Raw genomic sequence first — 55,429 nt, forward strand, 5'->3', positions numbered from 1 at the left:
GAGCAGGCCCTCATCTCGGTGGTCGCCACCGCCTACCTCCTTGGTGTGTCCACCCGCCGCGTCGAGAAGCTCGCCGAATCCCTCGGCGTCACCCAGCTGTCGAAGTCCCAGGTCAGCGCGATGGCCAAGCATCTGGACGATCAGGTCACCGCGTTCCGCAACCGGCCGCTCGATGCCGGGCCCTACACGTTCGTCTGGGTGGACGCGCTGACCCAGAAGGTCCGCGAGGGCGGCCGCATCATCAACGTCCACGCTCTGATCGCAGTCGGCGTCAACGCCGACGGACACCGCGAGATCCTCGGGATCGACGTCGCCACGGCCGAGGACGGTGCGGGCTGGCTCGCCTTCCTGCGCTCCCTGACCGCCCGCGGCCTGTCCGGCGTCCAGCTGGTCGTCTCCGACGCGCACACCGGCCTGGTGAACGCGATCGGCGCGGTCCTGCCCGGCGCATCCTGGCAGCGGTGCCGCACGCATTACGCCCGAAATTTGCTGAGCCAGGTCCCGAAGTCCGCTCAGCCGTGGGTGGCCACCCTGCTGCGGACCGTCTTCGAACAACCCGACACCGACGCTGTCCAGGCCCAGATGCGGCACGTTCTGGATGCCCTGGGAGCCAAGTTCCCCAAGGCAGCAGCCCACTTGGACGCCGCTCAGCACGAGCTGCTGGCCTTCACCGCCTTCCCGCGCGAGATCTGGCGGCAGATCTGGTCGAACAACCCACAGGAACGGCTGAACAAGGAGATCCGACGTCGCACCGACGTCGTCGGTATCTTCCCCGACCGCACCGCGCTGATCCGCCTGGTCGGCGCCGTGCTGGCCGAGCAGAACGACGAATGGACCGAGGCCCGCCGCTACATGGGACTCGACCTGCTGGCCAAGGCCCGCCTCCACCCGATCGAGTCAGAAACCGACGAGACCACCCTGCCCACCGAACTCACCGCATAGCCTCAAAAAGAGATCACCGAGTGGCCGTCGATACACCACTCCAGCGGACGTGACCTCACGGTCGGTAACCTCACGTCCCGGTTACGGAACCCTCAACCTCTGGTGGACGGGGAATGAGAAGGCGACGATGGGCACATGACTCTGGCCCAGCGCGCCCTGGAGCGACTCATGGTCTGGCCCGACCTCACGGCGGAGCCGGCCAGTTGCGGCACCGGGCGGGCTCTCCGCTCCCGGTACAGCGAGATCGTCCACTTTCACACGGACCACGAGGCGGACCTGCATCTGACCAGCGGCGCCATACGGCGCTTCTCCGGCGACCTCGCCGGATCGACAGCCATCCGCATGGTGCCCGGCTCGCGCTGGGTGACCGTCCGCCTGGACTGTGACACCGATGTCGACCTGCTGTTGAGCCTCGTCAGCGCGGCGCTGCACGCCCACCAGGCCCGTCCTCCGGCGGAGGCCCTTGTTCGCGAGGCATGCAACTTCCGTCGTGTCACGGTGCTCCCCCGCGCACGGCAGGGCGCCTGCGGCTGAACCACCGCGGATGGAGGCCCTGTTCGGCGACCTGCACCCGGTCGGCACGTCCCGGGCGCGAGCGTCGTGGAGACGAAGGGGCAGCGGCCCTCAGGGGCCCGTCCCTCCCTGCTCGAGGGCGCGCCGCCGGGCGGCGTCGATCTCCGCGTACGTCCGGTCGCGTCCCTCCCAGTGCGAACCCTCCACCGACTTGCCGGGCTCCAGGTCCTTGTAGACCTCGAAGAAGTGGGTGATCTCCAGCCGGTCGAAGGTGGGTACGTCGCCGATGTCCTGCACGGAGGCGTAGCGCGGATCGTGCGCCGGGACGCAGAGGACCTTCTCGTCGGGCCCCTTCTCGTCCTTCATCACGAACATGCCGACGGCACGGCACTCGATCACACAGCCGGGGAAGGTGGGGTCGCCCACCAGGACGAGGGCATCGAGCGGGTCGCCGTCCCGGCCCAGGGTGTGGTCGATATAGCCGTAGTCGGCCGGGTACTTGGTGGACGTGAACAGCGTCCGGTCCAGGCGGAGGCGGTGCAGTTCGTGGTCCATCTCGTACTTGTTGCGCGCCCCCTGCGGAATCTCCACGATCACGTCGAATTCCACGACGGCCTCCTTGGCGGGCGGCCCGTGAAGCACGGATCTGTCCCTCCAGTCTGCCCCGCGTCCCCGGGCCCGACATCCGGACCGGGCGGCGACGGGCGGGAGGGCACGGTGATCGTGTAGGAGAGCGGAGGCCGGGTACCCGTGGACGCCGGCCGCCGATGCAGCGCGGAAGGAGGGCCGGACGGTGCCCAGCATGCCCGAGGACGAGGCGCGGCGACGGTTCACGGACGCCCGGGTGGCGCGTCTTGCGACCGTGGACTCCGCGGGACGGCCCCACCTCGTACCGGTGGTGTTCGCGCGGCGCGGCGACGACGGCATCGTCATGGCCGTCGACCACAAGCCCAAGCGGTCCCGCCGGTTGCAGCGGCTGCGCAACATCGCCGTCCAGCCGGCCGTCTGCCTGCTCGCGGACGAGTACGACGAGGACTGGGGGCGGCTGTGGTGGGTACGGGCCGACGGAGGCGCGCGGATACTGCCGCCCGGCGCGCCCGCGGCGCAGGACCGCGAGGAGTACGGGGCGGCACTGGCCCTGCTGGCCCGGAAGTACCCCCAGTACCGGGAGACGCCGCCGGACGGACCGGTGACCGTGGTCGCCGTCCGCCGCTGGTCCGGCTGGCGTGCCGCCGCCGAGGCGGACCCGGCCGGATGAGGAACCGGCGTATGCAGACGAGACGATCCGGGAGGTTTCCATGAGCAGGCAGGTACGTGACGTGATGTCCCGGGGCGCGGTCGCCGTCGAGCCGATGACCTCGGTGGCACGGGTGGCCCGCCTGATGCGTGAGCAGGACGTCGGCGACGTCCTGGTGACCTACGACCGCGATCTGTTCGGTGTGCTCACCGACCGCGACATCGTGGTCAGGGCCGTCGCCGGGGACCGCGACCCGAACACGGTGACCGCGGGCTCGGTGTGCACCCGTCCGCCCGTGATCACCCTCTCGCCCGACGACACCACCGACCACGCGGTCGAGCTGATGCGCCGGCACGCCGTGCGCAGGCTACCCGTCGTCGAGAGCGGTGGGTGTCCGGTCGGCATCGTCAGTCTCGGCGACCTCGCCGCCACGGAGGACCCACGGTCCGCCCTCGCGGACATCAGCAGGGCTGAGCCGAACTGCTGAGGCCGGCGCCTCACAGCCGGGTGTCGGGTCCGGTCCGCTCGTCGATCGTGGCGCCACGGCGTATCCGCGCAGGCCGCGTGCCGTGCCGGTGCGTCGCCGCGGACACCGCGGTGGCCAGGCCCAGGCAGAACAACAGCGCCAGGGCGAGGCCGGAGGCGAAGACGGCAAGGGTGTTGATGGTGGCGATGTGGTGGTCCAGCACGGACACGGTGTAGTCGGGGCCGCCGGTGAGATTGCCTGCGATCGCCAGAGCGGTGAAGGCGGCGGTGGCCGCGAGAAGAAGCAGTCCGAGGAACAGCATCCGAGTCATCTCCTCATGAGGTAGCGGCACCGCCCGAGTACCCGCCCTGACCGGGACGAGACCGCGGTCGGGGGAATACCCCCGGGCGCGCGTCGCCGCCACGCCCCGGCAAGGGGCCCCGGGCTCACAGCGGGGTGTGGCCGGCGGTCAGCAGATAGGTGCCGTAGGCCACGGAAGCGACGGCGAGGGTGGCTCCGACCAGCAGGGCGTGTTTCGGGCGCAGCCGCCAGCTGCGCGCGAGGCCGCGTGCGAGCGGGATCAGCAGGGGGAAGGCGGGCAGCAGGAAGCGCGGCTTCGAGGCGTACGGGCCCGAGCCGCCGATCGTGATCAGCACGAGCACGCCCGCGAAGACGATCAGCGCCAGTGGGGCGCCGTCGAGGCACAGCAGACAGAACAGCAGGACGGCCGCCACGACGATGACCAGGGCCAGCGGGTAGACGGCCCGGCCGCCGTGGGCGAGCAGCGACTTGAGGAAGTGCAGGGAGCCGACACCGAAGTCGAAGCGGGAGTCCCAGGCGCGCTGCACCGTGAAGTAGCCGCCGAACAGATCACCCGTGTGCGCACCTACCCACAGGACGAAGCCCACCCAGCCGAGGGGCGCCATCGCGGTGCCGACCCATAGCCCGACGGGCACCCGGCCGCGCCGTCTGACGATCTCCTGGATCGCCACGGCACCCACCGCCGCGGCCACGGCGAAGCCCGTGGGCCGCGACAGCCCGGCCAGCGCGGCCAGCACACCGGCCCACAACCAGCGTCTGGTGAGCACCGCGTACAGGGACCAGGCGGCCAGCGCGGCGAGCAGGGGCTCCGTGTAGGCGATGTCGAGGACGACGGAGTGGGGCATCGCGGCCCACACGCCGACGAGTGCGGTGGCGACCGCGCGGCCGTACAGGCGGTAGCCGATCGTGTAGATGCCGTACGCGGCCACCGCCGAGGCGCTCCAGGCGATCAGCAGGGCGGCGGCGCCCGGAGTGATGGGCAGCACGGTGTACACGACCCGGATGAGTGCCGGATACAGCGGGAAGAACGCCCAGTCACGCTGCACGGCGCCGGTGGTGGCCAGGACATGGGTCTGGGTGCCGTAGCCGTGCTGGGCGATGTGCAGATACCAGCGGGAGTCCCACGAGTGCGCCAGACCCTTGAGCAGCGGATGGCCCATGTAGTGGTTCGCCAGGGCGATCGCCGCGAGTCCCGTGAGACGTATGGCGGCGAACAGGGCGAGGGCCGGTGCGGCACCAGGCAGGAGCCGGGTTCGGAAGGGAAGGCGGACGCGACGGTCTGTGCTCCCCGCCCGGGTTTGGGCGGCGGGGGCGGGCGAGAGTGCGCTCACACCTTGACCCTGCGTTATCGGCATGCGGTCCGCAACGTGAGGTTTGGCCATAGGTGGGTCATATACCACCGCTGTACGAGAATCTGTCGTGACTCAGTGCTGAACGAGGTGAGTGAAGTCTCGCGGAACGGCTCGCGCCGCGCTGCGCCATCCGGGTCATATGGCCGCTGCGCGCGCGAACTTGGGGGGCGTGTACGCCCTCGGTGTGCGCCCCCGAGTTCGCGCGGCCGGCCGGCCGAGGGGGCGCACGCTCCGGTGCCGCGGGGGTCTTCGTAGAGTGGGCCGGTGACGAACAGCAGCAGGCCGGTCGCCGTCTTCGATCTCGACAACACCCTCGCGGACACCGCGCACCGGCAGCGCTTCCTGGAGCGGAGGCCGCGTGACTGGGCGGCGTTCTTCGCCGCCGCGCCGCAGGATCCGCCGCTGGCCGAGGGAGTGACGCTCGCGCTGCGGACCGCCGAGGAGTGCGAGCTGGTCTATCTGACCGGACGGCCCGCGCGCTGTCGGCGTGACACGCTCGACTGGCTCGCCGCTCACGGACTGCCCGAAGGGCGGCTGTACATGCGCTCCGACGGCGACCGCAGGCCCGCCCGTGTCACCAAGCTGGAGCTGCTCCGTGGGCTCGCCCAGGGGCGCGAGGTCCGGATGCTCGTCGATGACGACGAACTCGTCTGCCAGGACGCCGAACGGGCGGGCTTCACCGTCGTACGAGCACGCTGGGCATCCCCCTCCGCCGCGCTGAGGGACGCTCAGGAGCGGGAGGGGCGTACGTGAGAGGGGTCGCGCTAGTCGCCCTCCTCCAGGCGGAAACCCACCTTCAGGCCGACCTGGTAGTCCTCGATCCGGCCGTTCTCGATCCGGCCCCTGACCTGGGTGACCTCGAACCAGTCCAGGTTGCGCAGGGTCTGTGAGGCGCGGGAGATGGCGTTCCGTACGGCCTGGTCCACGCCCTCGGGCGAGCTGCCGACGATCTCGGTGACCCGGTAGGTGTTGTTGGTCATGCGGGTGCTCCTCTTCGCGTGACGGGCGTCACATGTCACTCCACCGTGCCGTACCGGGGATCGGTCCGCGACGCGGGCGCCCTGCAATTAGTTGCATACGCGGCATAGCGGCAATGGGAATAAAAGGCGCACGCATGCAATTATGGATTCCGTCCACACGGTGACCATTCCGTGCCGCGCAACGAGGAGTTTTCGCGTTGACCACTCTCTTCACCCCCTACAGCCTCAGGTCACTGACCATCCCCAACCGCATCTGGATGGCAGCGATGTGCCAGTACAGTGCGGCGCCGGAGGGCGCGGCGGTGGGCGTCCCGACGGACTGGCACTTCGCTCACCTCGCCGCGCGTGCCTCCGGCGGAACCGGCCTGATCATCACCGAGGCCACGGCGGTGAGCCCCGAAGGCCGTATCTCTCCCTATGACCTGGGCATCTGGAACGACGCGCAGGTCGACGCCTTCCGGCGCATCACCGCGTTCCTGAAGACTCAGGGCACTGTGGCCGGTATCCAGCTGGCCCACGCCGGACGGAAGGCGTCCACCGAGCGCACCTGGGCGGACCGCGGGCGCCCGATCACGCCCGAGGAGCCCTACGGCTGGACCCCGGTCGGTCCGAGTGGCCTTCCCTTCGACGAGGCGTCGACGACCCCCGACGAGCTCACCACGGACGGCATCCGCGGCATCGTCCAGGAGTTCGCCGACGCCGCCGAGCGGGCGCTCGCGGCGGGCTTCGAGATCGCCGAGATCCATGGCGCCCACGGCTACCTGATCCACCAGTTCCTCTCGCCCCACAGCAACCACCGCACCGACGAGTACGGCGGCTCCTTCGAGGGCCGTACCCGCTTCGCCCTGGAAGTCGTCGACGCCGTGCGCGCCGTGTGGCCCGAGGAACTGCCGATCTTCTTCCGTGTCTCCGCCACCGACTGGCTCACGGAGAACCCCGAGGACGACCGGGACGGCTGGACCGGGGACGACACCGTCCGGTTCGCCAAGGAACTCCACGCCCGAGGCGTGGACCTGCTGGACGTCTCCACCGGCGGCAACGTCCCCGACGCGAAGATCGTGACCGGCCCCGGCTATCAGGTCCCCTTCGCCGACCGGGTCCGCAGTGAGACCGGGATGCCGGTCGCGGCCGTCGGCATGATCACCGAGCCCGCCCAGGCGCAGGAGATCATCGCCTCGGGCAAGGCGGACGCCGTTCTGCTGGCACGCGAACTCCTCCGCAACCCGTACTGGGCGCGCCATGCCGCCCAGGAGCTCGGTGGCGAGGTCGTCTCCCCCGTCCAGTACCACCGCGCATAGGACCGCCACCCCGCGGCGACACCTGCACAAACCCCGCGGCCCCTCACCTCAAGAGGTGAGGGGGCCGCAGGGTGTCGGACCGTCGGCGTCAGCGCGCCACGCTCAACGAGAGGGCGAACCTCCCCTCCGCGTCCGTCCACCAGTGCGTCAGCTCGAGCCCGGCCGAGGAGAGTTCACGCCGGACACCGTCCTCGCGGAACTTCGCCGACACCTCGGTGCGCAGGTCCTCCCCGTCCGCGAAGTCCACCGCCAGGTCCAGCGCGGGGATCTTCACGGTCTGGGCCGTCCGCGCACGCAGCCGCATCTCGATCCACTCGTGCCCGGCGTCCCACACCGCCACATGGTCGAACGCGTCCGGGTCGAAGTCGGCCCCCAGCTCACGGTTGACCACGGCCAGCACGTTCTTGTTGAACTCGGCGGTCACGCCGGCCGCGTCGTCGTACGCCGCGACCAGCACCGACTCGTCCTTCACCAGGTCGGTGCCGAGCAGCAGGGCGTCCCCGGGCGACAGCAGGGCCCGTACGGAGCCGAGGAACGCCGCCCGCTCGGCGGGCAGCAGATTGCCGATGGTGCCGCCCAGGAACGCCACGAGCCGTGGCCCGGGCGTGTCCGGCAGGGCGAACGCCGCGGTGAAGTCGGCGATCAGCGCATGGACGTCGAGCCCGGGCCGCTCCGCGATCAGCGCGTGACCCGCCTGGGTCAGCGCGCTCTCGCTGACGTCCACCGGCACATAGGTGCGCAGTCCGGTCAGTGCGTCCAGCAGATGCCGGGTCTTCTCGGAGGAGCCGGAGCCCAGCTCGACCAGTGTCCGGGCGCCGGTCGCGGCGGCGATCTCCCCGGAGCGGGCGATCAGGATCTCCCGCTCGGCGCGCGTCGGGTAGTACTCCGGCAACTCGGTGATCTTTTCGAACAACTCGCTGCCGTGAGCGTCGTAGAACCACTTCGGCGGGAGTGTCTTCGGCGTGGTCGTGAGGCCGTGCAGCACATCGGCGCGCAGCGCGGCCTCGGTGGCGTCCTCGGGCAGGGTGCGGGTGACAAGGAACGGGCTCACGGGCGGGACTCCTCGGGTGGTGCGGGTGCCATGTCGTCGCGCGGGTCCTTGAGCGGGATCAGCAGCACGTCCGTGCGGGTGGCCGACAGCAGGGTGCGGTCGGGCACCTCCCGCCAGCGCGGGTCGTCGTCGTACGGCTCGGAGGCCACGACGACGCGGTCGCCGGGCCCGGTGAGGTACCACAGGGTGTCGCCCCACGCGGTCGCGGTGATCGTCTCGCCGTCGGTGATCAGCAGATTCAGCCGGGAGCCGGGGGCCGCCGAGGCGACCTCCAGCACGGTGTCCGCCATCGCCTTCCCGTCCTCGATGCCGGCCCGCAGCCGGTTCAGCAGCAGCGCCCACACGAACGCGGAGTCGCAGCGCGCCTCCAGGGAGAGCAGCTCCACCGGCGGCAGCGAACCGGCGAGTCGGGCCATCGAGTCGGGCCATCCGCCGACGGCCCCGTTGTGGCTGAACAGCCATCTGTCCCCGGTGTACGGCGCCGCCGCGGCCTCCAGATCGGGGTCGCTCCGGGTCGCGTCGCGCACCGCGGCCAGGACCGCGCCGGAGCGCACGACGCGCGCCAGGTCGGCGAGGGAGGCGTCGGCCCAGATGGGACCGGCCCTGCGGTAGCGCGCCGGCGTCGGGTCGCCCGCGGCGTACCAGCCGATCCCGAACCCGTCGGCGTTGACACACCCGTGCAGTTGCCGACGCGGTTCCCACGCCTGCCGGTACAGGCTGTGCGGGGGCTCCAGGAGAACCCGGCCGAGCGGCTCCTCCGGTCCCAGACAGGCTAGATGACGACACATCACGCGTCCCTGGCGGTACGGAAGCCCGAGAAGATCTGCCGCCGGACCGGGTAGTCCCAGTTGCGGAACGTGCCCCGGCAGGCCACCGGGTCCACGGCGAACGAACCGCCCCGCAGCACCTTGTACTCGGGACCGAAGAACACCTCCGAGTACTCCTTGTACGGGAACGCCGTGAACCCCGGGTAGGGCGCGAGGTCGCTCGACGTCCACTCCCACACATCACCGATCAGCTGCCGTACGCCGAACGCGGACGCGCCCGCCGGATAGCTGCCGACCGGTGCCGGACGCAGATGGCGCTGCCCGAGGTTGGCGTGCTCGGGCGTCGGGTCGGCGTCGCCCCACGGGTAGCGCCGGGAGCGGCCCGAGGCCGGGTCGTGGCGGGCCGCCTTCTCCCACTCGGCCTCGGTGGGCAGCCGGCGCCCCGCCCAGCGCGCGTACGCGTCCGCCTCGTACCAGCACACATGCAGAACGGGCTCGTCGGGCGGTACGACCTCGGTGACGCCGAAGCGCCGCCGCAGCCACTGGCCGCCCTCTCGGCGCCAGAACAGCGGCGCCTTCAAGTCATGGGTGCGGACATGGGCCCAGCCCTCGGGTGTCCACCAGCGCTCGTCGTCGTAGCCCCCGTCCTCGATGAACGCCTCGTAGGCGGCGTTCGTCACGGGCAGGACGTCGATGAAGAACGCCGCCACCTCCCGCTGGTGCGCGGGCCGTTCGTTGTCCAGCGCCCAGGGCTCCGCCGAGGTGCCCATGGTGAACGGCCCGGCCGGCACGAGGACTTCGGCCGGTCCCGTGTACGGCGGCGCGGGGGCCGGGTCCGGGGCGGTGAGCGCCTGCGGGCCCCGACGTAGCTGATGGGTGATCAGCATGGTCTCGTCGTGCTGCTGTTCGTGCTGGGCGATCATGCCGAAGGCGAAGCCCGCCTCCGTCAGCCGGTGTCCCTCGAAGGGCGTGCTCTCCAGCACGTCCAGGGCCCGCCCCCGCACCTCCGCGGCATAGCGGCGGGCCTCGTCGGGCGGCAGCAGCGGCAGCGAGGGCCGCTCGGCGCGCGGATGCTCGAAGGCGTCGTACAGCCCGTCTATCTCAGGTCGCATGGCCTCGCGTCCGGCGACCGCGCGCAGCAGCCACAGCTCCTCCTGGTTGCCGATGTGCGCGAGGTCCCAGACCAGCGGCGACATCAGCGGGGAGTGCTGGGCGGTGAGGTCGGGGTCGTCCACACAGGTGGTCAGGAGCGCGGTGCGGTCGCGCGCCGCGGTCAGCGCGTCCAGGGCGCGTTCCCGCAGCGTGCCGGGGTCGATCGGTGACCGGGCGTCGGTCATGAGTGCGTGTCCTTCCCGTGGAACAGGGTGTCGTCCCCGCCGGAACGGGTGTCCTTGCCGTCGAGCTGGAGGAGCAGATCGTCGGCGGGGCAGCGGCCCCGGGCCACATAGCGGTCGGTGAACTCCGCGACGGCCTCCTGGACGTCGTCGGTGGCGCCGAGCCTGGGCAGCGCCTCGGCCGCGGCCGCGAAGCAGGCGACGGCGGCCTCGCGCAGCTCCGGGTCGGCCGGCCCCTCCCGCGCGGCGGTCACCCACAGCGCGTTGCACGGCGCCGGTTGCGAGCCCGCCCGCTCGGCCAGCGGTTTGACGATCCGGTACGCGGTCTCGGCGGCCTCCGGATCGTCGAACAGCGCCGTGGTCACGGCGAGCGGCACGATCCACCCGTCGTCGCCGGGCTGTGCGTCGATCATGCGGAGTTCGAGATGTCCGCGCGGCCGGATCGGCGGGAACAGGGTCGTGAGGTGGTAGTCGAGGTCACTGCGGTCCGGGGGGTCCGAGGACCGGGTCCAGTCCCGGAACGTCAGGCCGTCCGGTACATGCCAGGGACCGGGACCACCGCGGACGCACATCACGGGCGCGTCCATCACATGCCGGGCCCAGGCGGCCCTGGGATCGCCCACGAGGGGCGGCGCGCCCGAGCGTCCCGGATCCATGGCGGCCCACAGGGACTGCCGTGTCGAGCGCCAGCCCGTGGGCCGGCCCCGGGACAGCGGGGAGTTCGCGAACGCGGCGACCAGCACCGCGCCCAGCTGGTGCGCCAGCCACCAGCGCCGTCCGTGCCCCAGGGGGCCGGGCTCCTCGTACCCCGCGTCCAGGCACACCTGGACGGAGGCCGACGAGCACATCATCGACCGCCCCTCGGGACCGGTGCGGTCGAGGTAGGACTCCATGGCGTCGTAGCGGGGCTCGCGCAGAAAGCGCCGCGGAGGGTTCCATGGGTCGTGGCCGTAGCCGCTGAGGGCGAGATCCGCCTCGGCCAGCAGGGTGCGGACCGTATCGAGATCGGCGGAGACGGACCCTATGCACTCCATGAGGGAGGCGGCGGGGGCGGAGCTGAGTTCCAGCTGGCCGCCCGGTTCGACGGTGAGGGCCGAACGCAGGGGCAGGGTCCGCAGCGCGGTGTAGACCGCGCGAAGACGTTCGGGTGGTGCCGGGAGCCACGGACTTCGCAGCTCATGGACGAACCATTCCACTTCGACACCGAGCGTACGAGGCGGTCCGGTCTTGAAACAGATGCCGCGGACCAGCGCCTCCACCTCGGCTTCGGTGACCGCGGAGCGGGGCTCCGTACAGTCACTCACCGAATCGGACATGTCGGGATCCTCCTGAGATTCCACCATGCCGCCGACCCGGCTTCGGGTGGGCCGGGTCGGCGTCGCTCGTCCCACCCAAGACCCTCATGGTGCATTCGCACAAGAGTGCCCAGCGGAGCTTCGCGGACTGCTTCCTCCCTGTTGCCCAGGCCCGGGACGGTGATTCCCGGGGCCGGGAAACTCTGTTGCGGCGTAGGACCAGCATCGCTCACCATGCGTTCATGAGCACGACGGGGGAGATCGGCGGGGCGCCACGGGCGACCGCGCGCCAGGTGCTCACGGCGCCCACGGGGGTGGCGCCGTGAGCACGCGGCTGCGGAGGATCGCGCAGCGGACACAGGAGATCGTCGAGCGGGGTGCCTACGACACCTCCGAGGGGCGTACGGTGACCATCGCGGCGGCGGTCGAGGCCGCCCGCGCCGGCACGCGGATGTACGGTCCGGGGCCGGTGGAGACGCCGCCGGTGCGCCAGGTGGCCACGGCGTTGGGGGTGACCGGGGAGAGCAGTCTGGAAGCCGCCCGGCGCCTGCTGGACCGTTCGGGTGAGCCGGTGGCCGTCCTCAACTTCGCCTCCGCCCGGAATCCGGGCGGCGGGTTCCTGAACGGCGCGCAGGCCCAGGAGGAGTCCCTGTGCCGCGCCTCCGCGCTGTACGCGTGCGTCCGCGAGGTCCGGGAGTTCTACGACCATCACCGCACTGACCGGGACGTCTTCTACACGGACCGTGTGATCCACTCACCGGCCGTGCCGGTCTTCCGCGACGACCGCGGGCGACTGCTGGAGGAGCCGTACCGGGTGGGCTTCCTGACCGCCGCCGCGCCGAACGCGGGCGTGGTGCTGCGCCGGACTCCGGAGCGCGCGGCCGAACTGCCCCGCGCCCTGGCGGCCCGCGCCGAGCGCGTACTGGAGACGGCGGCCGCCTGTGGCTACCGGCGCCTGGTGCTGGGCGCATGGGGCTGCGGCGTGTTCCGCAACGAGCCGGCACAGGTGGCCGGGGCGTTCCACGGACTGCTGGTCGGCGGACGGTTCGAGGGCGCCTTCGACGAGGTGGTCTTCGCCGTGCTGGACCGCACGTCCGGTACGACGACACGGTCCCGCATTCGAACGGACTTTCGGGAAGATGCGGCCTGACCCGGCCCCAGCCGCCTGACCCGGCCTCTCAGGTCCAGCCGTACCGCTCCCGCAGTCGGTGCACCACGAGATTGAACCGCATCCGGTCCAGCGCGCACGCCTCCCGCCGCATCCCGTCCTCGTGCAGCCGCAGCACCCGGTCCACGTCCACCCAGGAGTCACGCCCCGAGCGGTCCCAGGGGCCGCTGCCTATCGGCACCCACTCCCGGTCGCCGTCGTGCCGCTTGCTGGACAGCTGCACGGCGAGCAGGGTGTCGCCCGGCTCCCGGGCGACCACGAGCACCGGGCGGTCCTTTCCGCGCCCGTCGTTCTCCTCGAACGGCACCCAGGTCCAGACGATCTCCCCGGGGTCGGGGTCACCGTCGTGCGCGGGGGAGTACTCGGTCCGCACCCGGCCCACGGCCCGGGGGTCGGCCTCGGTGGTCGCGGAAGGGCCGTAGCGGCCGGGGACGTCTTCATCGGTAAAGGCAGTCACGCGGCTCACGGTAGAGCCTGGCCACGGGCGGGTCCCCACCGGGTACGGCGACCTGAGGCGCCGTCAGCCGGGCCTCAGGGCCGCACCGGTGGCAGGGAGTCGCCAGGACGCCACGACTCCGCCGGGTCCTCCGCGCTACGACTGCGGCGGGTTGTCCCGGTCCCGGGGAGGCTGGAACTGGTCCCGGAGCGCGTCCGGGCCCTTGTCGGCCTGTCCGGCGGGACGGTTGGACATCGCGTCGTCGGCGGCCCGGCCGGCTGTGTCGGGTCCCTGGCCGATGCGCTCCCCGTGCCCCTTCAGCATCTGCTTGAGCTTGTCCATCATGGACATCATGGCCTCCTTGCCGATCTTCCCCCTCCCTCCAGCATCGGCGCGCCACGCCGAGGGTGCATCCGCTGCGGGACGGGGCGGCGCGGCGGCCGGCCGGCGCGGGACGGTGCGGGCCGGGGGACCGATCGGCGGTGCCGGGATGCGCCGGTCATGGACGCGCGATGGGATGAGCAGGACACCTCACCCCGGGGGCACGGGCATGATGGCCGTCCAAGAGATCGTCGAACAAGCGTCGTGGAGGCACATATGGCCACTGCACGGGACCTGTTGACCGTCGCGCTGGACGCCGCACCCGGCCATCGTGCCGAACCGGGTGACCTGTCGCTCGGGCTCGCGGGCGCCGAGCTGCTGGACCTCATGGATCTACGGGCCCTCACCCTCGACGGCGTGCTCATCGCGCCGAGCGACCCGCCGGTGACGGACGACCGCCTGCTGCGGGAGGCCGCGGCGGCGCTGATGCGGCAACCGCCGTACGAGTCGGTCGAGGACTGGCTGTGGCGCCGCGGCCAGGGGCTGTCCTCGGTCTATCTGACCGCGTTCGAGGAGGAGGGCCTGCTCGTCCGGCAGCGCCGCCGCTGGCTGCCCGCCTTCACCGGTGAGGCCACCCCGGCCGACTCCCCGGCCCGCCGGCAGGCGGCGGACCGATGGGCCGCCGGGGAACCCGTGCTCACCACGCTCGGGGCGACCATCGGCATCCGTGACGCGCCGGAGGAGGAGGCCCTGGAGGTCACCGAGGGCGCGACGGGAACCGTGCTGGCCGCCGTCGACGACGCGATCACGGAACTGACCGCCGTACGACAGCGGCGGGCCATCGAGAAGGCGGCCTTCGACAACATCTGGCGGGGCCCGGCGTGACCGAGGCCCGGCAAGGCCCGGCCTGCCTGCCGGGGCCTTGCCGCCATCCGTCATCCGCCAGCTGCTCTCAGTCGTACGGCTGCGACGGCCGTGTGCGGATCGCCCGAGTCCCCGTCCGGCCGGTGACGCGGCGCACCGGACGGCGGCGTACGGCCCCCGCGCGACCCGGCAAAGACCTGGACGGCGTCCGGGGCCGGAGCGCGCGGACAGGCCCGGCCACCGGGCTGTCCTGCGGCCTTCAACGCCTTCCAGACCCCTTCCGGGCCTCGTCGGCTCGGCCTCGCCCAAAGCACCTCCCGACGTCCGTCCGAGGTGCGTGCGCAGCGGCGGGCGCCGCGATCCTGAAACGAGTTCGTCACCGTCTTGACCGGTGATGCAAGGTTATTCGGCCTCAGTTCGGCCGCGCGCCGGGCACCTGGCCCCGGCACGCCTGGGGCGTACGGCGAACGTTCGCCGTACGCCCCAGGCCTTGAGCTGTCCTACCGGCCGATGCCTCTCCGGCTCAGCCCTCGTCCCCCTCCACCGCGACCTTCTCCGGCCGCGGCGGGGTGGACCCGTTGAGTTCGGCGGGCGTGTGCGCGGGAGCGCCGTTCTCGGCTGCCCCGTCGTTCATCGACGACAGCAGCCGGCGGGCGAGGCCCAGGCCGGTGCCGCCCATCGTCAGGGCCTTGGCGAACACGTCGGCCATGCCGTCGGCGCCGTTGAGCAGCACCATGTTGTCGACATTGCCGAAGGCGGACGCACCGGCCTGGACGATCTCCGGCCACTTCTCGGCCAACTGCTGTGCGACCACGGCCTCCTGGTTCTCGGCGAGGGCCGCGGCACGTGCCTTGATGGCCTCCGCCTCCGCCAGACCCTGGGCGCGGGTCGCCTCGGCCTCGGCGAGCCCCTTCGCCTGCGCGGCCGCCGCCTCCGCCTCACCGGTGGCACGGGTAGCCTGAGCCGCGGCGGCGCCGCGCGTCTTGGTCGCCTCCGCCTCGGCGCCCGCGGCCTGTTTCACCCGGGTCGCCTCGGCCGCCGCCGCCAGCTCGGTCTCCTTCGCCTTCGCCTGCGCGGCCGAGATCCGCGCGTCCCGCTCGGCCTCGGCCAGCGTGCGCTTCTCGTACGCCTTCGCGTCCGCGGGCTTGCGGACGTCCGCCTGGAGCTGCTGTTCGCGCCGGTGCGCCTCCAACTCCGCGACACGGGTCTCCTGGACCACGACCTCCTGGCGGGCCGCCGCATCGGCGAGCGGACCGGCCTGACGGGCGGACGCGGCCGCCTTGTCGCGCTCGGCCTGATAGCCGGCCTGCAGGATCTCGCTGTCCCGGGTCGCCTCCGCCATCCGCGCGTACGACTGCTGCTCCGCCTCGGTGGCGAGACGATTCGCCTCCGCCTGCGCGATCCGCGCGTCCCGCTGCACCGCCGCCGCGTGCGGCATCGAGAGGTTCTGGATGTAGCCTGTCGGGTCCTCGATCTCGTGGATCTGCAGCGAGTCGACGATCAGGCCGAGCTTCTCCATCTCCGTGCCGCACGCGGCACGGGTCTGACCGGTGAGCTTGTCCCGGTCGCGGATCATGTCCTCGACCGTCAGTCCGCCGACGATCGACCGCAGATGGCCCGCGAACACGTTGTGCACGCGCTCCGACATCAGCCTCTGCTGGTCGAGGAAGCGGCGGGCCGCGTTGGCGATCGACACGAAGTCGTCGCCCACCTTGAAGATGACCACGCCCCGCACCTTCAGCGGAATGCCCTGGTGGGTCACGCAGTCCACGTGCAGTTCGGTCTCGTTGAGGTCGAGCGAGAGCTTGCGCACCGCCTGCACACCCGGCATCACCAGCGTGCCGCGCCCCGTGACGATGCGAAAGCCCATGCCTTCCTCGAGCCCCTCGGTCCGATGTTTCGAACCGGAGATGATCAGCGCTTCGTTGGGCTCCGCGACACGCCACATCAGCTTGAAGACCACAACGATGAATACCAGCGCGAGGACGACAGCCCCCGCGACGACGCCGATGACCATCGGCAAACGCCCCCTGTTGCCTGGTGCCGGGTCGGCACCGAACGAAGGGAGTCTGCGCCCGCGCAGGGCCCGGGTGAAGACGCTGACGGTTCCTTGTTGCAATCTTGATGCGAGCGCCCTCACCTGCGCGGTCACGGGCTCAACTGTCGTACACCGCCTCGACGTACACGGTCCGCGGCGGCAGGTGCTCCACCACCATCACCACCGTGCCCCGCTCCATCCGGCTCCGCCCGTCCGCGGGATACGCGAGGAAGTGCTCGGCGCCGCCACGCACGCGAACGATCACCTCGCCGACCAGTCCGGGTCCGACGGAGCCGGTGACACGTCCCATCAGGCCCACCATCGACGCATCGTCCATGGCCACAGGGTACGGCCCGAACGCGGCTACGCGGCCCGCGCATCGGTGGCCGACGGGCGCGGCGGCCGACGCTCGTGCCACCGCACGTCCGCCTCCAACTGGGCAGCCAGCGACACCAGAAGCGGCTCGCTGTGCGCGGGGCCCAGCAACTGGGCGCCCACCGGCAGCCCTTCACCCACGAAGCCCGCGGGCACATTGACCCCGGGCCAGCCCAGCACGTTCCAGGGCCATGCGTACGGACAGGCGGCGATCATCGCGCGATCGGTGTTCCAGCCGTTCATGTGCGCGAGCGTCCCGATGCGCGGCGGGGGAGCGGCCGCCGTCGGTGCGAGGAGGACGTCGTACGACGCGAACAGCGCCCCCACCCGCCGGTGCAGCACCGCCTCCGCACGGCGCGCCGCGCGCAGCGGCGCCCCGCCGAGGAGCCGGCCCAGTCGTGCGGCGTCGCGGGTGCGCGGGTCGAGCAGCTCAGGGAAGGGCGCCTCGCGCACCCGTTCCGCCAGCCCCGCGGTCGCGCGCGGCAGAAAGGCCAGCCCGATCTGCCCGTACCGCGGCTCCGCCTCCTCCACCGTGTGCCCGAGCGCGGCCAGCCGCTCCGCGAGGGCGAGGACACGCGCCCGGACCCGGGGGTCGAGCCGGGCGGGCACCGCGGTGAACGGCGGCTTCAGCGAGAGCGCGATCCGCAGCCGGCCCGGGTCCCGGCCCACCGCCGCCGAGACGTCCAGCGCGGGCGGGCGGTGCAGATCGCCCGGGTGGTTGCCGCTCGCCGCGTCCAGGAGCAGCGCCGCGTCCGCGACCGTCCGGGCGAGCGTGCCGTTGACCGTGATCCCCTCGAAGGACTCGGGGCGCGGCCAGGTCGAGATCCGGCCCCGCTGCGGCTTGATGCCGACCAGATGGGTCCAGCCCGCCGGGATGCGGACGGAACCCGCGCCGTCCGAGCCCAGCGCGGCTGGCACCAGGCCCGCGGCGACCGCCGCCGCGGACCCGCCGGACGAGCCGCCCGGGGTGTGGTCCGGGTGCCAGGGGTTGCGGGTGGCGCCGAAGGCGGGTCCCTCGGTGAACGGCCACTGCCCCAGCTCACAGGTGTTGGTCTTGCCGACGATCACGGCCCCGGCCGCCCGCAGCCGCCGTACCGCCTCACCGTCCTCGGCCACCGGGGGGTATGCGCCCGGGCAGCCGAACGCGGTGGGCTCGCCCGCCACGTCCATGTCGTCCTTGACCGCCAACGGCACCCCGAGCAGCGGCCTGCGCACCCCGGCCGCGAGTTCCCGGTCGGCGGCCTCCGCCTCGGCGAGCGCGGCCTCGGCGCGCACCACCCGGAACGCGTTCAGCGAGGGCTGGGCCGCCTCGATCCGGGCCAGGGCGCGCTCGACGAGCGCACGGGAGGTCACCTCGCCGGCGGCTAGGGCACGGGCACACTCGGCCGCTCCGTCGATCCGGTCCGACACCATGGGGACACCTCCGCGGGCACGTCGACTACCGCACGGTAACCGGTGATCCGCCCATGTGGCACCTGCAGCCCAACTTCCGTTGGGGAAAGGCGGGTTGTGGCTGGGATCGCACCCTGGAGGACGGCCCGCGCGGCCGTTCTGCCAAGATGCGGTGCGTTATGGTGCAGCTACCGAAACAGCCCGTCCCCTCGTCTCCCGCACCCCCCGCCGTGCCGACGAGCGCCGATGTGGCACGTCTGGCCGGTGTCTCGCGCGCGACCGTCTCGTACGTCCTCAACAACACCCGCGCGGTACGCATCAGCGAGCCCACGCGGCGCCGGGTCCACGAGGCCGCCGAGGAACTCGGGTACGTCCCGCACGCCGCCGCCCGCAGCCTGCGCGCCGGGCACAGCCGCATGGTGCTGATGCCCGCCCCGAACGTGCCGGTGGGCGCGCTCCACAGCCAGTTCCTCAACGAACTCCAGTGGGCCCTGAGCCGTCTGGACTACACCGTCGTGCAGTACGGCAGCATCGGCCTCCAGGGCGACGAAGCCGCCCGTGCCTGGGCCGAGTTGCGGCCGGTCGCGGTCCTGGTGCCCGGCGCCGGGCTCGGCCCGCAGGGCGTGCACGTCCTCAAACGCTCCGGCGCGCGCGCCGTCCTCACCCTGGGCCCCGATCGGGTCGAGGGCGCGCACACGCTGCTTCTGGACCACGACGGAGTGGGCCACAGCGCCGGGGCACACCTGCTGTCCCGGGGCCGCCGCGGCATCGGCGTCGTCCTGCCGCTGGAGGACGGCCTCGCGCTCTACTCCAGGCCCCGGCTGGAAGGCGTACGGCGCGCCCTGCGCGGTACCGGCGCCACCGTCACCGAGCTGCCCCTCGCCTACGAGGAGGAGTCCGCCGCCCGGCTCGCGGCGCGCTGGCGCTCATTCGGCCTGGACGCCGTCTTCGCGTACAACGACGAGTACGCGATGCTGCTGATGCGTGCCCTGCAGGACGAGGGTGTGGACGTCCCGGGGGAGACGGCCGTGGTAGGCGCCGACGACCTGATGCTCGGCCGGCTGCTTCGGCCGAGGCTCAGCACCGTCCATATCGAATTGCCGTCCGGACGTGAGCTGGCGGAACTGGTCGATCGTGTGGTGCGCGACCCCGGCGGCGAACCGGAGGTGCACCGGGTTCTCGGCGCACGGATCGTGCACCGCGAGTCGAGCTGACCCCCGCCGCCCTCCGCGCGGCGTCACGCCGCGCGGAAGCGGCCCCGAAGTGCGGCGGAGCGGCGTCACTCGCCGTTCTGCCCGGCCTTCTCCTGCTGCGCCGCGACGGCCTTGCGGACCTCGTCCATGTCGAGCTTGCGGGCCTGGCCGATCACGTCGTCGAGGGCGGTCTGCGGCAGGGCGCCCGGCTGAGCGAAGACGGCGACCTGGTCCCGGACGATCATCAGCGTCGGGATCGACTGGATGCCGAACGCCGCGGCCAGCTCCGGCTGCGCCTCGGTGTCCACCTTGCCGAAGACCAGGTCCGGGTTGTCCTCCGCGGCCTTCTCGTAGACCGGGGCGAACTGACGGCACGGCCCGCACCAGGACGCCCAGAAGTCGATCAGGACGAATTCGTTGTCCTTGACCGTCTGGTCGAAGTTCTCCTTGGTGAGCTCCACGGTGTTGCTCATGCTGTTTCCCTCTTCCTGGTGTCGGGGCGCGGCCGCTGTCGACAACGGCACGTCGGGGTCATGTATTCCGCGCGCGTACCCGTGTGGCGGGGCGAGCACACCAACAACCACACTGGGCCCATGACGGAAACGGAATCCATCGCGTACGACGTCGTGGTGCTGGGTGCGGGGCCCGTGGGTGAGAACGTCGCGGACCGTACCCGGGCCGCCGGACTCTCCACCGCGATCGTCGAGAGCGAACTGGTCGGCGGCGAGTGCTCTTACTGGGCCTGTATGCCCAGCAAGGCGCTGCTGCGCCCGGTGATCGCCCGCGCAGACGCACGCCGCGTCCCCGGCCTGGCCCATCTGGCGCAGGGACGGCTCGACGTGCCCGCGGTCCTGGCCCATCGCGACTACGAGGTGTCGGACTGGAAGGACGACGGCCAGGTCGCCTGGCTGAACGGCATCGGCGCCGACCTCTACCGGGGGCAGGGGCGGCTGGCCGGACCCCGCCGGGTCACGGTGAGCGGCCCGGACGGTGAGCAGGTGCTCACCGCCCGGCACGCGGTGGCCGTGTGCACCGGCAGTGGGGCCCTGCTGCCCGACCTGCCGGGGATCGCCGAGGTGCGCCCCTGGACCAGCCGGGAGGCGACGAGCGCCAAGGCCGCGCCGGCACGGCTGGTCGTGGTGGGCGGCGGCGTGGTGGCCACCGAGATGGCCACGGCCTGGGGGGCCCTGGGCTCGCAGGTCACCATGCTCGTACGGGGCAAGGGCCTGCTGTCGCGCATGGAGCCCTTCGCCGGGGAACTGGTCGCGGAGGCCCTCGCGGAGTCGGGCGTGGACGTGCGCACCGGTACCTCGGTCGAGTCGGTCCGGCGCGAGGGCGACACCGTCGTGGTCGTCACGGACGCGGGCGACCGCATCGAGGCGGACGAGATCCTCTTCGCCACCGGCCGGACACCCCGCACCGAGGACATCGGCCTGGACACCGTCGGCCTGGAGCCCGGCTCCTGGCTGTCGGTCGACGACAGCATGCGAGTGACGGGCAGCGAGTGGCTGTACGCGGTCGGCGACGTCAACCACCGTGCGCTCCTCACCCACCAGGGCAAGTACCAGGCGCGTATCGCGGGCGCGGCGATCGGGGCCCGCGCGGCGGGCGTCCCGCTCCTGGAGACGGATGCCTGGGGCGCCCATTCCGCCACCGCCGACCACGCGGCCGTTCCGCAGGTGGTGTTCACCGACCCGGAGGCGGCGGCCGTCGGTCTCTCCCTGGCGGAGGCGGAGCAGGCAGGCCGCCGGGTCCGCGCCGTGGACGTCGAGCTGACGTCGGTCGCGGGGGCGGGTCTGTACGCCGACGGCTACCGGGGCCGCGCCCGCATGGTGGTCGACCTGGACAGCGAGACGCTGCTGGGCGTCACGTTCGTCGGCCCCGCCGTCGGGGAACTGATCCACTCCGCCACCATCGCCGTCGCGGGCGAGGTCCCGATCGACCGCCTGTGGCACGCGGTGCCCTCGTACCCGACCATCAGCGAGGTCTGGCTGCGCCTGCTGGAGGCGTACCGGGGCTGACCCGAGGGATCCCGGGCCCCGCACCCACCTGTGCGCGGGGCCCGGCTCGGGCGCTCACGGTGTGCGCGGCTCTCAGTCCGGGAGCGTGAACCCCAGCTCCGCGGCGGCCCGTTCCGGCGTGGGCTGGGTCCATCGCCCGGCCATCGCCTCGGTCGACGAGAACGAGCGCGGTTCCGCCCGGTCCAGATAGAGCGTGCCGTCCAGATGGTCCGTCTCGTGCTGGACGATCCGGGCCGGCCAGCCCGCGAACTCCTCGTCCACCGGCACCCCGTGCTCGTCCAGCGCCCGCAGCCGCACCCGGGCGTGCCGGGCCACCACGGCCTGCCAGCCCGGCACGCTCAGACAGCCCTCGAAGAAGGCGGCCCGTTCGGTGCCGAGCGCCTCGTACGACGGGTTGACCAGCACCCGGAAGGGCTGGGGCGTCCGCCCGCGCGCCACCCGGAACTCCTCCGGGACCGGCGCGGGGTCCTCGATGACCGCGATCCGCAACGCCACCCCGACCTGCGGCGCCGCGAGCCCCACCCCCGGCGCCGCGTGCATCGTCTCGCGCAGGGCGGCCACGAAGCGTGCGAGGAGCGCCGGGTCCAGCTGGCCGTCGAAGGGCTCGGTGCCACGGCGCAGCACCGGATCACCCGCCGCGACGATCGGCAACGGACCACCGACGGCGAGGAGTCGCTCGACCTGGTCGGCGAGAGGGCGGTCATGTGGGCCGGTGCGGGCGACGTCGGAAGGCATCGCGCCAGCATGACAGGCGGATCCGGCGGCGGACGCGGCGGCGCGGCCCGCCTGTGGCACATGTCACCGGCGCCCGGGCCCGGTTGGCCGCTCCGGCAGTGTGACCGACGTCACCGAATCGCCCGGGAACTCACCGCTACGCGCCTCCGACCACTGGACCGTCACGCCCAACTCCCCGGCGCGTGGCCGCAGTCCGTCCCCGACCCCCGGAGCAGCCCGCCGATGACCACCACTTCCCCGTCCCCGACGGACGAGGCCCCCGGGCCCGCCGCGGCCAAGTCCTCCGGATGGGCGCCGCTGCGTCCCCTGGTACTGCGCCTGCACTTCTACGCCGGGGTCCTCGTCGCCCCGTTCCTGCTGGTCGCGGCGGTCACCGGCTTCCTGTACGCGGCCTCGTTCCAGGCCGAGAGGATCGTCTACGCGCATGAGCTGACCGTTCCGGTCGGGGACACCGAGCTGCCGATCGCCGCACAGGTGGCCGCCGCCCGCAAGGCCCACCCCGAGGGCACACTGTCGGCCGTACGCCCGTCCCCGGCGAAGGACGCCACCACACGGGTGCTGCTCTCCGGGGTCCCCGGCGTCGGCAAGGACCACACCCTGGCCGTGTTCGTCGACCCGTACACCGGCAAGGTGCGCGGCGCCCTGGAGCAGTACGGCTCCACCGGCGCCCTGCCGCTTCGGACCTGGATCGACGAGTTCCACCGCGACCTCCGGCTCGGCGAGAACGGCCGCCTCTACAGCGAACTCGCCGCGAGCTGGCTGTGGGTGATCGCGGGCGGAGGGATCGTCCTGTGGTTCGCGCGCCGGCGCACCCGGCGCAAGCTGCGTGGCACGAGCGGCCGCCGACGCACTCTGGGCCTGCACGGCACGGTCGGCGTCTGGGCCGCGGCCGGGTTCTTCTTCCTCTCCGCGACCGGACTGACCTGGTCCACGTACGCCGGGGCCAATATCGACGAACTGCGCACCTCACTCCACCAGGCCACCCCGTCGGTCTCGGCCGCGGCGGGTGGTGAGCACGCCGGCCATGGCTCCGCGGCCGCGGGCGGCGGCGGGCACGGCGTCGGCCTCGACAAGGTCCTCGCCGCCGCCCGGGCCGAGGGCCTGACCGACCCCGTGGAGATCGTGCCGCCCGCCGACGCGTCCTCCGCCTATGTCGTCCGGCAGATCCAGCGCAGCTGGCCGGAGAAGCAGGACTCGGTCACCGTCGACCCGGCCACCGGCGCGGTCACCGACGTGCTGCGCTTCGCCGACTATCCGGTGCTGGCCAAACTCACCCGCTGGGGCATCGACCTGCACACCGGCGTCCTCTTCGGGATCGTCAACCAGCTCGCCCTCATGGCCCTCGCCCTGTCCCTGGTGCTGCTGATCGTGTCGGGCTACCGCATGTGGTGGCAGCGCGGCCGGGCGGGCGCGTTCGGCCGGCCGGTGCCGCGCGGCGCCTGGCAGCAGGTCCCGCCGCAGATCCTCGTGCCCGCCATGGCGGGCGTCGCCGTCCTCGGCTACTTCGTGCCGCTGCTCGGCGTCCCGCTCGCGGCCTTCGTCGCCGTGGACGTCGTCCTCGGTGAGATCGACCACCGCCGCGGCGGGCGTACCTACGGCGGCCGTACCGTGTGACGTGTTTTATGGATCTTGGAGGGTGACGAGCGGGCCAGGGCACAGCGCGAGCAGCACGACGGCCCGTGACCGGTGGTGGTACCGGTCACGGGCCGTCAGTCCCGGGCGGCCCGGGAATCACACCTCGGCGAAGTCACCCGAGAGCGCCGCGGCGATCCGCAGATGCGGCTCGGCCTCGGCCACGCGCCCCTGGCGCTGGAGCGTGCGCCCGAGCATCAGCCGGGCGTAGTGCTCCACCGGGTCGCGCTCCACGATGCCGCGCAACTCCTCCTCGGCGCGCCGCAGCTGAGCCGAGTGGTAGTAGGCGCGGGCCAGCAGCAGCCTCGGTCCCGTCTGCTCCGGCACCTCCTCGACCAGAGCCCTGAGGACCTGCGCGGCCGCGGAGTAGTCCTTGGCGTCGAAGAACATCCGGGCTCGCTCCCAGCGCTCCGCCGGTGTTCCGTGGTCGTAGTACGTCGTTTCCACTCTGACCTCCTTACGGCCCCCACAACCCGAGGGTTTGGTTGAATATTCCACGACCGGAGCGGGCCGCACCGGACGGCCGGACGCGGTGAACCGGACGGGGCCGGCCGTGCCCCATTGGGCCGACTGGTCGGCTCGACGGAATGAGCGAATCCATGGACGGGTCGCCACCCTGACGCGGGTGTACCGCCGGGTCTAGGTTGGGCGGCATGAGCAATCTCGATCGCGAGGCGGTGCCCGCCGTGTGCGGTGGCCGCGGGTTCGTGGTGGCGGAACCGGTGCGCGAGCTCCTCAGCCCGCGCCAGGTCCGTCTCGGTGAGTCGACTCAGCTCCGACGACTGCTGCCGAACCTGGGCCGCCGCATGGTGGGCGCCTGGTGTTTCGTCGACCACTACGGTCCGGACGACATCGCGGACGAGCCGGGCATGCAGGTGCCCCCGCATCCGCACACGGGCCTGCAGACGGTGAGCTGGCTGCACGAGGGCGAGGTCCTGCACCGCGACTCGACGGGCAGTCTCCAGACCATCCGCCCGCGCGAGTTGGGCCTGATGACCTCGGGACGGGCGATCAGTCACTCCGAGGAGAGCCCGCGGCCCCATGAACGCTTCCTGCACGGCGCCCAGCTCTGGGTGGCACTGCCGGACAGCCACCGGCACACCGACCCGCGCTTCGAGTACCACCCGGAACTGCCCGTGGTCACGGCCCCGGGCCTCAGGGCCACCCTGCTCCTGGGCGAGCTCGACGGCACACGGTCCCCCGGCACGACGTTCACCCCGATCGTCGGTGCCGATCTGGCCCTGTCGCGCGGCGCGGACGTTCGACTGCCATTGGACGCGGACTTCGAGTACGCGGTGCTGTCGATGTCCGGCGAGGCCCATGTGGACGGAGTCCCGGTCCTGCCGGGCTCGATGCTCTACCTGGGCTGCGGCCGCACCGAACTCCCGCTGCGCACGGAGTCGGACGCGGGCCTGATGCTCCTGGGCGGCGAGCCGTTCGAGGAGGAGCTGATCATGTGGTGGAACTTCATCGCCCGTACGCACGACGATATCGCACAGGCGCGGTCTGAGTGGATGACGGGGACGAGATTCGGTGAGGTGAAGGGCTACGACGGCGCTCCGCTGCCCGCGCCGGAACTGCCGGCTGCGCGGCTGAAGCCACGGGGACGGGTGCGCTGAACTGGGTGAACACGGAGCCACGACCACACGGACCGCCGATGCCGATCCTTCTCGTACCCGGGTCGTGCTCGCCTCAGGCGGCGGCGTCGATGGTGGTGAACTCCAGCAGGTCGCGGGAGTTGAGGCCCGGTACGGCGGGCAGTGGCTGCCGTGGTGCAAGGCCGCTCAGTGGTGCACGGCGTCGGCCGCGGCGAGGGCGTCGGCGACGCCCGGGCCAGGGAGCATCTCCGCGCCGCCGAACCACCTCCGGCACGGACAGGCCGCCGTACGGCCCCTGGGTGTCGCTCGCGCGCGCCGCTTCACCGGGGAGACCGGCTGAGCGGGTGCCCGCCCTGAGAACGCGTACGCCGTCGTAGCCGTCAGTGATGGTCCGGTTGCGCCTCCCGCAGGTCGGCGGGCGGGTCCCAGCCGGTCGGCAGGGGAAACTCGGGCCGTTCGGCGGGATGGTTCCGGAAAGCTGCCGGGATGGCTGGGCTGGGTGGGCTGCCAACCCTGAAGGCATGACGCAGAACGTATTGTCGGCTGTGCCCGCACAGGCGACGCGTGAGCATGAACCGGTTCGCTCATCCACCTCTGCCGCCACACCGTCGACGGGGCGGCTGATCGGTATCGACCTGGCACGCGGGCTCGCGGTCTGCGGCATGTTCGCCGCCCATGTCGGCCCCGACGTGACGGTGGGCGGGCCGGTCGGGTTCCTGCTGGAGCTGGCACGGGGCCGCTCGTCCGCCCTCTTCGCGTTGCTCGCCGGCTTCTCGCTGATCATCATCATGGGTCGTCCGCAGCCCCGGACCGGGCGCTCCGGGCGCCAGGCGATGGCCAGGATCGTGATCCGTGCCGTTGTCCTGCTGGCGCTCGGCTACGCCCTGACGGCCCTGGGCACGTCGATCGACGTGATCCTCAGCTTCTACGGGCTGCTCTTCCTGACGGTCCTCCCGCTGTACCGGTTGCGAGCGCGGACACTCGCGCTGCTCGCCGCCGCGGCCACGCTGATCCTGCCGCAGGTTCTGTACGTGATACGGGCGTCGATCGAGGGAGGGAACTGGGCCGACGCCGTCATCGCCCGGGACCCGCTGGCCTGGATCAGCGGCTCGGACGGGTTCGTCGAGCTGCTGTTCACGGGGTCGTATCCGGTTGTCACCTGGATACCGTTCCTGCTCGCCGGCATGGCGGTGGCCCGGCTCGACCTCACTCGGCCCGGCATCCGATCCCGGCTGGCCCTGACCGGCGGGGTGCTCGCCGCGCTCGGCTACGGCGGCTCGTGGCTGGCCCTGCACCTGGTCCCCCACGCTCTCTCCGCCGTGGCGGCCGCGACGGACGGCGGTTCGGCATCGGCTGCGTGGTGGTCCGACACCGTCGGCGACGTCCCGGACCACAGTCCGCTCGCCTGGCTGCTTGTCGCCGCACCGCACAGCCAGACGACCTTCTCCATCCTCGGCAACACGGGCGTCGGCATCCTGGTGGTGACCGCGTGCCTGGCCGTCGCCGACCGGCTGCCGCGCCTCACGCGCCTGGCCAGACCCCTCGCAGCGGTCGGCATGATGGCGCTGACCGTATACGTCCTCCACATCGTCGCCCTCTGGTTCTTCACCGACGTCTGGTACCTGGCCGCGACGGAGGACGAGGGCATGTCCGGTCTGCCGGTGCTGCTCGGCTTCATCGCGGGCGCAGCCCTCTTTGCCACTCTGTGGACTCGCCTGTTCCGGCGTGGCCCCCTCGAGTATTTGCTCCACGTCGCCACTCGGCCCGCGCGGTACATCAAGTAGGACGCTCAGTCCTTCTGCCGCAGACCGTCGCAGCAGGCGGCCGCCCCGTTCCACGGGGCGGCCGCGTCACGCTACGAGGCCGTCGACTGTGGTGGCCGAGTCACCGGGGGTGTGAACCACACGAACCGCTCTTGCCTGAATTTTGTACGCGTGCAGTAGCTTCCGCCCTGCCGCAGCTGCTGTGCGCGTCGCCCACGGCGGCGGCCTCGCGCGCCCATCGAGTCGAAGGCCAGCCATGTCCGTCCTGACCTATCCCGAAGCCATAGGTGTCGGCCTGTTGCAAGGCGTCACCGAGCTGTTCCCGGTCTCCAGTCTGGGACACAGCATCCTCATCCCAGCCCTCCTCGGCGGGCACTGGAAACACGATCTGGACGTCTCGGCCGACGGATCGCTGTACCTCAACGAACTGGTCGGCCTCCACCTGGCCACCGCCCTGGCGCTGGTCGTCTTCTTCCGGCGTGACTGGGTGCGTGTGATCCGGGGGCTGACCACGTCGATCACGCGGCGGCGTATCGAGACCGTGGACCAGCGGCTCGCCTGGCTGATCATCACGGCCAGCATTCCGGTCGCCGTCGCCGGCCTCGCGCTCGACAAGGTGTTCCGCACCACCCTGGGCCGGCCCGTCCCGACCGCGATCTTCCTGGCCCTCAACGGCATCGTGCTGTTCGTCACCGAGCAGTTGCGACGGGGCGGTACGGGCCGCAGGCGCGCAGGAGCCTCGGCGGCGCCCGGGGAGGAGCACCTCACTCCGGACGAGCTGTCGGACCAGCGGATCACCGGGATGTCCATCCGGCAGGCGCTGCTGATCGGCGCGGCCCAGATCCTCGCCCTCCTTCCCGGGATCAGCCGCTCCGGTTCCACCATCAGCGCGGGTATCTTCCGCGGCCTCAACCACGAGGACTCCGCACGGTTCGCGTTTCTGCTCGCCACGCCGGTGATCGGTGGAGCGGCACTGCTCAAGCTGCCTCCGCTGCTGGGTTCCGAGGGCAACGGCCTGCGGGGACCGCTGCTGGCGGGAAGCGTCGCCGCCTTCGTGGCCGCCTACCTCGCCACCCGCTATCTGGTCAGGTACTTCGAGCACCGGACCCTCATCCCGTTCGCCATCTACTGCTCCGTGGCGGGACTCGGCAGTCTGGCCTACTTCGCCATGGGGTGACCCGGAAGAGGGGTGTGGCCGCGCGGAGCAGGAGCAGCAGGGTGACCGCCGAGTTGGCCGAGAAACTGCTCGTGCCGTGGGCAGCACCCATCGTTCAGAGCGGGCGGCCGCGCCCCTCTTTCGCCGGTGGGGCGCGTGATGAGCGCCGACGTGTTGAGCAGGAGGCGCCGCGGTGAGCCGGTCCCCGCAGCCGGGCAGCACGACGCCGCCTCACGCGGGTCTTAATCCGCCTGCTGTGCAAGGATGCTGGCCGAGAGCGGGGCGCAGAGAGGGCGGGACATGTCCGATTCCGGGGCACCGAGGCGCCCGCGGTGGCTCCTCATCGTGGTGTTCGCCCTGGCGGTCTACGGCGTCGTGCGCGCGGTGGGCACCCCGCAGGGCGCCACGCCGCGTTCGGCAGAGGCAGCACCCTCCACGCCCAGCCCGTCGGCCGACCGGGCCACTCCCTCTCCCTCGACGACGACCACCGCGGCGTACGATCCGGCCGACTACGCCTCCCAGGTCCGTGCCCGGGCTCGTCAGACCGGCGTAAGCGCCCAGTTGCTGATGGCGATCCTCTACAACGAGGCGTACAAACCCCACGATCCGTCCTTCGAGCGGGCCTGGCAGAAGTACAAGCCGGATGCCGCCTTCGGCATCGCGAACATGCACCGAGCCGCCTTCGACGAGGTCAAGCAGGGCCGGGACTTCGCCGGCCGCCACTGGGAGGAACTGCCCGACGACCGGGACCTCGCCGTCGAGGCCGAGGCCTGGTACCTCCACGACCTGGCGACCCGGCTGCCCGTCCGCTGGTCCGCCTCGTACACGAAGAACGACCTGCTGGCCCTCGGGTACAACACCGGTGCGAGCAACATGCTTGCCTTCGCCCGCGGCGCGGCCCCGGGCAGCCAGGCCCGGTCGTACCTGGACCGGCTGCACACGAACTGGGCGAAGGCGGGAAGGGTTGTCGGCGCGGGCTGACGCCTCCGCGGTGCCCCTGAGCGGAACGACGACCAGCTCCCGGTGCCGATCTTTCCCGTGTGGGGCAAGTGACTTGCAACATTGCGCAATAATTGAAGTCAACGGGGGGTAGGCCCCAATGTGTCGGGCGGAGGAAGGGCATGTATGCCGCGCGGGGACATCCGGCGAGTGCGTGAGGTGAATCTGCGGCTGGGCGCCGCGCTGGCCGAGGTCGAGGGGCTCTATGCGGCCTTGTTGAGGGCCGGTTCCTCCAGGCGGCGCCGACGACTGCAGGCGGAACTGGCGCGCGCCGCCGGGCGACTCGCCGCTCTGGCGGCCGCTCCGTCGGACGTACGGCCCCCGGTCGTCCCGGTGCGGCGCTCGCGTTGGGGGCGGCGACGGGCTCTGGCCGAACGAGGTGCGGCGTGGATCATCACGCGATACGGACGCGGCGTGCACTGAGGCCGGAGGGTGCGCACACCCGGCGCGCGCCGCCCGGGGGAGACCACGAGGGGCCGCCCGGACACCGAGAGTCACCCGGCTCGCTGAGTCCCGTGCGCCGGGTACCTCAGGGGCTGGCGATGTCGAATCCGTACCGCAGTGGTTCTCCGGTCACGCCGGAGTCGCGGCGGTAGACGAACACCCCTTCCGCGCGCAGCCCGCGCGAGGCGGCCTCCACCTGGCAGGGGTACGTCACCTGGATCACGCGCGGTCGGCCGGAGACCTTCACCCGCAGTCCGTCCGCGGGCCCTCCGTCAAGCACCGCGGTTTCCCAGGCAGTCATGTCGGTCGTCTCCACGCCGACAGTTTAGGGGTTGCGCAAGTGTTTAGGTGTCGCGAGGTGAATAGCGGGCGTTCCGGCTCTTGTTCGGCGCCGGCCTGGACGCCCTGGCTCCTTCAGGAATGAGGGGAGGTCTCGTCCCGGCCGGCAGGCCCGGTCCCTGCTGAACGGCCTCAGCCACCGTCCCGACAAGCGGCCCCAAAGCCCCACGACCAGCTCAGCCGACGGCGATCGTCAAGTAGCAGCCGTGGCCCGACTCCCGTGTTCGTTCCGCGCTGAGCGCCATGGCAGAACTCGGTCTGTCACCTTCACTTCACGGGGACGAGCGTCAGGTAGGCCAGGCCCAGGAGGCCGCGATATCCCCGCAGCCATGTGCTGCGGTGGCGGTCGACGCGGTCGCGGGTCTCCTCGGCGAGGGGGTGATCGGGACGGGTGGCGAGCCATTCCTCGACGTCCGCCTGGTAGCCGGACTCGAACTCCTCCCACTCATCGCTATTGGCGGTCTCGATCCAGGCGGGGCGGAAGCCCGCGGCGACGGCGAGGTCGACAAGGCCCGCGAGGTCGTGGAACTCGGAGCGGGAGGCGTCCGGCCACATGGCCGACAACTCCTCCGGAGTGGGCGGGCGTTGCCAGAAGCCCTCGCCGAGAAGGACACGGCCACCGGGGACGACCAGACGGCGGAGGGCGCGCAGTGCGGCTGCGGTGTGCTCGGGCGGCTGGGCATCGCTGAGGGCGTGGCTGGCGCTGAAGCAGAGAACGATGTCGGCGGGGCCTCGAACGGTGTCGGCGGCGGACTCCTGGACGAAACGGACCCGCTCGGCCAGCCCCCGGGCCTCGGCGTTGGCGCGCCCGCGGGCTAGGTCGTGCTCATTGAGGTCGACGCCGACGCCGGTCGCATCGGGCGTCGCCTCGACGAGGCGGAGCATGAACTCGCCCCAGCCGCAGCCGATGTCGAGCACGGTGGCCGGAGCGGCCGGGCCGGCTTGGGCGGTGAGCCGGCGGATCATCCTTGCGGCCCGGTCCTCGGAAAGCGGACCGTGGAAGGTGAGTCGGGTCAGCCGCGGCGGGGCGGTGGAGTCATCCATGAGCCCGAACAGTATGGAAGGCGCAGCCCTTGGGGACACCGGTTTTCCGAGTGGCCGCGGCCGAACGGGACGTCGACGACCGACCGCCTCCCGGTCGGCGTCACCGGTAGACACTGGACGTCCATCTCGACCACTTCATGGCCAACCGCAACGCCGTCCTCGCCGCGAGCCGGGTCCTCGCGGCCGACCCGGTCATTCAGTCGATCATGACGAACGAGCTGGACGCCCTCCGCGCGCGGCTGCTGGCCGTACTCCCGCTCGCGGACGACAGCGCACGCGAGGCCGTGTCCGCCGTCCTGAAGAGCCGGCTGGTCTTCGTCCAGGTCCTCTGTGCCGACTGGCTCACTCGCGAGACCTGCTCCCGCACTCAGCTCCGCGGCATCTGCATCGGCGCGCTTCTCGGGGCCCTCCGGCCCTTGCTCGCCGACGACCCCGCCCCCGAGTCGCCGCCACGGCGGCCCGACGCGGACGCCCAGCACTCAGCACCCGACCGCACTCGCGGGGCCGGCCGTCGACCGCCGCGGCGTGGTGAACGGGCCGACAGGGCCGGGAGTCACGGATCCACGGGGTGCGGTATCGCCTAGTCGTATCCTTACCCCCGCTGAACCCCGTCCTTCACACTGCGCGATACCTTTCCCAGCAGTTTCAAGAACAACATGGCAGTCAGGGAGACCGGCGCGGTGAAGCGGCGCAACAGGCGTGGCGGGTTTTGTGTACCACTGGCGGGGGCGGTCGCGACGACCCTGGCAGTCGGGGGCTGCGGCGCGAGCGGGGGCAGTGCGACCGGCCCGGCGGCAACCACGAGGCAGGCCGCACCCACCGTCGGCATTCCGAGCGCCGCGCCACGCCACGTTGACGACGCTGCGGTCTGGCACAAGTGGGGCCTGACGCCGTTGCCCGCGACCCCTGAGCCCCCGGCCGACAAGCCCGTCAAACTCTCCGCGACCGGCCCGGTCCCGGTCTTCACGCACATACCGACCTCGCAGAAGGTCGTCTTCATAACCGTCGACGACGGGCTGGAGAAGGATCCCAAGTTCATCCAGATGATGCGGGATCTGAAAGTCCCGATCACGATGTTCCTGATGAATGACGCCATCAAGTCGGACTACGGGTACTTCAAGCCGCTGCAGGCGATGGGCAACCATATACAGAACCACACCCTGCACCACCCCCCGATGAACACCGTCCCGCTGGCCCGCCAGAAGGAAGAGGTGTGCGGGGACCAGAAGATCCTCACCAAGGAGTACGGCACCGCGCCGCTGCTGTTCCGCCCGCCGTACGGCGCGTACAACGCCAACACCAAGATCGCGGTGGGTCAGTGCGGGCCGCGGGCGATCGTCTGGTGGCGCGAATCCATGCAGATCCGCAACATGCAGTACCAGCAGCCGGACAAGAAGCTGCAGCCCGGCGACATCATCCTCGCCCACTTCCGCGGGCCGGCGGAGCTCAAGGGCGCCACCATGACGAAGATGTTCGGCAACATGCTCAGGCGGATACAGGAGCAGGGATTCGCCGTGGCGCGCCTGGAGGACTACATCCAGCCGCCGACCGCCGCCCACTGAACCGGCTCGGCAGGTCATCTCGGGGCGGGAGCGTGCGCGTGCATCGCCGTCGCGGACTCCAAGTGCGCAACGATTTCGCGTTAAGCTGCGAGGTGTGACTCCTCGACCTTCCGCGCGCCCCGGGGGGCGCAGCGCACGCGTCCAGCAGGCCGTTCATCAAGCCGTACGAGATCTTGAGGCCGAAGGCGGCCGTGAGGCGCTGACCGTGCCCCTCATCGCGGCCCGGGCCGGGGTCACTCCCTCCACGATCTACCGGCGCTGGGGCGACGTGCGGGAGCTGCTGTCGGATGTGGCGGTGGAACGACTCCGCCCGGAGGCGCCCCCCGCCGACCACGGGTCTCTGCGCGCCGACCTGGAGGCATGGGTGGAGCAGTTCACGGAGGAGATGTCCTCGCCGATCGGCCGGACCTACATCCGCGACGCCCTGCTGGGTGATCCCGAGCACGGCAACGCCGCCCGTTGCTCCGACTACGCCGCCGAGCAGCTCAAGGTCATCGGTGTGCGGGCCGCCGGCCGCGGAGAGGCGGTACCCGAGGTCGAGGCGATGCTGGACGCCATCGTCGCGCCGCTGATCTACCGCATCCTGTTCCGCCCTTCGGACCTGTCACCCGCCTATACGCGCAGCCTGGTGGCGCTGGTGGTCGCACCGCGCTGAGCGGGCAGGAGCCGCACTCGAGCGGGTATGCCAACTGAGCTAAAAGCGAATGGTTTGCCTTAGGGTACGAGGCGGTTTACGATCGCTTAAAGCGAACCAGTTGCGTCAAGTGCTCGGTAGGCGCCATTCCCACTGCCACCGGCAGGCATCACCACAACCACTGACCCTCTCCGGCCGGCATCCCTGAGAACAGAGGTATCAACCGTGAACTCCGCCTCGACTCGGCACAGCCGTCCCTCATGGAGCCTCGGAGACATCGTCGTGCACCGCATCGACGAGATCACTCTGCCCCCAGGGACCGGCCCTTGGCTGCTCCCCGGCGCCACCACCGACGTGATCGACGAGGCGTCCTGGCTGCGGCCCCACTTCGCCGACTCCCACACCCTTCGACTGGCCAGCCACACCTTCGCCGTGGAGGCCGGTGGACTGCGCATCCTCGTCGACACCGGGATCGGCAACGACAAGACACGCTCCAATCCCGCCTGGAACGGTCTCCGCTCCGACTACCTGCAGCGCCTGACCGCAGCCGGGTTCGCTCCGGAGTCGGTCGACCTTGTCGTCACCACTCATCTCCACACCGACCACGTGGGCTGGAACACCCGTCTCCTGGACGGGGAGTGGCAGCCGGCCTTCCCCCGCGCCCGTTACCTCACCAGTCGCGTCGAATGGGACTACTGGACCGGGGCAGAGATGGACGACGCCCGCCGTCAGATGTTCCGCGACTCCGTCGATCCCGTCCACGACAACGGCCGATACGACCTCGTCGACGTTCCCGATCAGGGCTCCGAGGTGGCCGCCGGTGTCTGGCTGGTCCCCGCCCCCGGTCACACGCCCGGGCAGGTGGCCGTGGAACTACGCGGCACCGATCGCAAGGCCGTGATCACCGGTGACAGCGTCCACCACCCCGTGCAACTGTCCCACCCGCACCTCACCAGCTGCGTCGACATCGACGCGCAGCAGGCGGTGCGCAGCCGAACGCGCCTCCTGGACAGCCTCGCCGACACGGACGGCCTGCTGCTGGGCACCCACTTCCCCCACCCGACCGCCGGTACGGTCCACACCGACGGCACTCGCTACCGCCTGCACCCCGAGCCCGGCACCGCGACCCCTCTCACCTCAGCCTGACCCGGAGGTGCGGACAGGCACCGGTCGTCAGCCGGAGAGTCGCACGGTGCTGGAGCGCCCGAGGACATTTCCGCGGGCGTCGAGTGCCCTCACCTGGAAGTACGAGCCGGGGTTGTGGGTCGTGACCGCCGTGCCGAATCCCGTCCGTCCGGCGTGCCGGACGACCACCCCCAGCGAACGGGCATCGCGTCCGGCCGGCAGCTGCCACGCCCTCGGACGGAACCCCGCCGTCCTCGCTACGCCATGGGCCCACCGAAGGGCCCGGTGCGGATGCGCTGGTGTCAGCCGCGAGGCAAGGCGAGGCGGGAGAGGGCGGTCGTGGCCAGGAGAAGCGCGGCGATGGCGAGGAGGCCGAGGCGCATACCCGGTAGGGAGAAGCCGCCCGCGGGGCCGGAGAGCAGCCCGCCGAAGAGGGCGACGGCGAGCGCACCGCCGGTCTGGCGAAGGGAGTTGAGCAGCCCCGACGCGGTCCCCGCGCGCTCCTTGGGTACGGCGTCCATGAGCAGCGCGGTGAGCGCGGGCACCACGAGCGCCCCGCCGATGCTGAGCGGCAGCAACAGGACGAGCACCAGCCACACCGGGGTGTGTGCGGCCAGCGGCAGCATGGCCAGCATCGCCACGATGAAGACCAGTTGCCCGGCGACGATCACCGGCCGTCTCCCGATCCGCTCCGCCAGGCGCGGCGAGACCAGGTTGGTCGCCGTCACCACCGCCGACATCGGGACGAACATCAGCCCGGCCGCGATCCCCGACATCCCGCGCAACTGCTGGTAGTACAGCCCGAGGAGGAAGATGCCGCCGTAGAAGGCGGCGTTGATGGCAAAGCCGACCGCCAGCGGGACGGCCACCTCACGGTGCGTCAGCATTTTGAGAGGGACCATGGGTTGGCGGTGCCGGGCCTCCACGACGCGGAAGGCGTACCCGCCGGCGACGGCAACCACCCCGGACGCCAGCACGGGGCCGCTGGTCCAGCCCAGATGGCCGCCCTCGATCACCGCGAAGGCCAGCCCGGCCAGGGCAAGTACCGCGGTGAGCTGGCCGCCGCCGTCCAGCGCGGCGGGCCGGCGCGGTGAGCGCGGCACCCGGACGAGCAGGGCCAGGATCACCACGCCCACCGGGAGGTTGAGCAGGAAGACCGCCCGCCAGCCGGCCGAGTCGGTCAGCAGCCCGCCCAGCACCGGGCCGGCGGCCATCGCCACCGAGCCGCCGACCGTCCACAGTGCGATGGCGCGGGCGCGCGCCCGGGCGTCCTCGTAGGCCTGCCGGATCAGTGCGAGCGAGGCCGGCATCACGACCGCGGCGGCGCCGCCCTGGGTCACTCGCGCGGCGACCAGCACGTTGATGCCGGGCGCGAGCGCGCAGCCCAGGGAGGCGAGGGTGAACAGGGTGACACCCCAGACGTAGGCGCGGCGGGCGCCGGCGCGGTCCGCGAGGGCACCGGCGGAGAGCATCAAGGCCGCGAACATCAGGGTGTAGGCGTCCACCACCCACTGCAGCCCGGCCATCCCGCCGCTGAGAGAGTTCCGGATCGCGGGCAGCGCGATGTTCACGGCTGAGACGTCGATGGTGATCACTGTGAACCCGAGGAGCGACGCCACCAGGGCGACGCCGCTGTGTCGTGGCGCGGCGGGGGCGTCGGCGGGCGGATCCGCCGGCCGGGCTCGCTGTCGTCGCCGGAAGGTGGTCGCGGACGGGTCGGAGGTGTGTCCGTGAGCGGGGGCGGCGAATCGGGTCGGGCTGATCGGCATGGTTCATCCCTTGGAGGAGTGGTGGTCTCGGTTGACGGACCGTCAAAGACAGCTGGGCGGGCGGCCGCAGTCGGCTGGGGCCGCGGCCCGGTGTCCTGCACCCCCTGGGCCCCCGGCGACAGGGCCGCCCGCTCCGGCTCAACTCTGTGCCCAGAGGCTGCCGTTCGGCAGACCGCGTCGTGCCGGGGGTCTCGTGTTCCAGGCAGTGACGCGGCCCCCCACGCTCCTCGCCCGCCTGCGACAATGGTTCGATGGCAGCAGGAGCGGACGTACGGGGCACGGAGCTCGGCAGATATCTCAAGGCCCGCAGAGCGCAGGTGCGCCCGGAGGATGTCGGTCTTCCGGTCGGCGCGGGCCTGCGGCGCACTCCAGGACTGCGCCGGGAGGAGCTGGCCGCGCTGGCCGGGGTGAGCGTCGACTACTACATCCGCCTGGAGCGGGGCCGGGAGACCAACCCTTCTCCTGCCGTCGTGGACGCCCTCGGGCGCGCCCTGCGGCTGCGCGGTGATGGCTACGAACGCCTCCACGAGCTCGCGGAGTTGGCTTCCGGCCGGATCTCCGAGCTGCCGGCCTCCTCGGACCACACCGTCCGTGATTCGGTCCTGCGAATGCTGGAGTCGGTGCGACCGCTGCCCGCCTATGTGGTGAGCCGCTACAACCGCGTACTGGCCGCCAACCCGCCCGGCCGGCGGCTCCTGCCCGGGCTCTGGGACTGGCCCGAGCACCAGCGCAACCTGACCCGCTATCTCTTCCTCCACCCGCTCGGCCGGACGCTCTACGAGCCGTGGGAGGAGACGGTCGCGCTCTCGGTGGCGCATCTGCGGGCGGTCGCCGGTGCCGATCCGGACGATCCGGAACTGACCGCTCTCGTCGGCGAACTGGTGCTGAAGTCACCGCAGTTCGCGCGGCTGTGGGAGCGGTACGACGTCTGTGAGCGCGGCGGCGGCCAGAAGTGCTTCCGGCATCCGAAGGTGGGACCGATGACCTTGACCTACGAGGTCATGCGACTGGCCCGGACGGGCGGCCAGCGCATGGTGGTCTACCAGGCAGTTCCCGGCACCCCGGACGAGGAAGCCATGCTCCGCCTGGACTCCGGCGCCGCCCGGCCGGAGCCGACACCGGCGGGGCACCCGGAGCCGGCCCCCGAGCCATGCCCCACCCACTCGCCGTCCCCGGCCCACGCCGCCACAGGCTGAGCCCGGGGCTGTCCGGGCACTGGGAGGGGTCTGGGCGTCCGAGGTGGCAGCATGCCGTGTCATGACTGACGTCGGCACGAGTAGGTTTGCGGCGGGTCGGACGGGCCTCGTCGTCGGGATCCCGGAGGCGGAGCCGGCCGTCCGGGCGTGGCGTGAGAGGTTCGATCCGTCAGCCCGAGCAGGGGTTCCAGCGCATGTCACGGTACTTTTCCCGTTCCTCGACGAGCGGCGAGTGGATGAGCGCGTCTGCTCGGCCCTCGCGGACGCGCTCGGCAGGCAACGTGCCTTTGACCTGCGGTTCGAGGGCTGTGGACGGTTTCCAGGGGTGCTGTATCTCGCTCCTGAGCCAGACGCGCCGTTGCGGCGACTCACTGAGATGATCGCCGATCGATGGCCCGAGACCCCACCCTACGAAGGCAGGTTCACCGAGGTCGTGCCCCATCTGACCATCGCTGACGGTCAGGACGACGCTGTCCTGGATGAGATTGAAGCCGACCTTCTCGGCACACTTCCGATCACGTCCCGGATTTCGTCAGTTGACCTCATGGTGCATGACGGCGCGAAGTGGCGGGAGCGGGCTTCGTTCGCGCTCCGTGAATGAAATGGACGGTGAGCTCGGCCGGTCCGCCTCAGCCGGCTGAGCTCATCGTCATGGCAAGGTCTGCGCGGGCTCCGGCGAAGCCCCCTGGCGCTGGACGGGGCGTTGATGATCGGCAAGCGAGTGCGTGGTTCTGGACTGCCCGGATGCCCTGGAACTGGCGACGAGTCCGGCCTCGCCCTCCGCCCGCCAGCGGCGGACCCACTTGTGCGCGGTGACGCGTGAGATACCCATCCCGGCCGCGACATGCGCGACGGGACGGCCCGAACAGACACGCTCTACGAGCATTCGCCTGCCGTGCACGGCCAGGCCGACCACCATCTGGGGCAGCAGTTCCTCGACCGGTACGCCGAGACCCTGCGACTGGCGGGTGCGGCCGTACAGGCGTTCGTCGAACCGCCGGCGCCGAACGGCGGGGCCGAGATGCCGCCCAGGGGGCGCCTGCGGGATGCGATCGCGGGCGCACTGGACTGGCACGAGACGATGACCGGCCTGATCGGGGGCGACAGCCTCACCAGGCCGGGCGCCTGGCATGTGTATGGCTCGCTCATGACCGACGTGGAGGGTCCCCTGGCCGACCTGGATCGCGCGCACCTGCCCGCGTAGGGCGGTGTCGACAAGGTCGTACGGTGATGTCCGGTCGGCCCTGTGGCCTCATGGGCCGCTCGGCGGACTCAGGAGCCTTCTCCCGGCGGGCACGGGCGCCTTCCTCCGGGATCCTCCAGGAACCGCAGGCTCAGGCGCCTTCCTCAAGGAAGCGGGCGAGGCGGGTCTCGAGACCGAGTGCCTCGACCTCGCGGTCGCTCGGCACCAGCCGGTAGGTGCGACACAGCCATCGTTCGACCGCTTTCAGCGCGGTGGTCAGATGGGCGGACCCGTGGGGAGAGGACAGGGCGAGGTGGAGCAGAGCCTCTGAACCCGTCCCGGTCGGCCAGACCCGCACGTCACCCTCCCCGCTGGGGGTCAGCAACCCCCTGGTGAGCAGCTCGCGTGCGAAGGTCCAGGGCACGGGGCCCAGGCGGATGTCATGGAAGAGGAACTCCACCGACAGGGGATCCTGCGCCCGGTAGAGCAGGTGGGTCGGCACGGTGACCCGGAGGCCCTGGGGAGTCTCGAGTTCCATGTCGAGCATGTGGTCTACGCAACTGATCATGGCTGGCTCGGTGTGCGTCGGGGGCCGGTCATCGGACCCGGGCAGTGTGCACCCTGCCCGGTCCGATGTCGTCGCGGTCCGTGGGATCAGCGGAAGAGGGCCCCGTCGAAGTCGAAGCCGTGCGTGTCGCTGATCACGATGACCCATACGCCGCGGTCCCAGCGGTAGAAGCGGTGACCGTCGTAGCGGTAGCGCCGGCCGTGGTCGTCGTCGCAGTACCAGGAGCGGCCCTCGTGGTGCCAGTAGCGGTGGCCGTCCCAGCGGTGCTCGCCGCGGAACTCACGGTGGTCGCCCCGGCCGTCGCGGTCACTCCGGTAGGAGTGGTCGTCGCTTCGGTAGGAGACGCGGTAGACGTTGCTGTCGCCGCGGTAGGAGTTGCGGTCGTCCTGGTAGGAGTTGCGCCCGCTCCGGTCGGAGTCGCGGAAGCCACGGTAGGAATTGCGGTCACCCTGGTAGGAGCGCTGGTCGTTCCGGCCGTCTCCGCCCTGACCACGGTTGTCGCTCCAGCTGTCACGGCCGCTGCCGCCGCGGTCGCCGCCGTGTTCGGTGACGCCCTGGGCGTTCGACACGACGACCGCGGGGCGGTCGGCTGCGGGGTTCGGAGCGGCCGAGGCGAAGCCTCCGGCGGCGAAGAGGGCGCCGACGGCGGCGGTGGCGGTGAGGAGCGCGGTTGCGGCTCGCCGTCCAAAGGTGTGACTCATCATCTTTCTCCTTGCTGTACGCCGGTGCCGTGTGGGTGAGTTGGTCCCGGCGGTGCCCCGAGGTGGTGGGGCAGATGCGACGTTACTCCTCGATTAATTCAGGATTAAATGTTTGCTCTGTGACATATTTCATGAACCGAAGGATCTGCTCCGCCGTCCGGTGGACGTCGAACGATGGCTGGCTGTGGGGCAGAATCCTGCCCCTCGGGAAGGGTGTGGCGGGGCAGCTCAAGCTCCGCGATTTATTCCCTGGAGCAAAGCGAATGGACGGGGATCGCGCTGTGCGTCCGCGCGCTCACAGCAGCTTGCGGTGGACCATGGCCGTGAGGACGAGCATGCCCGGCAGGAGGGGGAGCCAGACCGTCAGGACGCGGTAGCCGATGAGGGTGGCCGTGGCCACGTCCATCGGGGCGCCGTAGCCGGCCAGGGCGAACACCATCGCCGCGTCCACGGGGCCGATGCCGCCGGGGGCGGGTACGGCCCCGGCGGCCGTGCTGGCGGCGAGGAACGCGAACACCACCTGCGCCCAGGACAGTTGCAGGCCGAGCGAGGCCCCGACCGCGGCGATCGTGCTCGCCTGGAGAATCGGACTGACGGCCGCTCCGCCCCACAGGGCGAGGGCACGGCTGGGCCGCGTGTGAAGAATCCGCGCGTCGGTCAGCGCGGTGCGGACGAAGTCGAACACCGGGCGCCGTAGCGGACGTACGACCGTCACCAGGGCGCAGCCCATGGTGACACCTGCACCCGCAGCCGCCGCGATCAGGATCAGCGTCCGCTTGTCCGGGACGAGTTGACCGAGCGTCAGTACACCCGGGAAGAACACCGGGAAGGTGAGGAGCACCAGTGTCTTCGCGATCGGCTTGACCAGGGAGTACAGGGCGAGGGAGGCGGTGGCCCGTGCGAAGGAGACGCCATGGGTCTGCAGAAAGCGCAGGGTGACCGCATGGGCGCCGATGCTCGCCGGGAGTACGTGGTTGGCGGCGCCGGCGGCGAACTGCGAGGCCACCAGCGGTCCCGCCGGAAGCCTCTCCGGTACGGCGCCCTGGCGGACCCAGGCGGCGTTCACCCAGCCCAGGCCGGTGAGGAGGATCCCGGCCGGCAGCCACCGGGGGTCGGCGGAGGCCAGTCGGGCGGCGCCGTCGCGTACGGCATGCCAGTCGGCGACCGCCCAGATGCCCAGCAGCAGGAGCGGGAGCAGGGTGAGTGTCCGGCGGGCCAGGCGCGCGGCAGAGGGGGAGCGCACCAGGGCGGCCGGCGCCCGGGGGAGGTCGTCGAGCGGGAGCAGGGACATGGCGCACGTCGTCCTTCCACGTCACATCCGCCAGGTCCGCGGCGGACGGATGAGGGGCGAGGCAGGGGGACGGCGGAAACCTTCCCGCTCGGTGTGACCGCACGGTGTCCGGCAGCCGAAGGGAGGGCACACCGATCGCGGCCGGTGGGGGCCGGGCGGGGGCGTCTACAGGGACCGGTGGACGAGGCTGGGACGGCGGGCGGACCGGCGGGCCTTGTTCGGACGCTGTGCCGTATCGCCGGTGACCGGTTCGCGGCGCACCACGACCGCGGCGGCGTCGTCCGCGAAGTTTCCGCCGCAGAACGCGGCGAGGTCGGTGCGCAGGTGATCGATGATCCCCTCGGGCGTGGCCGTGGTCGGCCAGGCCGTGACGCGGTCGGCGAGGGGGTAGAAACGGCCTGCCCGGTCGCGTGCCTCGGTGACGCCGTCGGTGTAGAGCACCAGCGTGTCGCCGGGTTCGAAGGCGAAGGTGTCCACGCCGCCCTGCGGGGCCTCGGGCAGGCCCATGCCGAGGGGAGTCGTGTACTGCCGGGGTGCCAGCACGATCGCCTGCGCGTCGTGCAGCCGGATCGGTGGCGGGTGCCCGCAGTTCAGGACATGGATGACGGGGGCGTCGTCCGGGATGTCGACCAGCACGGCGGTGATGAAGGACTCGTCCGTGTCCGAGCAGTCCTTGCTCGGTTGGCATCGGCTCCAGCCCACGATGGCATCCAGCTCCGTCCGCAGCGCGCAGAGCTCCGGTTCGCGGTGGGCCGCGCTGCGGAACGCGCCCAGCACGAGCGCCGACTCCTCGATGGCGGGCAGGCCCTTGCCGCGGACGTCTCCGAGGAGCAGACGGGTCCCGGTCGTGGTGGGCACGGCCGCGTACAGATCGCCGCCGATGCGGGCCTGGTCCGTGGCGGCCCGGTAGGCGCTGGCGATGTGCAGCGAGCCCATCCGGTCCGGCAGGGGGTGCAGGACGACCTGCTGCGCGGCTTCGGCCACGGACCGCACCTGTCTCAGCTCCGCGCTGTGCCGCTCCCGCAGACGGCAGAACAGCACGGTGAAGGCGCAGATCACCATCAGCGCGATGAGCTGGCTCTCGTGGTTGGAGGTGAAGATGCTGGTGCGGATCACGGAGATCGCCACCAGCGCCGCGACGGCGAGGGCTCCGATCAGGGCCGTGAGCCGGGAGCCACCGAAGGAGGCGGTGAGTGCCGGTGCGACCACGAGCAGCGGCCCGAGGTGGATGCTCTGGGGCGCAAGGATGTCGGCGAGCGCGATCGCTACGATCAGCACGACCGGGACGGCCACGAGTCCTCGGTTCGGCTGCGACGACCGACCGACACCTCCGCGGGGCTGGAGGCGCATACCTCCTGGATACACCCAGGTGGCGGCCCGCGCGCACTCGGTGTGCGGTCAGCAGGGGCGCTCCGGGCGGCGCCCGGGTGGCTGGGCGGGGGCCGGCAGGGGCGGCGGCGGCTTGAAGGGCCGGCTTTCGGGGGTGCCGAGGGACACCGTCACCGGCTCCCCGTAGTGCCCGATCCGGATGCTTTCCCCGTGTACGAGCGTGTACGTGGCCAGGGACTCGGTGATCTCCACCCGCAGGCACTGGCCCCGGACCTGGACCGAGAAGGCGAGCCGGCTCAGGTTCGCGGGCAGCCGGGGTGCGAAGTGCAGGGTTCCCGCGCGGTGGCGCATACCGCCGAAGCCGGCGACCAGCGCGATCCAGGAGCCCGCCAGCGAGGCGATGTGCAGTCCGTCGCGGGAGTTCCGCTCCAGATCGTCCAGATCCATCAGGGCCGCCTCGCCCAGGTAGTCGTAGGCCAGGCACAACTGGCCGACCTCGGCGGCGATGACGGCCTGGATGCAGGCCGACAGCGAGGAGTCACGGACGGTGAGTGGCTCGTAGTAGGCGAAGTTCCGGGCCTTCTGCCCCTCGTCGAAGGCGTCGCTGCGCAGATACATCGCCAGCACGAGGTCCGCCTGTTTGACCACCTGCTTCCGGTAGAGCTCCAGGTACGGGAAGTGCAGCAGCAGCGGGTAGTCCTCGGGCCGGGTGCGGGAGAAGTCCCAGACCTCGTGGCGGGTGAAATCCGCGGCCTGCTCGTGGATACCGAGCGCGCTGTTGTACGGCACGCTCATCGTGTCGGCGGCGCACCGCCACGCCCTGGTCTCCTCCTCGGTCACGCCGAGCGCGTCGGCCTGCCGGGGATGACGGTCGGCGGCGTCGGCGGCGGCCCGCAGATTGTCCTGGGCCATGAGGTTGGTGTAGGTGTTGTCGTCCGCGACCGCGCTGTACTCGTCGGGCCCGGTGACACCGTCGATGTGGAAACGGCCACCGGAGTCGTGGTGGCCGAGGGAGAGCCACAGCCGGGCGCTCTCCACGAGCAGTTCCACACCGGTGTCGCGCTCGAAGTCCTCGTCGCCGGTGGCCGCGACATAGCGCAGCACGGCATGGGCGATCCCCGCGTTGATGTGGAACGCGGCGGAACCGGCCGGCCAGTAGCCGGAGCATTCCGCGCCGTTGATGGTGCGCCAGGGGAACGCGGCGCCCTTCAGACCGAGTTGGCGGGCACGGGCGCGTGCCGCCGGCAGGGTGTCCTGCCGCCAGCGCAGTGCCGCGGCGACACTGCGTGGATGGGTGAAGGTGAGCAGCGGCAGGACATAGATCTCGGTGTCCCAGAAGGCGTGCCCGTCGTATCCGGAGCCGGTCAGGCCCTTGGCCGGGATGGCCCGCTGCTCGGCCCGGGCGGCCGCCTGCAGCACATGGAAGAGCGCGAAGCGGACGGCCTGCTGGATCTCCGCGTCGCCGTCCACCTCCACATCGGCGTGGAGCCAGAAGTCGTCCAGCACGGCCCGCTGTTCGTCGAGGAGATTCTGCCAGCCTGTGCTGCCCGCCTCGGCGAGCGCGGCCTCCGCCTGGTCCCGCAGGGCCGTCAGCGAGCGCAGCCCGGACCAGCAGTAGGAGACCAGTTTCTCCAGCCGAAGCTTCTCTCCGGGCTTGAGGTCGGTGATCACGGTGAGCCGGGCGACGTCGTCCGTGCTCTCGCTGGTGGTCCGGGTGCCGGCCGGGCCCTGCACGATGTGGACGGCGGCGGCCGCGATCCGCAGACCGCTCTGCTCGGTGCGGTGGATCAGCCTGAGGCGCGTCCCCTCGGCGCAGTGCTCCTCCGGCCGCAGCGGAGAGTCCAGGACGGCCGCGACCCGCGGGTCGGCGCTGGGCCGCGGCATGGGCTCGTTGGCGACGAGTTCGGACTGGATGACGATGCCCACCTCGTCCTCCAGCGGCTCCACCTCGTAGACGATCGCGGCGATGGCCCGATGAGTGAGGGAGACCAGCCGGGTCGAGCGTACGCGGACGGCCTTGCCCACCGGTGAGACCCACACGCACTCCCTGCGGAGCACCCCGTTCCGCAGATCCAGCACCCGTTCGTGGGAGCGGACGTGGCCGTAGCGCAGGTCGGCCTGCTCGTCGTCGACGAGGAGGCGGATGACTTTGCCGTCGGTGACGTTGATGACCGTCTGGCCGGACTCCGGGTAGCCGTATCCGGCCTCGGCGTAGGGCAGCGGATGCACCTCGTGGACGCCGTTGAGATAGCAGCCGGGCAGCCCGTGCGGCTCGCCCTCCTCCAGGTTGCCGCGCCATCCGATGTGTCCGTTGGACAGGGCGAAGACCGATTCGCTCTGCGCCAGGACGTCCAGGTCCAGTCCGGTCTCGCGGACGCACCAGGGCTCCACCCCGTACAGCGGATGGGTGATCACGGCGCGTCTCCGTCCCCGCCGCCGTCCAGGGCATGACGGCGGCGCCGGGCGGGCCGGTGCCGTGCGGTGTCCCCAAAGTTCCGTTCTGTCATGTTTCATAACTTCCCACTCGGGTGTCCCTCCATCCCACCGGTCCCGGGAACGGGGGGACGAGTGCACCGCATGACCGGATGCGCGCTCAGAGTGACCGGGCCGGCCGGACCGTCCGACGCGCTCGCGGACCGCCGACCCGCGCTTGCGATGCCCCACGGTGCAGCGTTCATGCCCTTGTCCGCAGGGACCGCCTGACCAGCGTCTTTTACGGCCGGAGCCGCCGCAGGCTGAAGTCCGTGGAACGCTTCGAAGGGGGCCGTATGAGCCTGATGCCCGTATCCGCCGCCCCGGGCGGCACGCATCTCACTCAGGACGCGGGTCAGGTCGCCGATGTCCGCGCACACGGCGCACTCGGTTTCCTGCGGATCGACACGGTCGGGGGAGCGGCACGGACCTACGTCCACGAGCCCGACGACGACACCCGCGAACCGTGTCTGGTGCTGGGCATCCACACCGCCGGCCGGGCGGTCCTGGTCCGGCGGGGAGCGGGCGCGGCCTGCGGCCCGGACGACCTCTTCGTCTGCGACGGCGAGGAGCCGTTCACGCTCCATGAGCCGGAGGACTTCGCCCTGCATCTGGTGCGGATACCGAGACGGGTCCTCGCGCTCACCGACCACGGGATACGGGCCCTCTGTGCGCGGGCCCCGTTCTCCGACGGCGCCGTGGCTCCGCTGCTGGTTCCCCTTCTACGGGAGCTCGTCGGCGCTCCGGACACGTATACGCCCCGGACGGCACTCCATCTGGCCGGCAGTGTGGCCGAGTGGGTGGCCCTGCTGGCGGTCGAGGACGGCGATGCCGTACCGCAGGACCACGAGGAGTGGTACGGAGCGGAGGCGGAGGGCGGGCAGGAGCGCGATGCCCTGGTCCGGCGGGTGCGCGCCCATGTCGACGCGAACCTGTGGGACCGCGGGCTGACCCCCGCGAGCGTCGCCACGGCCCAGCACATCTCGATCCGCTATCTCCACAAGCTCTTCGAGGACCACGACAGCACGGTCGGCCGGTGGATCCAGCACCGTCGGCTGGAGGAGGCGCGCCGGGAGCTGGCCCGCCCGGGGCGGGACGACACCACGGTCTCCGCGGTCGCGAGGCGCTGGGGGTTCGCGAACGCCACACACTTCAGCCGCAGCTTCCGCGCCAGGTACGGCGTGTCGCCCAGCGACTGGCGCGAGGACCGGACCCGGCCGTCCCTCGGGACCGGCGACCCGAACGGCTGACCGGCCGCAGCCGTACGCGTTCCGGAACCGGCCACCCGGGTCCTGAGGCGAGGGACGGGGCCGGGTAGCTCCTTCAGAGGGTTCCCGCCGCGGACGCGGCCGCGAGGCGACGCCACTGCTGCGGGGACTGCCCGTGGACGGCCTTGAAGGCACGGCTGAAGTGCGCCGCGTTGCGGAAGCCCCAGCGGGTCGCCACCACGGAGACGGAGGGACTCACCCGGCCGCGCCGCGCGAGTTCCCGCGCGCACTCCTCGACCCGCCGACGCAGGATCAGCCTGCCCACGGTGACTCCCTCGCCCTGGAAGAGGCGGTGCAGATAGCGGACCGAGATCAGATGCGCCCGGGCGATGCCCTCCGCCGAGAGGTCGGGGTCGTCGAGGTGCTGGTCGATGTACCGGCGGATCGTGACGATCAGCTGCTGGGGCCCGCTGCGAGGAGACCTGTCCACGGAGTCGTAGGCCTCGTAGGCGTCGTCGACCAGGGCGGCCACCAGCTCGGTCACGATGCCGCCGAGCCGCTCGCCCACCGCTGCGGGCACGCGGGACGCCGTGTCGTCCAGGCGCCCCAGGAGGGGGGCCAGCAGCGCGGCCACCCCGCCCGACGGCGTGAGGGCGCGGGCCGTGAGGGTCCGCAGGACCTCCCCGGGGATGTGCAGGGCGTGCGCGGGGAGGCGGAAGAACAACGTGCGGGCCGCATCCCGCTGTTCGACCGAGAAGGCCCGGCGCAGGTCCAGCAGCGCCAGCTGCCCGCTCCGCACCTCGGCGCCACGGCCGTCCTGGACCAGACGCACCGCCCCGTCCCGGGGGACCACCAGGGCGACCGCGTCCTTGGCGGCCGCGGTGTCCTCGGCGTGCGGGCGCGAGCCACGGGCCACCCGCAGCGGCCCGGCCGCACAGGCGATCAGGCGGACATAGCCGAAGTGATGCAGCGTCACGGTGCCCGGCAGGGGCTCGCCCAGCCGCGGATGATCGTGGACGGGTGCCAGCCAGCGCGCCACGGCGTCGCCGACATCGGACGACGCCGGGGTGCACGGCCGGTCGGCCGTCCTGGGCAGGGCGCTCACGTGGACTCCTCTCGGCCGCCCCGCAATTCGGTGAACGGTGCGCCGGAGCGGGGGACGGACGCCGCTCTCCACACCCCTTTCCGCGACTCTCCGACGGTCATGGGGAGAGGCGTCGGGTCGTCCGACGGCATCGCGGCGCGTCGAGGTTCGAGATGTCGAACAGCTGCCGAAGTGTGCACGCAGGGGCATGGGTGAGTACGGTGGCCCGCCCCTCTCCCCGGCAGCGGGCGCCCTAGGCTGGATCGCGCGTGCGGCCGCCTCCGGTGCCGAGAGTGTGCCTCCCTGCCCGGCAGCGGGTGCGGAGCCGATCCCCCGTACGGCCCATGATCCGCCCCCCGCAGGAGTTGTCCGTGGAAGAAGACGTTCCGGCCCTCGGGGCGAAGCCCGTCCTCGAACGGCAGGTGCGGGCCTTCGTCCAGGCGTACACGTGCCCTGTGCCGGAGGGCACCGACGCGGCCGCCGCCAGGGCCCGCATGGCGGTGCTGTGGAACGGCGACGGCCGTGTCGAGCCCGATGTGGAGGAGGAATGGCTCGCCCTGCCGGGAGACGACGGCAGCCGGATCCGGGTGCGGATCCTCCGTCCCGCCGGCAGCGAGGAACTCCTGCCGGTGGTGCTGTATCTGCACGGGCTGGGCTGGATGCTGACCGACGCGCACGCACACCGGCTCCTGGTGGCGGACCTGGTCCTCGGCGTGGATGCCGCCGTGGTCGTCCCCGAGTACGACGGTCCGGAGGACGCAAGGTACCCGAGCGCCGTCGAACGGGCGTACACCGTCGCCCGGTGGATCGCCCGCCATGGCGCGCAGTGCCGGCTGGACGGCACCAGGATGGCGGTCGTCGGCGCCAGCACGGGCGCCCAGCAGGCGGCCGCCCTCACCCTGGTCGCGCTGGAGCGTGGCGAGCCGGCCTTCAGCCACCAGGTGCTGGTCTGCCCGGTGACCGACGCGGCGATGGACACCCACTCCTACCACCAGTTCGGGGAGGGCTACTTCCTCGGCCGGGCCGCAATGAGCGGATACTGGCGGCAGTACGCGCCGGACCCCGAGACCCGGACCCTGGGCACCGTGTCGCCGCTGCGCGCGGCCACCCGCCGGCTGCGCGGCCTGCCGCCGGCGCTCGTTCTCACCGCCGAGGCCGATGTGCTGCGTGACGAGGGCGAGGCCTATGCGGCGCGGCTGAGGGAGGCGGACGTCCCGGTCGTGTCGGCCCGGTATCACGGCACGATTCACGGGTTCGTCCTGTTCGACCTGCTGCGCGGCACGCACGCGTCCAGAGCGGCGCGTATCCAGGCGACGGACACCTTGCATGCGGCCCTACACGCCGTCTGACCGGCCGGCGCGGGACACCGGTCCGTCCGTCGCCCCGCCGCCCCGGCCGGAGCCGCTCCCGAGGGGGCTGCTGTCGCGGTTGCGCCGCCAGTCGCTCGGCGACTGCCCGTACGCCGCCTGGAACCGCCGGCTGAAGTGGCTCGGGCTGCTGAATCCGCACCGCGCGGACACGGCCGCGACGGTGAGCCGGTCGTAGCGCGGCGAGGCCAGCATCTGCTGTGCCTTGGTGAGCCGTTCGGCGATCAGCCACTGCTCCAGGCTGATGCCCGCCTCGCTGAGCAGGAGGTACAGCCGGCGCACCGAGATGGCGTGCTCGGCCGCGATCCGCCCGGGCGTCAGATCACGGTCCGCGAGATGGCGGCGCGCATAGCCGGTGATCCGGGTCAGCAGGGTCTCGTCCATGGCCGACCTCACCGTGTCGGTCTCCTCGACGTGCGCGGCCGACAGCAGCAGCGCGCGTACGAGATCCGTGGTGGCGCTCGCCAGGGCCGGCGCGCCGGGATCGGACTCGAGAGCGCCCGGATCGCGCCACAGGCCGCGCAGATGCTGGAGGACCAGGCCGTACATCGGACTGGCACGCAGTTGCAGGGCGGCCCTGACCACGAGGTCCACCGGCACGTCCAGGCGGTTCATGTCGAACATGATCGACTGGGAGGCCGCGTCGCCGGACCAGCCGTAGGTACGGGGCGACAGCTCGTGGAACACACAGATGTCGTCGGGCCCCAACAACGAGCGCCGGCCCGCCACTTCGGCGCGGTGGAGGCCCGCGGGCTGGAGCGAGACGGAGACCACGGGACGGCTGCGGTGGTGACGTACATGCCGCTCGTTGCGCCGGACCTCGAAGCCGGAGTTGCGGGTGGCGAAGAGGTTCAGGCCGCCCACCTGCCACAGCTCCATACGGGCGTGGATGCCGGTCGGGGGCTCCTCGTGGACGATCTCGTTGGGCACCATCGAGTCCGTCAGCGCATGCCGAAACGCCTCCACCCGCTCGCGTGGCGCCACCGTGCCGAGATCGAGCAACAGCACTCCTGGCCCCCTCACCGATCATGTCCACCGACACTGTGCATCCTCGGTGGCACGCCCGCGCTCGGGCAACGTCTCCGGAAGAGCAGGGCGCTGGGGGTCACCTGCCCGTGCGCTCTCGGGCATGCCGGCCCTGCGGGGGACGCCTAGCGTTCCGCACGCACACGATTGCCGGAAGAAGAGGGATCCATGCAGTTCGGCATCTTCACGGTCGGTGATGTGACGACCGATCCGACCACGGGCCGTACGCCGTCGGAGCACGAACGCATCAAGGCGATGGTCGCCGTCGCGCTCAAGACGGAGGAGGTGGGCCTGGACGTCTTCGCCATGGGCGAGCACCACAACCCGCCCTTCGTACCGTCGTCCCCGACCACCATGCTCGGCCATGTCGCCGCGCGCACCGAGAAGTTGATCCTGTCCACGGCCACGACACTGATCACCACCAACGACCCGGTGAAGATCGCCGAGGACTACGCGATGCTCCAGCACCTGGCCGACGGGCGGGTGGACCTGATGATGGGGCGCGGCAACACCGGCCCGGTCTACCCCTGGTTCGGGCAGGACATCCGCCAGGGCATCAACCTCGCCAAGGAGAACTACGCGCTGCTGCACCGGCTGTGGCGCGAGGACGTGGTCGACTGGGAGGGCAAGTTCCGCACGCCGCTGCAGGGCTTCACCGCCACGCCCCGACCGCTGGACGGCATACCGCCGTTCGTCTGGCACGGCTCGATCCGCTCCCCGGAGATCGCCGACCAGGCGGCCTACTACGGCGACGGCTTCTTCCACAACAACATCTTCTGGCCCGCCGAGCACACACGGCAGATGGTCCAGCTGTACCGGCGGCGCTACGCCCACTACGGGCACGGCCGGCCGGAACAGGCCATCGTCGGACTGGGCGGCCAGGTGTTCATGCGGAAGAACTCCCAGGACGCCGTACGGGAGTTCCGCCCCTACTTCGACAACGCGCCCGTCTACGGGCACGGACCGTCCCTGGAGGAGTTCACCGAGCAGACCCCGCTCACGGTCGGCTCTCCCCAGCAGGTCATCGAGCGGACGCTGACCTTCCGCGAGACGGTCGGCGACTACCAGCGGCAGCTGTTCCTGATGGACCACGCGGGCCTTCCCCTGAAGACCGTTCTGGAACAGATCGACATCCTCGGCGAGGAGGTCGTGCCCGTCCTGCGCAAGGAGTTCGCGAACGGCCGCCCGGCCGATGTGCCGGACGCGCCGACGCATGCGGCCCGGATCGCCGCCGCGGCGTCCGGGAAGGGAGAGACCACAGCATGAAGCTGGTCGCCGTGTCCGCGGGGCTGAGCACCCCGTCCTCCACCCGTCTGCTCGCGGACCGCCTCGCCGAGTCGGTCCGCGGCGAACTCGCCGGTCCGGGCCAGGAGCTGGAGACCGAGGTCGTCGAGCTGCGGGAACTGGCCGTCGCCGTCGCCAACAACCTCGTCACCGGATTCCCGGCCCCGCCGCTGGCCGCCGTGATCGACGCGGTGACGGGTGCGACCGGTCTGATCGTCGTGTCTCCCGTGTTCACCGCCTCCTACAGCGGGCTGTTCAAGTCCTTCTTCGACCTGATCGACCCGGACGCCCTGACCGGGAAACCGGTCGTGATCGCGGCGACCGGCGGCACGGCCCGCCACTCCCTGGTGCTGGAGCACGCGCTGCGCCCGCTGTTCGCGTATCTGCGCGCGGCGGTCGTCCCCACCGCGGTGTACGCGGCGTCCGAGGACTGGGGATCCGGCGGCGACGCCTTCACCGAGGGGCTGCCCGCGCGCATCCGGCGGGCGGGCGGCGAGCTCGCCGCTCTCATGGCCGCCCGTGCGGCCGAGGAGACACCCGAGGACGACGACGTCACCGCGCTCGAACGGCAGCTGTCCGACCTGCGCTTCGACTGAGGCACCGAGGACGGCACCGGCGCGACGGGTCGGTCGGCCGACGCGCGCCCCGGCGGTGGTCAGGCCTTCGGCGGCTGGGTGGGGACGTGGAGCGGACGGGCCAGTCCGGCCACCGCCTCGTCCAGGCGCTGAAGGTGCCGCAGCACCCGGTCGGTGACGCGGTCGTAGTGCGGGGCCCCGAGGGTGCCCGGCTTGAGCATGGACGCGATGCTGGGGCCCGTCTCGATCGCGGCGTCGGACTGTTCGTCGCCGACGTGCGTGGCGAGGGCCTCGATGTTGTGGACGATGCGCCGGCCCGCCACGCGCAGCCGGGGATCCGCCGCGATCGACGGGTGCTCGGGCAGCAGTTCGGCGGTCGCCGCCAGGGAGCGCGCGTGGTAGGCGCAGGTCTCCAGCATCGCCATCAGATAGCGGGCGGTGTCCCGGCGGGCCCGCATCGGCGTGATCGGATGGGTCAGCGGCTGTGTCGAGGAACGCAGATCGGCCAGGGCCTGGTCCAGATCGCGGGCCCGGTCGAGCAGATTGACCGCGGGACCACCGCTGAGCTGGCCGACGGCGGCCTCGGTGACATCGGCGAGCCGGGCCAGCGTGGTGCCGAGGAGTTCGTTCGTACGGCGATCGGTGTGGACCGGCAGCACCACCGCCGCCGCGACGATTCCGCAGAACACCCCGAGCGCCGTCTCCTCGATGCGCAGCAGGAGCACGGAAGCGGTGTAGGTGTGCAGGACCGTGTAGAGGAGGCCCAGCATGGCCGTGACGAAGAAGGACATCAGCGTGTACGACAGCGGTGCCGTGTAGAACATCGCGAAGATGAACAGCAGCACGAGCCCGAACGCCGTCCATGTGTGGTGTCCGACCACTCCCGCCAGCAGGATGCCCGCCACCACCCCGAGGACGGTCCCCACCAGCCGGCGATAACCCTTGACCAGGATCTCCCCGGTGGACGCCGTGTTGATGAACACGATCCAGCAGGTCAGCACGGCCCAGTACCAGCGCTGACTGGAGAGGAACTCGCCGCCGACCATGGCCAGCGCCGATCCCACGGCCACCTGCACCGCGGCGCGGGTGGTGGGGCGCCGGAGCCCGGTGGCCTCCGGCTCCGGGCGGCCAGCCTCCTCGCTGCCGTCGATCGCGGCGTCCTCCGCGTCCAGTTCCTCACGTGAGCGGGCGGTGGCGGGGGTGTCGTCGGACTCGTCCTCGGGTCCGTCGAAGGCGATCCGCAGTCCCAGGACGGCGCGCCCCAGCTCGCCGATCCCGCGGAAGACGTCCTGGACGGCGGCCGACGCGTGCGGCAGGTTCTCCTCCTCGCGATAGCCGAGGAGCCGGTTGCGCACGTGGGACACCGCCGTTCCGGCGGTCTGCGTGGCGGGCCGCAGGACAAGCAGATGCAGCGCCTCGAGGTCGCGGCGCAGTGCGGCGGTCGTCTCGTCCCGCTCGGGCAGCGGCCCGCCCGAGGGCACCGGGGCCCCCGGCAGGTGCAGGGTGAGCGTGTCGGCCCGCTTCGCGCTGCGCGCGGTGAGCAGCAGCAGCCCCAGCCGTTCGGCGGCGATCTCGGCATCGGCGATACGACGCTGTACGAGCCGGGCCGTCGCGTCGTCGGAGGTGCCCTCCTCCAGCCGCCCCTGGATCATCATGGCCGTCTCGTGCAGTGCCGCGGCCCTGCGGCGCACCTCGTCGAGCACCTTCTGGAGGTCGTCCGGCCCGGCGTCGAACAGGTCGAGGTACGCCGAGATCAGTTGCGCGAGGCGGGCCCGGAACGCCTGGCGCAGCCGGTCCAGGATCCCAGCGGGGGTGTCGGGCACCAGGGCGAAGCGCACCACGGCGCTGCACACGAAGGCGATGACGATCGCGGCACAGAGCCCCGGGAGTGCGGGGACGGTCGCGCCGACGAAGAGGGAGAGGAAGTAGACCTGGAAGACGATCAGTCCCAGTGCCGTGCCGCGGTCGCCGAACCGGCGGCCGTAGACGGCGCCGAAGATGAGCCCCAGGAAGGCGAGGTCCCCGGCCACCCGGTAGGAGTGCAGCAGCGCGCTCAGCGACACCGAGGCCAGCGCCACGGGGAGGCCCAGGGCCAGCGTGACGGCCTGTGGTGTCCGCTCCTTCTCGCGGATGGCGAACGTCGCGACCATGGCCGCGATGGCCCCGGCCACCAGATGCGACACGTCGGCCCGCAGAAAGGCCAGGACGGCGAGGGTGAGCGCGATGGAGCACACGGTCCGCAGCCCGGCCGTGAGTCGAAGCAGCCCGGGGTCCGACGCCACGATGCGTGCCCACGCCCTCGCCCGAACCGACCGGCTCGCCATGCACCCTCCGCCGCTCTCTCCGCGTCCCGTCATGATCCCTTCCCAGCATCGCACGAGGGGAGAGACGGCAGGAGTGCCTGGGAAAGCGCAGCGCGCACCGGTCCCCGTCTGCCGGGGGACCGGTGCGCGCAGTGGGCCGGAATCAGATCGCCGGCGCCGGGTAGGTCGGGTACTCCACCCCGGAGACGTACTGGACGACGCGGATGACCTGGCAGGAGTAGCCGAACTCGTTGTCGTACCACAGGTAGAGGATCGCGTTGTCGCCCTCGACCTTGGTGGCGCCCGCGTCGACGATCGAGGCGTGGCGCGAGCCGATGAAGTCGCTCGACACCGCGTCGGGGGCGGTGGTGAAGTCGATCTGGCGCTTCAGCGGTGACGTCAGCGACACGTTGCGGAGGTAGTCGAGGACTTCCTCGCGGCTGGTCTCCCGCGCGAGCTGAAGGTTGAGGATCGCGATCGACACATCGGGCACCGGGACCCGGATCGAGCTGCCGGTGATCCGCGCCTTGAGGTCGGGCAGCGCCTTGGCGACGGCGGAGGCGGCACCGGTCTCGGTGATCACCATGTTGAGCGGCGCGGACCGGCCACGACGGTCGGACTTGTGGTAATTGTCCAGCAGGTTCTGGTCGTTGGTGAACGAGTGGACCGTCTCCACATGGCCGCGCAGCACGCCGTACTCGTCCTCCATCGCCTTCAGCGGCGGGACGATCGCGTTGGTGGTGCAGGAGGCGCAGGACAGGATCTGCTCGTCGGGCTTGAGCGTGTCGTGGTTGACGCCGTGGACGATGTTGGGGACGTCGCCCTTGCCCGGCGCGGTCAGGACGACCTTGTCGATGCCGGGACGCAGATGCTTCGACAGACCCTCGCGGTCGCGCCACTTGCCCGTGTTGTCGATGAGGATGGCGTCCTTGATGCCGTACGCCGTGTAGTCGACCGAGGCCGGGTCGTCGGCGTAGATCACCTTGATCTCGTTGCCGTTGGCGATGATCGCGCTGTTCGCCTCGTCGACGGTGATCGTGCCCTGGAACTGCCCGTGGATGGAGTCACGGCGCAGCAGCGAGGCGCGCTTGACGAGGTCCTCGGCCGCCCGGCCGCCGCCCCCGCGCACGACGATGGCCCGCAGCCGCAGACCGTTGCCGGAGCCGGACTTCTCGATGAGCAGGCGGGCGACGAGGCGCCCGATGCGGCCGAACCCGTAGAGGACGACATCGCGCCCCGCGCCGCCCTCGATCTTGTTGGCGCCCGTCGCACCGGCGACGGCCTCGGCGGTGAACTCCGCCACCGACAGACCGCGGTCGTCGCTCCTGTACGTGGCGGCGAGCATGCCGATGTCGATCTGGGACGGGCCGAGGTCGAGCGCGGTGAGGGCCTGGAGGAAGGGCATCGTCTCGGTGACCGAGAGTTCCTCACCGGCGATCTGCCGTGCGAACCGGTGGGTCTTGAGGATGCTGACCACCGATTTGTTCACCAGGGAGCGGCTGTGCAGCAGGACGGTGACGTCCCGCTCACGGTGTAGCTTCCCGATGATCGGGATCATCGACTCCGCGGTCTCCTCGCGGTTCTTCCAGTTGGTGAACGAGTCGTCATTGACAGTCACAGGTTTATCTTTCGAGCTAGGCGGCGCTCATATGCTAAACCCACGTTAACTTCGATCTTG

54 protein-coding genes and 2 pseudogenes are annotated in these 55,429 nt (G+C 71.5%); 27 read left to right on the plus strand and 29 right to left on the minus strand.

Going from position 1 to position 55,429, the window contains the following annotated elements; genetic code table 11:
* Together ACFY2Z_RS31280 and ACFY2Z_RS31285 are read left to right on the plus strand one after the other, a co-directional pair.
* The coding region (locus tag ACFY2Z_RS31280; protein ID WP_390747426.1) for an IS256 family transposase at positions 1-942 on the plus strand (942 nt) is incomplete at its 5' end.
* Positions 943-1,077: 135 nt separating this feature from the next.
* Positions 1,078-1,476 (plus strand): luciferase family protein, encoded by a 399-nt coding sequence (locus ACFY2Z_RS31285; RefSeq protein WP_390747427.1) that lies wholly within the window; start codon positions 1,078-1,080, stop codon positions 1,474-1,476.
* 90 nt (positions 1,477-1,566) lie between these two features.
* Here the strand turns inward: ACFY2Z_RS31285 and ACFY2Z_RS31290 are convergent, their stop codons facing one another.
* Positions 1,567-2,064 carry an inorganic diphosphatase gene (locus tag ACFY2Z_RS31290; RefSeq protein ID WP_390747428.1) on the minus strand — a complete coding sequence of 166 codons (498 nt, stop codon included), beginning with the start codon at positions 2,062-2,064 and terminating at the stop codon, positions 1,567-1,569.
* Between the two features lie 184 nt (positions 2,065-2,248).
* Here ACFY2Z_RS31290 and ACFY2Z_RS31295 point away from each other — a divergent pair, with 184 nt between their 5' ends.
* Positions 2,249-2,713 carry a TIGR03668 family PPOX class F420-dependent oxidoreductase gene (locus ACFY2Z_RS31295; RefSeq protein ID WP_390747429.1) on the plus strand — a complete coding sequence of 155 codons (465 nt, stop codon included), beginning with the start codon at positions 2,249-2,251 and terminating at the stop codon, positions 2,711-2,713.
* A 40-nt stretch (positions 2,714-2,753) separates the two neighbouring features.
* On the plus strand, positions 2,754-3,179 hold the full coding sequence (locus ACFY2Z_RS31300) for a CBS domain-containing protein (RefSeq protein ID WP_311699331.1): 426 nt from the start codon (positions 2,754-2,756) through the stop codon (positions 3,177-3,179).
* A 10-nt stretch (positions 3,180-3,189) separates the two neighbouring features.
* Here the strand turns inward: ACFY2Z_RS31300 and ACFY2Z_RS31305 are convergent, their stop codons facing one another.
* Entirely contained in the window at positions 3,190-3,480 is a 291-nt protein-coding gene (locus ACFY2Z_RS31305; protein WP_390747430.1) for a hypothetical protein, read from the minus strand.
* Between the two features lie 124 nt (positions 3,481-3,604).
* Positions 3,605-4,810, minus strand: a complete 1,206-nt coding sequence (locus tag ACFY2Z_RS31310; protein ID WP_390747431.1) for a hypothetical protein — start codon at positions 4,808-4,810, stop codon at positions 3,605-3,607.
* Between the two features lie 285 nt (positions 4,811-5,095).
* Here ACFY2Z_RS31310 and ACFY2Z_RS31315 point away from each other — a divergent pair, with 285 nt between their 5' ends.
* The gene (locus tag ACFY2Z_RS31315; RefSeq protein ID WP_390747432.1) at positions 5,096-5,584 is read left to right on the plus strand and encodes a hypothetical protein; all 489 of its coding nucleotides are present in this window, start codon (positions 5,096-5,098) and stop codon (positions 5,582-5,584) included.
* Between the two features lie 11 nt (positions 5,585-5,595).
* Here ACFY2Z_RS31315 and ACFY2Z_RS31320 read toward each other — a convergent pair whose 3' ends face one another.
* A complete protein-coding gene (locus ACFY2Z_RS31320; RefSeq protein ID WP_355913354.1) occupies positions 5,596-5,811 on the minus strand; it encodes a dodecin in 216 nt (71 codons plus the stop codon).
* Positions 5,812-6,008: 197 nt separating this feature from the next.
* Between ACFY2Z_RS31320 and ACFY2Z_RS31325 the strand changes: the two genes are divergently transcribed.
* Entirely contained in the window at positions 6,009-7,109 is a 1,101-nt protein-coding gene (locus tag ACFY2Z_RS31325; RefSeq protein WP_390747433.1) for an NADH:flavin oxidoreductase/NADH oxidase, read from the plus strand.
* Between the two features lie 88 nt (positions 7,110-7,197).
* Here the strand turns inward: ACFY2Z_RS31325 and egtD are convergent, their stop codons facing one another.
* Genes egtD through egtA form a run of 4 tightly spaced genes read right to left on the minus strand, consistent with a single transcriptional unit; the run spans position 7,198 to position 11,577 of the window.
* Complete coding sequence (gene egtD / locus ACFY2Z_RS31330; protein WP_390747434.1) at positions 7,198-8,160, minus strand: L-histidine N(alpha)-methyltransferase; 963 nt, start codon at positions 8,158-8,160, stop codon at positions 7,198-7,200.
* On the minus strand, positions 8,157-8,948 hold the full coding sequence (gene egtC, locus ACFY2Z_RS31335; protein ID WP_390747435.1) for an ergothioneine biosynthesis protein EgtC: 792 nt from the start codon (positions 8,946-8,948) through the stop codon (positions 8,157-8,159). Before egtC ends, egtD begins: the two co-directional genes overlap by 4 nt.
* Entirely contained in the window at positions 8,948-10,264 is a 1,317-nt protein-coding gene (gene egtB, locus ACFY2Z_RS31340) for an ergothioneine biosynthesis protein EgtB (protein ID WP_390747436.1), read from the minus strand. Before egtB ends, egtC begins: the two co-directional genes overlap by 1 nt.
* Positions 10,261-11,577 carry an ergothioneine biosynthesis glutamate--cysteine ligase EgtA gene (gene egtA / locus ACFY2Z_RS31345; RefSeq protein ID WP_390747437.1) on the minus strand — a complete coding sequence of 439 codons (1,317 nt, stop codon included), beginning with the start codon at positions 11,575-11,577 and terminating at the stop codon, positions 10,261-10,263. The genes egtB and egtA overlap by 4 nt, the downstream gene beginning before the upstream one ends.
* A 301-nt stretch (positions 11,578-11,878) precedes the next feature.
* Here egtA and ACFY2Z_RS31350 point away from each other — a divergent pair, with 301 nt between their 5' ends.
* Entirely contained in the window at positions 11,879-12,706 is an 828-nt protein-coding gene (locus ACFY2Z_RS31350; protein ID WP_390747438.1) for a TIGR02452 family protein, read from the plus strand.
* A gap of 28 nt (positions 12,707-12,734) precedes the next feature.
* Here ACFY2Z_RS31350 and ACFY2Z_RS31355 read toward each other — a convergent pair whose 3' ends face one another.
* Together ACFY2Z_RS31355 and ACFY2Z_RS31360 are read right to left on the minus strand one after the other, a co-directional pair.
* Entirely contained in the window at positions 12,735-13,181 is a 447-nt protein-coding gene (locus ACFY2Z_RS31355) for a type II toxin-antitoxin system PemK/MazF family toxin (RefSeq protein ID WP_390747439.1), read from the minus strand.
* A gap of 135 nt (positions 13,182-13,316) precedes the next feature.
* Positions 13,317-13,514, minus strand: coding sequence for an antitoxin (locus ACFY2Z_RS31360; RefSeq protein ID WP_390747440.1), 198 nt, complete (start codon positions 13,512-13,514; stop codon positions 13,317-13,319).
* 243 nt (positions 13,515-13,757) lie between these two features.
* On the opposite strand from ACFY2Z_RS31360, the gene ACFY2Z_RS31365 reads away from it, so the two are divergent.
* Complete coding sequence (locus ACFY2Z_RS31365; RefSeq protein ID WP_390747441.1) at positions 13,758-14,366, plus strand: GPP34 family phosphoprotein; 609 nt, start codon at positions 13,758-13,760, stop codon at positions 14,364-14,366.
* A 502-nt stretch (positions 14,367-14,868) separates the two neighbouring features.
* On the opposite strand, the gene ACFY2Z_RS31370 is transcribed toward ACFY2Z_RS31365, so the two are convergent.
* The 3 genes from ACFY2Z_RS31370 to ACFY2Z_RS31380 all read right to left on the minus strand — a co-directional run bounded on the left by ACFY2Z_RS31370 (position 14,869) and on the right by ACFY2Z_RS31380 (position 18,171).
* Positions 14,869-16,362, minus strand: coding sequence for an SPFH domain-containing protein (locus ACFY2Z_RS31370; RefSeq protein WP_390747442.1), 1,494 nt, complete (start codon positions 16,360-16,362; stop codon positions 14,869-14,871).
* A 139-nt stretch (positions 16,363-16,501) separates the two neighbouring features.
* Positions 16,502-16,720, minus strand: coding sequence for a hypothetical protein (locus ACFY2Z_RS31375; RefSeq protein ID WP_311699347.1), 219 nt, complete (start codon positions 16,718-16,720; stop codon positions 16,502-16,504).
* A gap of 26 nt (positions 16,721-16,746) precedes the next feature.
* On the minus strand, positions 16,747-18,171 hold the full coding sequence (locus tag ACFY2Z_RS31380; RefSeq protein ID WP_390747443.1) for an amidase: 1,425 nt from the start codon (positions 18,169-18,171) through the stop codon (positions 16,747-16,749).
* A gap of 146 nt (positions 18,172-18,317) precedes the next feature.
* Here ACFY2Z_RS31380 and ACFY2Z_RS31385 point away from each other — a divergent pair, with 146 nt between their 5' ends.
* A complete protein-coding gene (locus tag ACFY2Z_RS31385) occupies positions 18,318-19,364 on the plus strand; it encodes a LacI family DNA-binding transcriptional regulator (RefSeq protein WP_390747444.1) in 1,047 nt (348 codons plus the stop codon).
* Positions 19,365-19,429: 65 nt separating this feature from the next.
* Here the strand turns inward: ACFY2Z_RS31385 and trxA are convergent, their stop codons facing one another.
* A complete protein-coding gene (gene trxA / locus ACFY2Z_RS31390; protein ID WP_390747445.1) occupies positions 19,430-19,927 on the minus strand; it encodes a thioredoxin in 498 nt (165 codons plus the stop codon).
* A gap of 9 nt (positions 19,928-19,936) precedes the next feature.
* Between trxA and ACFY2Z_RS31395 the strand changes: the two genes are divergently transcribed.
* A complete protein-coding gene (locus ACFY2Z_RS31395; protein WP_390747446.1) occupies positions 19,937-21,364 on the plus strand; it encodes a dihydrolipoyl dehydrogenase family protein in 1,428 nt (475 codons plus the stop codon).
* A 72-nt stretch (positions 21,365-21,436) separates the two neighbouring features.
* On the opposite strand, the gene ACFY2Z_RS31400 is transcribed toward ACFY2Z_RS31395, so the two are convergent.
* A complete protein-coding gene (locus ACFY2Z_RS31400; RefSeq protein WP_390747447.1) occupies positions 21,437-22,099 on the minus strand; it encodes a peptide deformylase in 663 nt (220 codons plus the stop codon).
* 222 nt (positions 22,100-22,321) lie between these two features.
* On the opposite strand from ACFY2Z_RS31400, the gene ACFY2Z_RS31405 reads away from it, so the two are divergent.
* On the plus strand, positions 22,322-23,713 hold the full coding sequence (locus ACFY2Z_RS31405) for a PepSY-associated TM helix domain-containing protein (RefSeq protein WP_390747448.1): 1,392 nt from the start codon (positions 22,322-22,324) through the stop codon (positions 23,711-23,713).
* Between the two features lie 117 nt (positions 23,714-23,830).
* Here the strand turns inward: ACFY2Z_RS31405 and ACFY2Z_RS31410 are convergent, their stop codons facing one another.
* A complete protein-coding gene (locus ACFY2Z_RS31410; RefSeq protein ID WP_390747449.1) occupies positions 23,831-24,178 on the minus strand; it encodes a tetratricopeptide repeat protein in 348 nt (115 codons plus the stop codon).
* A gap of 206 nt (positions 24,179-24,384) precedes the next feature.
* Between ACFY2Z_RS31410 and ACFY2Z_RS31415 the strand changes: the two genes are divergently transcribed.
* From ACFY2Z_RS31415 to ACFY2Z_RS31435, 5 genes are all read left to right on the plus strand, one after another.
* Positions 24,385-25,350, plus strand: coding sequence for a pirin family protein (locus ACFY2Z_RS31415; RefSeq protein ID WP_390747450.1), 966 nt, complete (start codon positions 24,385-24,387; stop codon positions 25,348-25,350).
* Positions 25,351-25,850: 500 nt separating this feature from the next.
* On the plus strand, positions 25,851-27,113 hold the full coding sequence (locus tag ACFY2Z_RS31420) for a DUF418 domain-containing protein (RefSeq protein ID WP_390747451.1): 1,263 nt from the start codon (positions 25,851-25,853) through the stop codon (positions 27,111-27,113).
* 235 nt (positions 27,114-27,348) lie between these two features.
* A complete protein-coding gene (locus ACFY2Z_RS31425) occupies positions 27,349-28,269 on the plus strand; it encodes an undecaprenyl-diphosphate phosphatase (protein ID WP_390747452.1) in 921 nt (306 codons plus the stop codon).
* Between the two features lie 279 nt (positions 28,270-28,548).
* Positions 28,549-29,229: a lytic transglycosylase domain-containing protein gene (locus tag ACFY2Z_RS31430; protein ID WP_390747453.1), complete on the plus strand. Its 681-nt coding sequence runs from the start codon at positions 28,549-28,551 to the stop codon at positions 29,227-29,229.
* Positions 29,230-29,373: 144 nt separating this feature from the next.
* Positions 29,374-29,670 carry a hypothetical protein gene (locus ACFY2Z_RS31435; RefSeq protein WP_390747454.1) on the plus strand — a complete coding sequence of 99 codons (297 nt, stop codon included), beginning with the start codon at positions 29,374-29,376 and terminating at the stop codon, positions 29,668-29,670.
* A 106-nt stretch (positions 29,671-29,776) separates the two neighbouring features.
* Here ACFY2Z_RS31435 and ACFY2Z_RS31440 read toward each other — a convergent pair whose 3' ends face one another.
* Both ACFY2Z_RS31440 and ACFY2Z_RS31445 read right to left on the minus strand, forming a co-directional pair.
* Positions 29,777-29,992 (minus strand): hypothetical protein, encoded by a 216-nt coding sequence (locus tag ACFY2Z_RS31440; protein WP_390747455.1) that lies wholly within the window; start codon positions 29,990-29,992, stop codon positions 29,777-29,779.
* 305 nt (positions 29,993-30,297) lie between these two features.
* A complete protein-coding gene (locus tag ACFY2Z_RS31445; RefSeq protein WP_390747456.1) occupies positions 30,298-31,074 on the minus strand; it encodes an SAM-dependent methyltransferase in 777 nt (258 codons plus the stop codon).
* A gap of 113 nt (positions 31,075-31,187) precedes the next feature.
* On the opposite strand from ACFY2Z_RS31445, the pseudogene ACFY2Z_RS31450 reads away from it, so the two are divergent.
* The 4 genes and pseudogenes from ACFY2Z_RS31450 to ACFY2Z_RS31465 all read left to right on the plus strand — a co-directional run.
* Positions 31,188-31,658, plus strand: a pseudogene (locus tag ACFY2Z_RS31450) (hypothetical protein); the annotation flags it as partial.
* A 72-nt stretch (positions 31,659-31,730) separates the two neighbouring features.
* The gene (locus ACFY2Z_RS31455) at positions 31,731-32,636 is read left to right on the plus strand and encodes a polysaccharide deacetylase family protein (protein WP_390747457.1); all 906 of its coding nucleotides are present in this window, start codon (positions 31,731-31,733) and stop codon (positions 32,634-32,636) included.
* Positions 32,637-32,730: 94 nt separating this feature from the next.
* A complete protein-coding gene (locus tag ACFY2Z_RS31460; protein WP_390747458.1) occupies positions 32,731-33,291 on the plus strand; it encodes a TetR/AcrR family transcriptional regulator in 561 nt (186 codons plus the stop codon).
* A gap of 204 nt (positions 33,292-33,495) precedes the next feature.
* Positions 33,496-34,416, plus strand: coding sequence for an MBL fold metallo-hydrolase (locus ACFY2Z_RS31465; protein WP_390747459.1), 921 nt, complete (start codon positions 33,496-33,498; stop codon positions 34,414-34,416).
* A gap of 281 nt (positions 34,417-34,697) precedes the next feature.
* Here ACFY2Z_RS31465 and ACFY2Z_RS31470 read toward each other — a convergent pair whose 3' ends face one another.
* Complete coding sequence (locus tag ACFY2Z_RS31470; RefSeq protein WP_390747460.1) at positions 34,698-36,164, minus strand: MFS transporter; 1,467 nt, start codon at positions 36,162-36,164, stop codon at positions 34,698-34,700.
* 251 nt (positions 36,165-36,415) lie between these two features.
* On the opposite strand from ACFY2Z_RS31470, the gene ACFY2Z_RS31475 reads away from it, so the two are divergent.
* The gene (locus ACFY2Z_RS31475) at positions 36,416-37,360 is read left to right on the plus strand and encodes a helix-turn-helix domain-containing protein (RefSeq protein WP_390747461.1); all 945 of its coding nucleotides are present in this window, start codon (positions 36,416-36,418) and stop codon (positions 37,358-37,360) included.
* Between the two features lie 61 nt (positions 37,361-37,421).
* Positions 37,422-37,961, plus strand: a complete 540-nt coding sequence (locus ACFY2Z_RS31480; protein ID WP_390747462.1) for a 2'-5' RNA ligase family protein — start codon at positions 37,422-37,424, stop codon at positions 37,959-37,961.
* A gap of 120 nt (positions 37,962-38,081) precedes the next feature.
* On the opposite strand, the pseudogene ACFY2Z_RS31485 reads toward ACFY2Z_RS31480, so the two are convergent.
* A pseudogene (locus tag ACFY2Z_RS31485) lies at positions 38,082-38,288 on the minus strand (helix-turn-helix domain-containing protein); the annotation flags it as partial.
* Here ACFY2Z_RS31485 and ACFY2Z_RS31490 point away from each other — a divergent pair.
* Positions 38,205-38,564, plus strand: a complete 360-nt coding sequence (locus ACFY2Z_RS31490; RefSeq protein WP_390747525.1) for a hypothetical protein — start codon at positions 38,205-38,207, stop codon at positions 38,562-38,564. The pseudogene ACFY2Z_RS31485 and the gene ACFY2Z_RS31490 sit on opposite strands and share 84 nt — an antisense overlap.
* Positions 38,565-38,694: 130 nt before the next feature.
* Here the strand turns inward: ACFY2Z_RS31490 and ACFY2Z_RS31495 are convergent, their stop codons facing one another.
* From ACFY2Z_RS31495 to ACFY2Z_RS31515, 5 genes are all read right to left on the minus strand, one after another.
* On the minus strand, positions 38,695-39,111 hold the full coding sequence (locus ACFY2Z_RS31495; RefSeq protein ID WP_390747463.1) for an SsgA family sporulation/cell division regulator: 417 nt from the start codon (positions 39,109-39,111) through the stop codon (positions 38,695-38,697).
* An 86-nt stretch (positions 39,112-39,197) separates the two neighbouring features.
* Positions 39,198-39,812: a hypothetical protein gene (locus ACFY2Z_RS31500; protein ID WP_390747464.1), complete on the minus strand. Its 615-nt coding sequence runs from the start codon at positions 39,810-39,812 to the stop codon at positions 39,198-39,200.
* 295 nt (positions 39,813-40,107) lie between these two features.
* A complete protein-coding gene (locus tag ACFY2Z_RS31505; RefSeq protein ID WP_390747465.1) occupies positions 40,108-41,103 on the minus strand; it encodes a YbhN family protein in 996 nt (331 codons plus the stop codon).
* A gap of 165 nt (positions 41,104-41,268) precedes the next feature.
* Positions 41,269-42,381, minus strand: coding sequence for a PP2C family protein-serine/threonine phosphatase (locus ACFY2Z_RS31510; RefSeq protein WP_390747466.1), 1,113 nt, complete (start codon positions 42,379-42,381; stop codon positions 41,269-41,271).
* 120 nt (positions 42,382-42,501) lie between these two features.
* Positions 42,502-44,847: a glycoside hydrolase family 65 protein gene (locus tag ACFY2Z_RS31515; protein WP_390747467.1), complete on the minus strand. Its 2,346-nt coding sequence runs from the start codon at positions 44,845-44,847 to the stop codon at positions 42,502-42,504.
* Between the two features lie 329 nt (positions 44,848-45,176).
* Between ACFY2Z_RS31515 and ACFY2Z_RS31520 the strand changes: the two genes are divergently transcribed.
* On the plus strand, positions 45,177-46,154 hold the full coding sequence (locus ACFY2Z_RS31520) for a helix-turn-helix domain-containing protein (RefSeq protein WP_390747468.1): 978 nt from the start codon (positions 45,177-45,179) through the stop codon (positions 46,152-46,154).
* A 73-nt stretch (positions 46,155-46,227) separates the two neighbouring features.
* Here ACFY2Z_RS31520 and ACFY2Z_RS31525 read toward each other — a convergent pair whose 3' ends face one another.
* The gene (locus ACFY2Z_RS31525) at positions 46,228-47,217 is read right to left on the minus strand and encodes a helix-turn-helix domain-containing protein (RefSeq protein ID WP_390747469.1); all 990 of its coding nucleotides are present in this window, start codon (positions 47,215-47,217) and stop codon (positions 46,228-46,230) included.
* Between the two features lie 350 nt (positions 47,218-47,567).
* Here ACFY2Z_RS31525 and ACFY2Z_RS31530 point away from each other — a divergent pair, with 350 nt between their 5' ends.
* The gene (locus ACFY2Z_RS31530) at positions 47,568-48,545 is read left to right on the plus strand and encodes an alpha/beta hydrolase (protein WP_390747470.1); all 978 of its coding nucleotides are present in this window, start codon (positions 47,568-47,570) and stop codon (positions 48,543-48,545) included.
* Here ACFY2Z_RS31530 and ACFY2Z_RS31535 read toward each other — a convergent pair.
* Positions 48,531-49,571, minus strand: coding sequence for a helix-turn-helix domain-containing protein (locus ACFY2Z_RS31535; RefSeq protein ID WP_390747471.1), 1,041 nt, complete (start codon positions 49,569-49,571; stop codon positions 48,531-48,533). The genes ACFY2Z_RS31530 and ACFY2Z_RS31535 overlap by 15 nt on opposite strands.
* Before the next feature lie 186 nt (positions 49,572-49,757).
* Between ACFY2Z_RS31535 and ACFY2Z_RS31540 the strand changes: the two genes are divergently transcribed.
* Positions 49,758-50,855 (plus strand): LLM class flavin-dependent oxidoreductase, encoded by a 1,098-nt coding sequence (locus ACFY2Z_RS31540; protein ID WP_390747472.1) that lies wholly within the window; start codon positions 49,758-49,760, stop codon positions 50,853-50,855.
* On the plus strand, positions 50,852-51,469 hold the full coding sequence (locus ACFY2Z_RS31545; RefSeq protein ID WP_390747473.1) for an FMN reductase: 618 nt from the start codon (positions 50,852-50,854) through the stop codon (positions 51,467-51,469). Before ACFY2Z_RS31540 ends, ACFY2Z_RS31545 begins: the two co-directional genes overlap by 4 nt.
* A gap of 59 nt (positions 51,470-51,528) precedes the next feature.
* On the opposite strand, the gene ACFY2Z_RS31550 is transcribed toward ACFY2Z_RS31545, so the two are convergent.
* Positions 51,529-53,772, minus strand: coding sequence for an FUSC family protein (locus ACFY2Z_RS31550; protein WP_390747474.1), 2,244 nt, complete (start codon positions 53,770-53,772; stop codon positions 51,529-51,531).
* 142 nt (positions 53,773-53,914) lie between these two features.
* Positions 53,915-55,369 (minus strand): glyceraldehyde-3-phosphate dehydrogenase, encoded by a 1,455-nt coding sequence (locus ACFY2Z_RS31555; RefSeq protein WP_390747475.1) that lies wholly within the window; start codon positions 55,367-55,369, stop codon positions 53,915-53,917.
* Positions 55,370-55,429 lie beyond the last annotated feature (60 nt).

Source organism: Streptomyces sp. NPDC001222 (genome assembly GCF_042896945.1).
In the GTDB taxonomy this organism is placed as follows: Bacteria; Actinomycetota; Actinomycetes; order Streptomycetales; family Streptomycetaceae; genus Streptomyces; species Streptomyces gibsoniae.

What these genes read in the sequence shown, in the direction of transcription:
- ACFY2Z_RS31285 (WP_390747427.1), top strand. Translation starts at nt 1,078, where the DNA reads ATGACTCTGGCCCAGCGCGCCCTGGAGCGACTCATGGTCTGGCCCGAC.
- ACFY2Z_RS31300 (WP_311699331.1), top strand. Translation starts at nt 2,754, where the DNA reads ATGAGCAGGCAGGTACGTGACGTGATGTCCCGGGGCGCGGTCGCCGTC.
- ACFY2Z_RS31305 (WP_390747430.1), bottom strand. Translation starts at nt 3,480, where the DNA reads ATGCTGTTCCTCGGACTGCTTCTTCTCGCGGCCACCGCCGCCTTCACC.
- ACFY2Z_RS31320 (WP_355913354.1), bottom strand. Translation starts at nt 5,811, where the DNA reads ATGACCAACAACACCTACCGGGTCACCGAGATCGTCGGCAGCTCGCCC.
- egtC (WP_390747435.1), bottom strand. Translation starts at nt 8,948, where the DNA reads ATGTGTCGTCATCTAGCCTGTCTGGGACCGGAGGAGCCGCTCGGCCGG.
- egtB (WP_390747436.1), bottom strand. Translation starts at nt 10,264, where the DNA reads ATGACCGACGCCCGGTCACCGATCGACCCCGGCACGCTGCGGGAACGC.
- egtA (WP_390747437.1), bottom strand. Translation starts at nt 11,577, where the DNA reads ATGTCCGATTCGGTGAGTGACTGTACGGAGCCCCGCTCCGCGGTCACC.
- ACFY2Z_RS31360 (WP_390747440.1), bottom strand. Translation starts at nt 13,514, where the DNA reads ATGATGTCCATGATGGACAAGCTCAAGCAGATGCTGAAGGGGCACGGG.
- ACFY2Z_RS31365 (WP_390747441.1), top strand. Translation starts at nt 13,758, where the DNA reads ATGGCCACTGCACGGGACCTGTTGACCGTCGCGCTGGACGCCGCACCC.
- ACFY2Z_RS31370 (WP_390747442.1), bottom strand. Translation starts at nt 16,362, where the DNA reads ATGGTCATCGGCGTCGTCGCGGGGGCTGTCGTCCTCGCGCTGGTATTC.
- ACFY2Z_RS31375 (WP_311699347.1), bottom strand. Translation starts at nt 16,720, where the DNA reads ATGGACGATGCGTCGATGGTGGGCCTGATGGGACGTGTCACCGGCTCC.
- ACFY2Z_RS31380 (WP_390747443.1), bottom strand. Translation starts at nt 18,171, where the DNA reads ATGGTGTCGGACCGGATCGACGGAGCGGCCGAGTGTGCCCGTGCCCTA.
- ACFY2Z_RS31385 (WP_390747444.1), top strand. Translation starts at nt 18,318, where the DNA reads ATGCGGTGCGTTATGGTGCAGCTACCGAAACAGCCCGTCCCCTCGTCT.
- ACFY2Z_RS31395 (WP_390747446.1), top strand. Translation starts at nt 19,937, where the DNA reads ATGACGGAAACGGAATCCATCGCGTACGACGTCGTGGTGCTGGGTGCG.
- ACFY2Z_RS31400 (WP_390747447.1), bottom strand. Translation starts at nt 22,099, where the DNA reads ATGCCTTCCGACGTCGCCCGCACCGGCCCACATGACCGCCCTCTCGCC.
- ACFY2Z_RS31405 (WP_390747448.1), top strand. Translation starts at nt 22,322, where the DNA reads ATGACCACCACTTCCCCGTCCCCGACGGACGAGGCCCCCGGGCCCGCC.
- ACFY2Z_RS31415 (WP_390747450.1), top strand. Translation starts at nt 24,385, where the DNA reads ATGAGCAATCTCGATCGCGAGGCGGTGCCCGCCGTGTGCGGTGGCCGC.
- ACFY2Z_RS31420 (WP_390747451.1), top strand. Translation starts at nt 25,851, where the DNA reads ATGACGCAGAACGTATTGTCGGCTGTGCCCGCACAGGCGACGCGTGAG.
- ACFY2Z_RS31425 (WP_390747452.1), top strand. Translation starts at nt 27,349, where the DNA reads ATGTCCGTCCTGACCTATCCCGAAGCCATAGGTGTCGGCCTGTTGCAA.
- ACFY2Z_RS31430 (WP_390747453.1), top strand. Translation starts at nt 28,549, where the DNA reads ATGTCCGATTCCGGGGCACCGAGGCGCCCGCGGTGGCTCCTCATCGTG.
- ACFY2Z_RS31435 (WP_390747454.1), top strand. Translation starts at nt 29,374, where the DNA reads ATGCCGCGCGGGGACATCCGGCGAGTGCGTGAGGTGAATCTGCGGCTG.
- ACFY2Z_RS31440 (WP_390747455.1), bottom strand. Translation starts at nt 29,992, where the DNA reads ATGACTGCCTGGGAAACCGCGGTGCTTGACGGAGGGCCCGCGGACGGA.
- ACFY2Z_RS31445 (WP_390747456.1), bottom strand. Translation starts at nt 31,074, where the DNA reads ATGGATGACTCCACCGCCCCGCCGCGGCTGACCCGACTCACCTTCCAC.
- ACFY2Z_RS31455 (WP_390747457.1), top strand. Translation starts at nt 31,731, where the DNA reads ATGGCAGTCAGGGAGACCGGCGCGGTGAAGCGGCGCAACAGGCGTGGC.
- ACFY2Z_RS31470 (WP_390747460.1), bottom strand. Translation starts at nt 36,164, where the DNA reads ATGCCGATCAGCCCGACCCGATTCGCCGCCCCCGCTCACGGACACACC.
- ACFY2Z_RS31475 (WP_390747461.1), top strand. Translation starts at nt 36,416, where the DNA reads ATGGCAGCAGGAGCGGACGTACGGGGCACGGAGCTCGGCAGATATCTC.
- ACFY2Z_RS31480 (WP_390747462.1), top strand. Translation starts at nt 37,422, where the DNA reads ATGACTGACGTCGGCACGAGTAGGTTTGCGGCGGGTCGGACGGGCCTC.
- ACFY2Z_RS31490 (WP_390747525.1), top strand. Translation starts at nt 38,205, where the DNA reads ATGCGCGACGGGACGGCCCGAACAGACACGCTCTACGAGCATTCGCCT.
- ACFY2Z_RS31495 (WP_390747463.1), bottom strand. Translation starts at nt 39,111, where the DNA reads ATGATCAGTTGCGTAGACCACATGCTCGACATGGAACTCGAGACTCCC.
- ACFY2Z_RS31500 (WP_390747464.1), bottom strand. Translation starts at nt 39,812, where the DNA reads ATGAGTCACACCTTTGGACGGCGAGCCGCAACCGCGCTCCTCACCGCC.
- ACFY2Z_RS31505 (WP_390747465.1), bottom strand. Translation starts at nt 41,103, where the DNA reads ATGTCCCTGCTCCCGCTCGACGACCTCCCCCGGGCGCCGGCCGCCCTG.
- ACFY2Z_RS31540 (WP_390747472.1), top strand. Translation starts at nt 49,758, where the DNA reads ATGCAGTTCGGCATCTTCACGGTCGGTGATGTGACGACCGATCCGACC.
- ACFY2Z_RS31545 (WP_390747473.1), top strand. Translation starts at nt 50,852, where the DNA reads ATGAAGCTGGTCGCCGTGTCCGCGGGGCTGAGCACCCCGTCCTCCACC.
- ACFY2Z_RS31550 (WP_390747474.1), bottom strand. Translation starts at nt 53,772, where the DNA reads ATGGCGAGCCGGTCGGTTCGGGCGAGGGCGTGGGCACGCATCGTGGCG.